The organism is Streptomyces triticisoli (assembly GCF_003270085.1).
Lineage (GTDB): Bacteria > Actinomycetota > Actinomycetes > Streptomycetales > Streptomycetaceae > Streptomyces > Streptomyces triticisoli.
In genome coordinates, this window is the sequence record NZ_QFDQ01000020.1 from 56459 (window position 1) to 103615 (window position 47157).

General features: G+C 72.0%; 36 protein-coding genes, 2 pseudogenes and 1 riboswitch (1 of these 39 running past the window's edge). Of the genes and pseudogenes, 13 read left to right on the forward strand and 25 right to left on the reverse strand.

Going from position 1 to position 47157, the window contains the following annotated elements:
• Positions 1-307 carry the 5' end (the start) of a sensor histidine kinase gene (locus DEP02_RS04240; protein ID WP_112465968.1) on the reverse strand. It extends 980 nt beyond the left edge of the window, so the window shows 307 of its 1287 coding nt (coding positions 1-307); its start codon is at positions 305-307; its stop codon lies beyond the left edge, outside the window.
• Between the two features lie 6 nt (positions 308-313).
• Positions 314-967 (reverse strand): response regulator transcription factor, encoded by a 654-nt coding sequence (locus DEP02_RS04245; protein WP_112465969.1) that lies wholly within the window; start codon positions 965-967, stop codon positions 314-316.
• A gap of 435 nt (positions 968-1402) precedes the next feature.
• On the opposite strand from DEP02_RS04245, the gene DEP02_RS33840 reads away from it, so the two are divergent.
• Entirely contained in the window at positions 1403-1576 is a 174-nt protein-coding gene (locus DEP02_RS33840; protein ID WP_185948182.1) for a hypothetical protein, read from the forward strand.
• A gap of 92 nt (positions 1577-1668) precedes the next feature.
• Here DEP02_RS33840 and DEP02_RS04250 read toward each other — a convergent pair whose 3' ends face one another.
• Both DEP02_RS04250 and DEP02_RS04255 read right to left on the reverse strand, forming a co-directional pair.
• A complete protein-coding gene (locus DEP02_RS04250; protein WP_112465970.1) occupies positions 1669-2484 on the reverse strand; it encodes an inositol monophosphatase family protein in 816 nt (271 codons plus the stop codon).
• An 8-nt stretch (positions 2485-2492) separates the two neighbouring features.
• Positions 2493-3620: a ferrochelatase gene (locus tag DEP02_RS04255; protein ID WP_112465971.1), complete on the reverse strand. Its 1128-nt coding sequence runs from the start codon at positions 3618-3620 to the stop codon at positions 2493-2495.
• Between the two features lie 119 nt (positions 3621-3739).
• Here DEP02_RS04255 and DEP02_RS04260 point away from each other — a divergent pair, with 119 nt between their 5' ends.
• Together DEP02_RS04260 and DEP02_RS04265 are read left to right on the forward strand one after the other, a co-directional pair.
• Positions 3740-4978, forward strand: coding sequence for an MFS transporter (locus DEP02_RS04260; protein ID WP_112465972.1), 1239 nt, complete (start codon positions 3740-3742; stop codon positions 4976-4978).
• Positions 4938-6257, forward strand: coding sequence for a D-arabinono-1,4-lactone oxidase (locus tag DEP02_RS04265; RefSeq protein ID WP_112465973.1), 1320 nt, complete (start codon positions 4938-4940; stop codon positions 6255-6257). The genes DEP02_RS04260 and DEP02_RS04265 overlap by 41 nt, the downstream gene beginning before the upstream one ends.
• Here DEP02_RS04265 and DEP02_RS04270 read toward each other — a convergent pair.
• Positions 6181-7014: a hypothetical protein gene (locus tag DEP02_RS04270; protein ID WP_112465974.1), complete on the reverse strand. Its 834-nt coding sequence runs from the start codon at positions 7012-7014 to the stop codon at positions 6181-6183. The two genes, DEP02_RS04265 and DEP02_RS04270, sit on opposite strands and share 77 nt — an antisense overlap.
• A gap of 497 nt (positions 7015-7511) precedes the next feature.
• Between DEP02_RS04270 and sepH the strand changes: the two genes are divergently transcribed.
• Positions 7512-8549, forward strand: a complete 1038-nt coding sequence (sepH, locus tag DEP02_RS04275) for a septation protein SepH (protein WP_112465975.1) — start codon at positions 7512-7514, stop codon at positions 8547-8549.
• A 165-nt stretch (positions 8550-8714) separates the two neighbouring features.
• Here sepH and DEP02_RS04280 read toward each other — a convergent pair whose 3' ends face one another.
• A complete protein-coding gene (locus DEP02_RS04280; RefSeq protein ID WP_112465976.1) occupies positions 8715-9560 on the reverse strand; it encodes a sulfurtransferase in 846 nt (281 codons plus the stop codon).
• Between the two features lie 240 nt (positions 9561-9800).
• Here DEP02_RS04280 and DEP02_RS04285 point away from each other — a divergent pair, with 240 nt between their 5' ends.
• The 3 genes and pseudogenes from DEP02_RS04285 to DEP02_RS04295 form a co-directional block, all read left to right on the forward strand.
• The gene (locus DEP02_RS04285; RefSeq protein WP_112465977.1) at positions 9801-10604 is read left to right on the forward strand and encodes a VOC family protein; all 804 of its coding nucleotides are present in this window, start codon (positions 9801-9803) and stop codon (positions 10602-10604) included.
• Positions 10605-10934: 330 nt separating this feature from the next.
• On the forward strand, positions 10935-11687 hold the full coding sequence (locus DEP02_RS04290; RefSeq protein ID WP_112465978.1) for a helix-turn-helix domain-containing protein: 753 nt from the start codon (positions 10935-10937) through the stop codon (positions 11685-11687).
• Positions 11684-11871: pseudogene (locus DEP02_RS04295) on the forward strand (DUF397 domain-containing protein); the annotation flags it as partial. The gene DEP02_RS04290 and the pseudogene DEP02_RS04295, both read left to right, overlap by 4 nt.
• A gap of 100 nt (positions 11872-11971) precedes the next feature.
• On the opposite strand, the gene DEP02_RS04300 reads toward DEP02_RS04295, so the two are convergent.
• The 4 genes from DEP02_RS04300 to DEP02_RS04315 all read right to left on the reverse strand — a co-directional run bounded on the left by DEP02_RS04300 (position 11972) and on the right by DEP02_RS04315 (position 17777).
• The gene (locus DEP02_RS04300; protein ID WP_112465979.1) at positions 11972-12622 is read right to left on the reverse strand and encodes a thymidine kinase; all 651 of its coding nucleotides are present in this window, start codon (positions 12620-12622) and stop codon (positions 11972-11974) included.
• Positions 12623-12695: 73 nt separating this feature from the next.
• On the reverse strand, positions 12696-13958 hold the full coding sequence (locus DEP02_RS04305) for an alkaline phosphatase family protein (protein WP_438947723.1): 1263 nt from the start codon (positions 13956-13958) through the stop codon (positions 12696-12698).
• On the reverse strand, positions 13958-14554 hold the full coding sequence (locus tag DEP02_RS04310; protein WP_112465981.1) for a DUF5998 family protein: 597 nt from the start codon (positions 14552-14554) through the stop codon (positions 13958-13960). Before DEP02_RS04310 ends, DEP02_RS04305 begins: the two co-directional genes overlap by 1 nt.
• Before the next feature lie 52 nt (positions 14555-14606).
• On the reverse strand, positions 14607-17777 hold the full coding sequence (locus tag DEP02_RS04315; RefSeq protein ID WP_112465982.1) for a bifunctional GNAT family N-acetyltransferase/acetate--CoA ligase family protein: 3171 nt from the start codon (positions 17775-17777) through the stop codon (positions 14607-14609).
• A gap of 174 nt (positions 17778-17951) precedes the next feature.
• Between DEP02_RS04315 and DEP02_RS04325 the strand changes: the two genes are divergently transcribed.
• Positions 17952-18233, forward strand: a complete 282-nt coding sequence (locus DEP02_RS04325; protein WP_112465983.1) for an HPr family phosphocarrier protein — start codon at positions 17952-17954, stop codon at positions 18231-18233.
• A 135-nt stretch (positions 18234-18368) separates the two neighbouring features.
• On the opposite strand, the gene DEP02_RS04330 is transcribed toward DEP02_RS04325, so the two are convergent.
• The 3 genes from DEP02_RS04330 to DEP02_RS04340 all read right to left on the reverse strand — a co-directional run bounded on the left by DEP02_RS04330 (position 18369) and on the right by DEP02_RS04340 (position 22270).
• Positions 18369-19127, reverse strand: a complete 759-nt coding sequence (locus DEP02_RS04330) for a M23 family metallopeptidase (RefSeq protein ID WP_112465984.1) — start codon at positions 19125-19127, stop codon at positions 18369-18371.
• 12 nt (positions 19128-19139) lie between these two features.
• A riboswitch (cyclic di-AMP (ydaO/yuaA leader) is annotated at positions 19140-19303 on the reverse strand.
• 190 nt (positions 19304-19493) lie between these two features.
• Positions 19494-20882, reverse strand: a complete 1389-nt coding sequence (locus DEP02_RS04335; RefSeq protein ID WP_112465985.1) for a M16 family metallopeptidase — start codon at positions 20880-20882, stop codon at positions 19494-19496.
• A complete protein-coding gene (locus DEP02_RS04340; RefSeq protein ID WP_112466004.1) occupies positions 20879-22270 on the reverse strand; it encodes a M16 family metallopeptidase in 1392 nt (463 codons plus the stop codon). The genes DEP02_RS04335 and DEP02_RS04340 overlap by 4 nt, the downstream gene beginning before the upstream one ends.
• A 1213-nt stretch (positions 22271-23483) precedes the next feature.
• Here DEP02_RS04340 and DEP02_RS04345 point away from each other — a divergent pair.
• Positions 23484-25940 carry a DNA gyrase/topoisomerase IV subunit A gene (locus DEP02_RS04345; RefSeq protein WP_112465986.1) on the forward strand — a complete coding sequence of 819 codons (2457 nt, stop codon included), beginning with the start codon at positions 23484-23486 and terminating at the stop codon, positions 25938-25940.
• Here DEP02_RS04345 and DEP02_RS04350 read toward each other — a convergent pair.
• Positions 25937-27106, reverse strand: coding sequence for a CobW family GTP-binding protein (locus DEP02_RS04350; protein ID WP_112465987.1), 1170 nt, complete (start codon positions 27104-27106; stop codon positions 25937-25939). The genes DEP02_RS04345 and DEP02_RS04350 overlap by 4 nt on opposite strands.
• A 284-nt stretch (positions 27107-27390) precedes the next feature.
• Here DEP02_RS04350 and DEP02_RS04355 point away from each other — a divergent pair, with 284 nt between their 5' ends.
• Positions 27391-28332, forward strand: coding sequence for a ferredoxin family protein (locus tag DEP02_RS04355; RefSeq protein ID WP_112465988.1), 942 nt, complete (start codon positions 27391-27393; stop codon positions 28330-28332).
• A 77-nt stretch (positions 28333-28409) separates the two neighbouring features.
• Positions 28410-28907, forward strand: a pseudogene (locus tag DEP02_RS04360) (histidine kinase); the annotation flags it as partial.
• A gap of 182 nt (positions 28908-29089) precedes the next feature.
• Here DEP02_RS04360 and DEP02_RS04365 read toward each other — a convergent pair.
• From DEP02_RS04365 to DEP02_RS04375, 3 genes are all read right to left on the reverse strand, one after another.
• Complete coding sequence (locus DEP02_RS04365; protein WP_112465989.1) at positions 29090-30682, reverse strand: monocarboxylic acid transporter; 1593 nt, start codon at positions 30680-30682, stop codon at positions 29090-29092.
• Entirely contained in the window at positions 30679-31182 is a 504-nt protein-coding gene (locus DEP02_RS04370) for a DUF485 domain-containing protein (RefSeq protein WP_112465990.1), read from the reverse strand. Before DEP02_RS04370 ends, DEP02_RS04365 begins: the two co-directional genes overlap by 4 nt.
• A gap of 88 nt (positions 31183-31270) precedes the next feature.
• Positions 31271-33394: a DNA gyrase/topoisomerase IV subunit B gene (locus DEP02_RS04375; protein ID WP_112465991.1), complete on the reverse strand. Its 2124-nt coding sequence runs from the start codon at positions 33392-33394 to the stop codon at positions 31271-31273.
• 442 nt (positions 33395-33836) lie between these two features.
• Here DEP02_RS04375 and DEP02_RS04380 point away from each other — a divergent pair, with 442 nt between their 5' ends.
• The gene (locus DEP02_RS04380; protein WP_112465992.1) at positions 33837-34067 is read left to right on the forward strand and encodes a DUF7455 domain-containing protein; all 231 of its coding nucleotides are present in this window, start codon (positions 33837-33839) and stop codon (positions 34065-34067) included.
• 99 nt (positions 34068-34166) lie between these two features.
• On the opposite strand, the gene DEP02_RS04385 is transcribed toward DEP02_RS04380, so the two are convergent.
• The 7 genes from DEP02_RS04385 to DEP02_RS04415 form a co-directional block, all read right to left on the reverse strand.
• On the reverse strand, positions 34167-35030 hold the full coding sequence (locus DEP02_RS04385) for a S1 family peptidase (RefSeq protein ID WP_112465993.1): 864 nt from the start codon (positions 35028-35030) through the stop codon (positions 34167-34169).
• Positions 35031-35198: 168 nt separating this feature from the next.
• A complete protein-coding gene (locus DEP02_RS04390) occupies positions 35199-36737 on the reverse strand; it encodes an RNA polymerase sigma factor (RefSeq protein WP_112466005.1) in 1539 nt (512 codons plus the stop codon).
• Between the two features lie 437 nt (positions 36738-37174).
• The gene (locus DEP02_RS04395; protein ID WP_112465994.1) at positions 37175-38062 is read right to left on the reverse strand and encodes a FadR/GntR family transcriptional regulator; all 888 of its coding nucleotides are present in this window, start codon (positions 38060-38062) and stop codon (positions 37175-37177) included.
• Between the two features lie 162 nt (positions 38063-38224).
• Entirely contained in the window at positions 38225-40864 is a 2640-nt protein-coding gene (locus tag DEP02_RS04400) for an ABC transporter ATP-binding protein (RefSeq protein WP_112466006.1), read from the reverse strand.
• A gap of 99 nt (positions 40865-40963) precedes the next feature.
• Positions 40964-41722 (reverse strand): NUDIX hydrolase, encoded by a 759-nt coding sequence (locus tag DEP02_RS04405; RefSeq protein ID WP_112465995.1) that lies wholly within the window; start codon positions 41720-41722, stop codon positions 40964-40966.
• Positions 41723-41902: 180 nt separating this feature from the next.
• Positions 41903-43456: a DUF4192 domain-containing protein gene (locus DEP02_RS04410; RefSeq protein WP_112465996.1), complete on the reverse strand. Its 1554-nt coding sequence runs from the start codon at positions 43454-43456 to the stop codon at positions 41903-41905.
• 85 nt (positions 43457-43541) lie between these two features.
• Positions 43542-45701, reverse strand: a complete 2160-nt coding sequence (locus DEP02_RS04415; RefSeq protein WP_112465997.1) for a RecQ family ATP-dependent DNA helicase — start codon at positions 45699-45701, stop codon at positions 43542-43544.
• A gap of 285 nt (positions 45702-45986) precedes the next feature.
• Between DEP02_RS04415 and DEP02_RS04420 the strand changes: the two genes are divergently transcribed.
• Complete coding sequence (locus DEP02_RS04420; protein WP_112465998.1) at positions 45987-46601, forward strand: hypothetical protein; 615 nt, start codon at positions 45987-45989, stop codon at positions 46599-46601.
• 36 nt (positions 46602-46637) lie between these two features.
• On the opposite strand, the gene DEP02_RS04425 is transcribed toward DEP02_RS04420, so the two are convergent.
• The coding region (locus tag DEP02_RS04425) for a hypothetical protein (RefSeq protein WP_232838953.1) at positions 46638-47157 on the reverse strand (520 nt) is incomplete at its 5' end.

The window sequence follows — 47157 nt, forward strand, 5'->3', positions numbered from 1 at the left end:
TCACGCAGTCGTTCATCGCGTGGTTGAGCTGCGTCGCGGTGGTCTGGGTCGGGAAGTTGCAGTTCTCGCTGGTGACCTGACCCGAGATGATCTTGAAGGGCAGCTCGCTGCCCACCTGCACGGCGTGCGCCGCGAGCAGGTAGATGATCAACAGCAGCAGGATGCCGGCGATCAGGAACATCCCGCCGTACAGCAGCGTCAGCCGTATCCGGATGGTCGGACGCAGCCACGGGAAGACCGGCTCCGGCCTCCTCGGGTCCCAGGTGGGCTTCGGGGGCGCCTGGGGCGGCGCCGGGGTCGCGGCCACGGCGGATCAGATCCGGTAGCCGGAGCCGGGCACGGTGACGATCACCGGGGGCTCGCCGAGCTTGCGGCGCAGCGTCATCACCGTGACGCGCACGACGTTGGTGAACGGGTCGGTGTTCTCGTCCCAGGCCTTCTCCAGCAACTGCTCCGCGGACACCACCGCGCCCTCGTTGCGCATGAGGACCTCCAGGACGGCGAACTCCTTCGGCGCGAGCTGGACCTCCTTGCCCTCGCGGAAGACCTCGCGGCGGTTCGGGTCGAGCTTGATCCCGGCGCGCTCCAGGACGGGCGGCAGGGGCACGCTGGTACGCCGGCCCAGGGCACGCACGCGCGCCGTCAGCTCGCTGAACGCGAACGGCTTGGGCAGATAGTCGTCGGCGCCGATCTCCAGGCCCTCCACACGGTCGCTGACGTCGCCGGACGCGGTCAGCATCAGCACGCGGGTGGGCATGCCGAGCTCGACGATCCTGCGGCAGACGTCGTCGCCGTGCACCAGGGGGAGGTCGCGGTCGAGGACGACCACGTCGTAGTCGTTGACGCCGATGCGCTCCAGGGCGGCCGCACCGTCGTACACGACGTCGACGGCCATGGCCTCCCGGCGCAGTCCGGTGGCCACCGCATCGGCGAGCAGTTGCTCGTCCTCGACGACGAGTACGCGCACGTCGCTTGTCCTTCCTGTGTCCGCCCGCGCAGCGCCGCTCGGGCACACGCGGGCAGGGGTGTCTTCATGGGTGTGGGTTTCCATCCTGCCCTTTTCGGCCTAAGTCGGCTGTAAGCCGGGGAAGCGGCCGCCGGGCAAGAGGTGACGGACGGATGAAGGGTGCGGGAATGTCGAATTTTCTCACCGGGTTGAGGTTTCCGCGGGAGGGAGCCGGGGGAGGACGGCTTTACACCCCGCGATCACGCTCTGCATGTGCCGCACCACCATGTGGTACTCCGCGATCCGCTTGCGCAGAGTGGGTGTGGGTGTCCGGCGCCGTCGCCGCCCTGCAGGGCAACACTGGGCAGCACTGGGCACCTGCTGAGACGTGATCGCCCCTTCCGAACGGCACACCCCCGTGCCACCGACCCACGACCCAGGACGAGGGGGCGCAGCATGGACGCATTCACCGCAGGACTTCTGCAGCGCATAAAGGCGACCGAGTCCGACCTGACGCGGGCTCGTGACGAGGGCGACGACTTCCTCGTCGAGGTTGAGCTGGGCGAACTCGACGACCTGCGCCGCCTCGCCGCCGAACACGGTGTGGAGGTCGGCGCGTCTGGCGTCTGATCAGCCTGTATGCGAGTGGGGTCCCGGCGAATCCAGCGCCGGGACCCCACTCGTTCTTGGGCTTGCTCGGCCATGGGGGCTTGAGTGGGCCCTCAGTCGTGCCAGGCTCCGAACTCGTCCAGGAGCCGCTGAAGCGGCTCGAAGACGCCAGGAGTGGCCGCTACCGTCAGGTCGCCCGACGGGGGCTCTCCCGGGCGGCCGCCCGTCAGTGCGCCCGCCTCTCTGGCGATCAGGTCGCCCGCTGCGAAGTCCCAGGCGTTCAGGCCGCGCTCGTAGTAGCCGTCGAGGCGGCCGGCCGCCAGGTCGCAGAGGTCCACCGCGGCCGAGCCGCTGCGCCGGATGTCGCGCAGTCGCGGGATCAGGCGGCGGGCGACGTCGGCCTGGTGGGTGCGGACCTCGGTGACGTAGTTGAAGCCGGTGGCGACCAGGGCCTGGTCCAGAGGCGGTGCGGGGCGGCAGGCGAGCTTGCGCTCGCCGGCCCAGTTTCCGGTGGCCCAGGCGCCGCGGCCGCGTATGGCGCGGAAGGTCTCGCCACGCATCGGGGCGGCCACGACACCCACGACGACCTCGCCGTCCTGTTCGGCCGCGATGGACACCGCCCAGGTCGGCAGGGAGTAGAGGTAGTTCACCGTGCCGTCGAGCGGGTCTATCACCCAGCGGATGCCGCTCGTGCCCTCGGTGGCGGCGCCCTCCTCCCCGAGGAAGCCGTCGTCGGGGCGCCGGTCGGCGATCAGGCCGGTGATCAGCTTCTCGGCGGCGATGTCCATCTCGGTGACGACGTCGATCGGGCTGGACTTGGTGGCGGCCACCGCGAGGTCGGCCGGGCGGCCGTCCCGGAGTAGCTCTCCGGCCCGTGCGGCGGCCTGGAGGGCGAGCTGCAGCAGCTCCGTGTGCAGGGCGTCGGTCACAGGGCTCCTCACGCGAAGGGGCTGTCGGCGCCCGCGGCGGCGGGGCGGGGCGCGCGCGCCGGGCAGCAGCCCACCGGGCAGAGGTTGTGGCTCGGGCCCAGGGCGCCCAGGGCGCACGGTGTGACCTGCTGCCCGCGCTCGGTGGCGGCGCGCTCCACGATCAGGTCGCGGACGGCGGCGGCGAAGCGCGGGTCGGCGCCGACGGTGGCCGAGCGGCGCACCGGCAGGCCCAGCTCGTCGGCCTTGTCCTTGGCCTCCGTGTCGAGGTCGTAGATGACCTCCATGTGGTCGGAGACGAAGCCGATGGGCGCCATGACGACCGCCGGGACGCCGGCCGCGTGCCGCTCCTCGAGGTGGTCGCAGATGTCGGGCTCGAGCCACGGGATGTGCGGGGCGCCGGAGCGGGACTGGTAGACGAGCTGCCAGGGGTGGTCGACGCCGGTGCGCTCGCGGACGGCGTCGGCGATCAGCTGGGACACGTCCAGGTGCTGGCGGACGTACGCCCCGCCGTCGCCGTGCTCCTCCACGGGGCCGGAGGTGTCCGCGGCGGAGTTCGGGATCGAGTGGGTGCAGAAGGCGATGTGCGCGCCGTCGCGGACGTCCTCGGGGAGGTCGGCGAGGGACTCGATCACACCGTCGATCATGGGCTCGAGGAACCCGGGGTGGTTGAAGTAGTGCCGCAGCTTGTCGACCTTCGGCAGCTCCAGGCCCTCGTCCCGCAGGGCGCCGAGGGCGTTCGCGAGGTCCTCGCGGTACTGGCGGCAGCCGGAGTAGGAGGCGTAGGCGCTGGTGGCGAAGACCACGATGCGGCGGTGGCCGTCGCGGACCATCTCCCGCAGGGTGTCGGTGAGGTAGGGCGCCCAGTTGCGGTTGCCCCAGTAGACCGGCAGGTTCAGACCGTGGTCGGCGAAGTCCTTGCGGAGGGCGGCCAGCAGGTCACGGTTCTGGTCGTTGATGGGGCTGACACCGCCGAACAGGAAGTAGTGCTCGCCGACCTCCTTCAGGCGTTCGGTGGGGATACCGCGCCCCCGCGTCACGTTCTCCAGGAACGGGATCACGTCGTCCGGCCCCTCGGGGCCGCCGAACGAGAGCAGGAGCAGGGCGTCGTACGGGGTGGGATCGAGCACGTCAGGCATGTCTCGATCCTGCCACTTCCCACTGACAGCCGAGATCCCGACCCGCACAGAGCGGCGCACTTGTAAGCTGTATCAGCTTTCTTCACGCCTTACCGGACAACCGGCTTCCCGGAGACCCTGTGCCCAGCCCCTACCGTGCCCTGTTCGCCGCCCCCGGCTCCAGGGGTTTCTCCGCCGCGGGGTTCATCGGCCGGATGCCCCTGTCGATGATGGGCATCGGCGTGGTGACGATGATCTCCGAGCTCACCGGGCGCTACGGGCTCGCGGGCGCGCTGTCGGCCACCATCGCGCTGGCCGCCGCCCTCATCGGACCGCAGATATCCCGGCTGGTCGACCAGTACGGACAGCGCCGGGTGCTGCGGCCCGCGACGCTCGTCTCGCTGACCGCCGCGACGGGGCTGCTGCTCGCCACGTCCTTCCGGTGGCCGGACTGGGTGCTGTTCGTGTGCGCCGCCGGGATCGGCTCGGTGCCGAGTCTGGGCGCGATGGTCCGCGCCCGCTGGGCGGCCCTGTACCGGGGGACTCCGCAGCTGCACACCGCCTACTCGTTCGAGTCGGTGGTGGACGAGGTCTGCTTCATCTTCGGGCCGATCGTCTCCATCGGGCTGTCGACGGCCTGGTTCCCGGAGGCGGGGCCGCTGCTGGCCGCCTGTTTCCTGGCGGTGGGCGTGTTCTGGCTGACCGCGCAGCGCGCCACCGAGCCCGAGCCGCACCCGCGCGAGCAGCGCGGCGGCGGTTCGGCCCTGCGGGCAGGCGGACTGCAGGTGCTGGTGTCCACCTTCGTGGCCACCGGGGCGATCTTCGGGGCGGTGGACGTGGTCACCGTGGCCTTCGCCGACGAGCGGGGCCACAAGGGCGCCGCGAGCATCGTGCTCGCCACGTGCGCGGTGGGGTCCTGCACGGCGGGGATCGTCTTCGGACTGCTGCGCTTCGCGGGGCCGCCCGCCCGCCGCTGGCTGCTGGGCGTATGTGCGATGGCCGTGAGTATGATCCCCCTCCTACTGGTCGGAAACCTGCCGTTTCTGGCCGTGGCGCTGTTCGTTGCGGGCCTGTCCTTCGCTCCCACGATGATCACGACGATGGCCCTCGTCGAAGAGCACGTACCACGCACGCAGCTGACCGAGGGCATGACCTGGGTGAGCACCGGGCTGGCGGTCGGGGTGGCGCTCGGCTCCTCGGTGGCCGGCTGGGTGATCGACGCGGCCGGCGCGCGGGCCGGGTACGGGGTTCCGGTGGTGTCCGGGGCCGTCGCGGTCGCGGTCGGTTTCCTCGGGTACCGCCGGCTCAGCAGGCCGGCTCCGGGTCGGGGAGGCTCCGTTGAGCAGCACGACGAGCACGAAGAACGGCACATGGCGTAACTGGGGCGGCAACGTCGGTGCCCGCCCCGCGCGCGAGGTCACGCCGGCCTCCGTGGAGGAGCTGGCGGCGGCCGTACGGAAGGCCGCCGAGGACGACCTGAGGGTGAAGGCCGTCGGCACCGGTCACTCGTTCACGTCCATCGCGGCGACGGACGGCGTCATGGTCCGCCCGGACCTGCTGACCGGCATACGCGGGATCGACCGCGACGCCATGACGGTCACCGTGGAGGCCGGCACTCCGCTCAAGAGACTCAATGTCGCTCTCGCGCGCGAGGGCCTGTCGCTCACCAACATGGGCGACATCATGGAGCAGACGGTGTCCGGGGCGACCAGCACCGGCACCCACGGCACGGGGCGCGAGTCGGCCTCGATCGCCACCCAGATCAAGGGCCTGGAGCTGGTCACGGCGGACGGCTCGGTGCTCACCTGCTCGGAGAAGGAGAATCCCGAGGTCTTCGCGGCCGCGCGCATCGGACTGGGCGCCCTCGGGATCGTCACGGCGATCACCTTCGCCGTCGAGCCCGTCTTCCTGCTCACCGCGCGCGAGGAGCCGATGGCGCTCGAGCGGGTGCTCGCGGAGTTCGACCAGCTCTGGGCGGAGAACGAGCACTTCGAGTTCTACTGGTTCCCGCACACCGGCAACACCAACACCAAGCGGAACAACCGCAGCGCCGGACCCGAGCAGCCGGTCGGGCAGCTGTCCGGCTGGTTCGAGGACGAGTTCCTCTCCAACGGCGTCTTCCAGGTGGCCAACTGGGTGGGCCGCGCCGTGCCCGCCACCATCCCGTCGATCGCGCAGATCTCCAGCCGGGCACTGTCCGCGCGGACGTACACCGACATCCCCTACAGGGTCTTCACCTCCCCGCGCCGGGTGCGCTTCGTGGAGATGGAGTACGCCGTCCCACGTGCGGCCCTGGTGGACACGCTGCGCGAACTGAAGGCGATGGTCGACCGCTCCGGCCTGCGGGTGAGCTTCCCGGTGGAGGTGCGCACCGCTCCGGCCGACGACATCACCCTGTCCACCGCCTCGGGCCGCGACAGCGCGTACGTGGCGGTCCACATGTTCCGGGGCACCCCCTACCAGCGGTACTTCACCGCCGCCGAGCGCCTCTTCACCGCGCACGAGGGCCGTCCGCACTGGGGCAAGATCCACACCCGGGACGCCGACTACTTCGCCGGCGTCTATCCGCGCTTCGCCGAGTTCACGGCGCTGCGGGACCGGCTGGATCCCCGGCGCCGGTTCCAGAACGACTACTTGCGGCGGGTGCTGGGGGCGTAGCGGTCGCGGTGGGGGCCGGGGCGGTGGTGCCGGTGCCGGCCGGGTCGTCCGCTCCGGTGCTCCCGGTGTCCGTACTACCCGTGCTCCCCGGGTTCCCCGGGCTCCCCGTGGGTTCCGGTGCCGGCGTCGGGCTCACCTCCGTAACGCTGTCCGTGTGGCCGGAGTCGGTGTCGCCCCGTGGTGTCCCTGCGTCGGTCCCGGCCGGAGGAGTCCGCGTCGGGGAGGACTCGGGCGCCGGGTCGCCCGGCTCCCGCGAGGAAGAAGGGTGGTCGCCGGTCACGACCTCGCCGACCGTCGTTCCCCTGCCGCCGCTGAAGGTGCTGCCCGACACCAGTTCGTACGCGGTGATGCCGACCAGGGTGAGCCCGAAGACGAGGGCGGCCGCGAGCACGGGCCGCTTCCAGCTCCTGCCGCGGGCACGGTGGACGGTCCCCTCGGTGAACTCGCCGGGCGGCGGCGGGGTCCGCCCGGCGGGGACGGACATGGCAACCGGCCTGGCGGCGGCGGCCTTCTCCCGCAACTGCTCGCCGGTGTGCCGGAAGAAGTGCTGGAAGACCGGGCCGCCGCAGGTGGCGATGACACTGACGACACCGGCCCCGAGGATCGTGCCGTAGACGCCGAAGGAGGAGGCGAGTTTCGCGGCCACCACCGCCGCGACGGCGCTGCCCGCGACTTGAGGCACGGTCAGGTCGATCCGCCGTCTCCTCGCCTCCTCCCCCACACTCGACCCACCATCACCATCGGGCCTTTCGCGCATTCCCGGACCTTGCCTCCCTCTGTCGCACATGCGTACATGGCCGCATCTTTCGTGTGTGATCAGCCGACTGCACGAGAAAGGGACGTACGGACGAAACCGTTAGTTCCGTTTCCGGTGATTACGTGAAATACGCCACGTTCGTGATCGAAAAAATTGGTCAGGGCCGGTCAAGTCCCACCCCTTGCCAGAAGTTGGGCGGCGCGCCCATCCACGCACATGGTCCAAATGGAGTACCGTTGTGAGCCCTGGGCCCGGCCTCCCTTCGGGGTGTCCGCGGCCCGGCTGGACCGCCGGGAGGGAGCTGGTTGCACAGGGTGACGGAGTTGGTCACTTAGCGTTGTCAACAGGTAACCGTGCCATAACGGCGATCCAGGGCCCCCGCCCGACACGCCGGGCAACTCGGCAAGGTTGTGGCAGGCTGCACCCGGGCAGGCCACACTCGACTAGCGGAAGCAGCGACGCACGTGACGTCGGCAGGCACCACCCGGGAGGTCCCCATGCCCGAACTGCGTGTCGTGGCCGTCTCCAATGACGGCACACGGCTGGTGCTGAAGGCTGCGGACAGCACGGAGTACACGCTTCCGATCGACGAACGGCTCCGTGCCGCCGTGCGCGGCGACCGTCCCCGCCTCGGCCAGATCGAGATCGAGGTGGAGAGCCATCTCCGCCCCCGCGACATCCAGGCACGGATACGGGCCGGCGCGTCCGCGGAAGAGGTCGCCCAGCTCGCCGGCATCCCCGTCGACCGGGTACGGCGCTTCGAGGGCCCCGTACTCGCCGAGCGCGCCTTCATGGCCGAGCGTGCCCGCAAGACCCCGGTCCGCCGCCCCGGCGAGAACTCCGGCCCGCCGCTCGGCGAGGCCGTCCAGGAGCGGCTGTTGCTGCGCGGCGCCGAGAAGGACACCGTCCAGTGGGACTCCTGGCGGCGCGACGACGGCACGTGGGAAGTACTGCTGGTCTACCGGGTCGCGGGCGAACCGCACTCGGCGAGCTGGACGTACGACCCGCCGCGCCGCCTGGTGCAGGCCGTCGACGACGAGGCGCGCGCCCTGATCGGCGAGTCCGACGACCTCGGCGCCCCGGAGCCCACCTTTCCGTTCGTGCCGCGCATCGCGCGTCTGCCGCGCGAGCGCTCCTTCGACCGGGACAAGGACCGTGACCGCGACCGTCCGATGCTGCCCGCGCAGGCCCCCGAGCCGGCCGAGGAGAGCACGGGCGAGCGCGACTCGCTGACCAGCCTGCTGGAGGCGGTGCCGAGCTTCCGCGGCGACCTGGTGGTGCCCGAGCGGGCGCCGGATCCCCTGGAGGAGCCCACACAGGAACCTGAGGTGGAGGAGCCCCCGGCCCCCGCGGCCTCCGCCGGGGCGGCCTACGCGGACGTCCTCATGCCGCGCTCCGTCAGCAGCCACCGCGACCGCCTGATCGGTGCCACCGACCGCCAGGCGGAGGCGGACGGCGTCCGCCCCGGCCGCCGGGCCGCTGTCCCGAGCTGGGACGAGATCGTCTTCGGCACACGCCGCAAGAAGCAGGAGTAGCGGGGCCGTGGAGGGGAGGACCGCGCCTGCCGGGTGCGGTCCTCCCCTCCGCCCACCCATGATCCCGACGAGTGCGACGCAGGGTCCGCTCCGGGCACCTCGGGACGAACCCGACGTCACGACAGACGGGGCATCACCTGCGCCCGCATGACGGCCGGCGGTCGGTCACTGCGGGTCCGGGCCCACCGCGACGGGGCGGGACGGGTCCGAGGACCACTCCGACCAGGAGCCGACGTACAGCGCCGCCGGGATTCCCGCGACGGCCAGTGCCAGCACCTCGTGGGCCGCGGAGACGCCCGAGCCGCAGTAGACGCCGACGTCCCTGCCACTGGTCGCTCCCAGCGCCTCGAACCGGGCCGCGAGTTCCTCGGCGGGCAGGAAACGCCCGTCCGGGCCGGTGTTCTCGGTCGTGGGCGCGGACACCGCGCCCGGGATGTGTCCGCCCACCCGGTCGATCGGCTCCACCTCGCCCCGGTACCGCTCCCCCGCGCGCGCGTCGAACAGCACGCCGGAGCGCGCCAGTTCCCCTGCCGCGTCGGCGTCGAGGAGCGGCAGCGCGCCCGGCTCCGGCGAGAAGTCGCCCTCGGCCGGCTCGGGTGCGGCGGCGGTCCGAAGCGGCCCCTCCCAGGCCGCCAGCCCCCCGTCCAGGACCCGTACGTCGGGGTGCCCGGTCCAGCGCAGCAGCCACCACGCGCGGGCCGCCGCCCAGCCCTGCCCGCCGTCGTGCACGACGACCGGCCGGCCCGCGGACACCCCGGCACGGCGCATCGCGGCGCCGAAGACCTCCAGGTCGGGCAGCGGATGGCGGCCGTTGCCGCCCGGCGCCGAGGCCAGTTCGCGGTCCAGGTCGACGAAGACGGCGCCGGGGATGTGCCCGGCCTCGTAGGCGGCGCGCCCGTCGAAGGGCGGCCCACCGGCTGCCGTGAGCTGCCAGCGGACGTCGAGCAGCACCGGCGGGTTCGGCCCCGCGAGGGCGGTCGCGAGATCGGATGCGGAGATGATGGCGTTCATGGTGACCATCCTTGCGCACGGGGTGGCCGCATCGTCCGAGTCCGACTACTCTGCCCGCCGGACAGGTCCGATCACGACGCGTACGGGATCGGACACGTGCTGTACAGCTGACCGACATCCTTCGGCAAGCGCACGGAAACGGACAGGACACCGCCTTCGGGGACACGCCTTCGGGGACGTGCTTTCGGGGGAGGGCGGGATTCGAGGCGGCCGCCACGAGGGGCCGGGAGATGAGTGACGATGACCGAGGCGTCGGAGCCGACCGGTCCGAACGGCCGGGCACACACGCGGTACACGCCCGGCACACCGTGCCGGGTGAGCCTGATGGTCCATGACATAGCCGCCACCCAGGCCTTCTACACAGAGCTCTTCCACTGGGAGTTCCAGCCGGGCCCCCGCGGATCAGGCCCCTCCGTACGGGCCCTGCTGGACGGTCACGAGGTGGCGGACATCGGGCAATTGCCGCCCGATCGGCACCTGCCCGTCGCCTGGACGCCATATCTCGCCTCGGACGACGTGGATCTGACAGCCGAAACGGTACGCCTGTGCTGCGGCACGATCGGGGTGGGCCCGCTGGACGCCGGTGAGGCGGGGCGTCTGGTGATCGGATCGGACCCGTCGGGCGCGGTGTTCGGCGTCTGGCAGACCGCCGCACGCCTGGGCACACGTGTCGCCGGCGGACCCGGCACCCCGGCGTGGAGCGAGTTGGTGACCTTCGAGACGGAGAGCGTGGTCAAGTTCTATGAAACGTTGTTCGGTTACGAGGGGAGGGCGGCGGGGCCCGACGGCTTCGACTACGTGACCCTGCACCTGAACGGACGCCCGGTCGCCGGCGTGCACGGCATGGGTCACGCCCTGCCCCGTGACCGGGGCTCGCACTGGCTGACGTACTTCCAGGTCGCCGACGTGGACAGCACACTCGAACGGCTCGTCGCTCTCGACGGCCGGGCACTCACCCCGGCGCGGGACTCGGCCCACGGCCGGGTGGCCACGGTGACCGACCCGGAGGGCGCCCGGTTCGCGCTGATCCAGGACCCGCGGTGACTCCGGCGGCCCGCGTTGACAGCGGGTGTCACCCAGGGGGGTGATACCGGCAAGACGTCCGGTGACAGCGCTGCCCATGGGCCGGTGTCGACGTCGGATATCCGCCAGCGTGAAACGCGCGGAACCGGAGTCTGGGTCCGTGACTGTGACATCGACCGCGGCATTCCGCATCCATGCACTTCCCGCTGAGGCACTGGACTGAGGTTTGGTCGTTATGCGCACCACTTGCCCTGTTGACCGCTTAGCGTAACCAGTGGTGACGCAGCGACAGAGAGCGACTGTACGTGTGGTATTCGCACGAGTAGGAGCTGCGCCCCGTAACGGCGTCCACTGCGGGTGCGGGAGGGCCTGCGCCGCGAGGAGTTCGGCCGTCGGCTCGGCTGCTCGGCGTCCACGGTGGCGTCGTTCGAGCAGGGGCGGAGGATTCCGTTGCCGCGGACGATCGATCGGGCCGATGAGGTGCTGCGGGCGGACGGGTTGCTGACCGTGTGGAAGGAGCAGGTCGAGCGGGCTCAGTATCCGGCGTTCTTTCAGGGAATGGCCGCCTTGGAGAAGGAGGCTGTGGAGCTGCTTGCGTACGACACCCTTGTGGTCAACGGCCTACTTCAGACCGAGGAATACATGCGGGCGCTGCTCACAATGCGGCGTCCACCGCTGAAGCAGGACACCATCGAGCAACGGGTGGCAGCGCGGCTGGTCCGGCAGGACATCCTCAACCGGGAGCCGGCACCACTGCTGAGCTTCGTGATGGACGAGTCGGTGTTGCGACGCGGGTACGGGGGACCGGACGTGCACCGGGGACAGTTGGATCACTTTCCCGTCATCGGGCAAAGGCGCAACGTCGAGCTCCAGGTCATGCCGCTCAGCTGTGTGGAAAGCGCAGGTGTGGACGGGCCGTTCACCGTCGTCATCCGTCACGACGGCAAGCAGTTCGTGTACGCGGAAACACAGGGAACCAGCGCACTTGAAACGGACGCCGCACGCACTGCTCTCACTTCCTCACGCTATGGGATCATCCGATCACAAGCTCTCACTCCGCGAGAGTCGATGGCGTTCGTCGAAGGGTTGCTGGGATCACTATGAACAACGCTGAGACCTCGACCGTCACTTCTGCCTCCCCTGGTTCAAGAGCAGCTACAGCGGAGCCGAAGGCGGGCAGTGCGTAGAGGTCGCGGCTGCCACGGCAGTTGTGCATGTCAGGGACTCCAAGGCTGTTGCCGGGCCCATGCTCACGGTCTCGCGAGAGGCGTGGGCGGGATTCATCGGGCGGCCTCATCGGAGCGGCGCGTCCGACGGTCGTACGCGCGCGAGAGCCCTGTCGGCCCCTTGTCGGGCGGCAGGGCTTTTACGTGAGTGGGGTTGCCCGGTCAGTCGGCAGTCACCGGCAGCACGTCCGGCGACAGCGCCGCCGCCCGCGCCGAGGCGGCCGTCATGCGGCGGCGGTGGTGGCGGCGGCACAGGACCTCGTAGCCGATCTCGTCCGCGGAGCGGGTCACGTCGCCGATGACCACCTGGGCGCCCTCGACGACCATGACACCGCCCACCGTGCGGGCGTTGTGCGTGGCGCGGGCGCCGCACCAGCACAGGGCCTCGACCTGGAGCACCTCGACCCGGTCGGCGAGTTCGATCAGACGCTGGGAGCCGGGGAACAGCTTGGTGCGGAAGTCGGTGGTGATACCGAAGGCGTAGACGTCGATCTCCAGGTCGTCGACCACGCGCGCGAGCTGGTCGATCTGCCCGGGGGCGAGGAACTGGGCCTCGTCCGCGATCACGTAGTCGGCACGTCCGCCCTGCGAGAGGTGGTCGACGATGTGGGTGTAGAGGTCCATGCCGTCCTCGATCTCCACCGCGTCGGTGACCAGGCCGAGGCGGGAGGACAGTTTGCCCTCGCCGGCGCGGTCGTTCCGGGTGAGGATCATGCCGGCCAGTCCGCGGGCGGAGCGGTTGTGCTCGATCTGCAGAGCCAGTGTCGACTTCCCGCAGTCCATGGTTCCGGAGAAGAACACCAGCTCGGGCATGAGCAGTTGGGCACCTTTCGGTGAGTGCGAGTGCGAGTGCGGGTACGAGTGCGCGTGCGGTGTGCGGGCGGCGTCAGGAGCGTACTTCGAGCAGGGGGACCAGTTGCTCGGCAGGGGTCATCGAGCCGTGGTTGCCGACCATCGACGACTCCTTGGGCTCCCGCTCGGAGGCGATGAGCAGGACGTCGTCGCGGGCGGCGGCGACCACGTCGCCGATCCGCTCGTACACGCGTTCGTCGATCCGCGGCCCGAACCAGCCCGCCGCGACCGCCTCCTCGCGGGAGGCGACCCAGAACTGCTCGCCGAGCACCTCGCGCCAGCAGGTGAGGACGTCGCTCTCGGCGCCCGGGACCGCGTAGACGTGCCGGGCGCGTCCCTCGCCGCCGAGCAGGGCGACTCCGGCGCGCAACTCCCAGTCCTCGTCGAAGTCGTAGCGGTGCTCCTCGTCGAACGGGATGTCGACCATGCCGTGGTCGGCGGTGACGTAGAGCGCGCTGCGGGGCGGCAGTTGCTCGGCCAGGCGCTGGGCGAGGCGGTCGACGTGCATGAGCTGGCCGCGCCAGGTGTCGGAGTCGATGCCGTAGCGGTGGCCGGCGCCGTCGAGCTCGGAGTAGTAGGTGTAGACGAGGGCGCGGTCGGCGGCGGCGAGCTGCTCGGCCGCGACGTCCATGCGTTCCTCGCCGGTCAGCCGTCCCAGGAACGTTCCGCCGCTGAGCGCGACCTTGGTCAGCGGGGTGTCCTCGAAGATCGGGGAGGACACCTGGGCGGCGTGCACGCCCGCCCGGTGGGCGAGCTGGAAGACGGTGGGGTACGGCTGCCAGGAGCCCGGGTCGGTGTACGGATGCCAGCGGAGCTGGTTCATCAGCTCGCCGGTGGCCGGGTTGCGCACGGTGTAGCCGGGCAGGCCGTGGGCGCCGGGGGGCAGGCCGGTGCCGACGGAGGCGAGGGAGGTCGCCGTGGTCGCCGGGTAGCCGGCGGTGAGCGGGCGGCCGGTGCCGCCGCGGGAGCCGGCGAGCAGGGAGGTGAGGAAGGGGGCGTCCTCGGGGTGCGCCTTCAGCTGCTCCCAGCCGAGGCCGTCGACCAGGAAGACGCAGACGCGGTCGGCGGGGGTCAGCTCGGGGATCGCGGCGGTCATCTCCGGTACGCCCATGCCGGCGGCCAGCGTGGGCAGCAGGTCGGCGAGCGAACCGGAGCCGTACTGCGGGACGGGCGCGGACTCGACGGCCAGGGGCTGCGGCTGGTCCCAGGCGGGGGCGTCGGCGGGGGCGGGCACGGGGAGCCCCCGGCCCTGAGCGGCGGCGGGTCCCTGGGCAGCAGCGGGAGACGGGCGGGTCATCAGCGGGTCAGGTCCGCGGTCGCCTCGGAGATGGCCTGCGCGAAGGCGAGGGCCTGGCGCACCGTCTCCGGGCCGTCCCCGGCCTCGCTGACGCGCAGGCTCAGGTCGTCGGCCGTCGAGTTGCCCGTGTAGCCGTGGTCCGCCTCGCAGTTGGGGTCGCCGCAGGCGGCGGGTTCGAGGTCGATGCGGGAGACGGCGCCCCAGCCGATGGTCAGCACGATCTCGCGGGGCAGGGTGCCCGGCGTGTACTGCTCCGGGTTGGCGACCACGCGGCTGACCACGACCGAGGAGATCCGGCCGAGTTTGACCGACTCGGTGGAGGTCGTGGCGTACGGCGTCGGGGAGGTGCTGTCGGCGGCCTGCTCGTCGGTGTGGCTGACGATGAAGCGGTTGCCGGTGAGGACGAGCACCGTCACGTGCCGTCGCACCTCGTTCTGGTCGAACGTGGTCTCCTGGTGGACCAGGTACGACCGGACGGGCTCACCACCCACGGCGGCCTCCACCGCCTCGGCCACGAGAGCCGGGTAGTAGCCACTGCGCTCGATCGCCGCGCGCAGCCCCTGGGTCGTCGTACTGGTCTTGGCCATGCGGTCCATCCTACGGTGGCGCGCTGACTGCGAGGCACCGCCGTGGGGCGGGGAGCCCCGGTCAGTACGCCGGGAGGGTGCGCGGGCCGAGGTCGTCGCGGGCCGGCGGGGGTGCCAGGCGCACGGTGGCGCCCAGGACGCTCAGCCCGCGCGGGGCGACGACGACCGGCTCCAGGGTGACGGCGACGACCTCCGGATGGTCGTCGACCAGCCTCGACACGCGCAGCAGCAGCTCCTGCAGCGCGGGCGTGTCGACCGGGTCCGAGCCGCGCCAGCCGAACAGCAGGGGGGCCGTGCGGATGGACCGGATCATCGAGGTGGCCTCGCGTTCGGTGATCGGGACCAGGCGGTGCGCCATGTCGTCGAGCAGCTGCGAGGCGGCTCCGGCGAGCCCGAAGGAGAGCACGGCGCCGGCCGCGGGGTCGATGACCGCGCGGACCAGGGTGTCGACTCCTCTGGGTGCCATCGCCTGCACCACCGGCCGCAGCTGTTCGGGCCTGCCGAAGAGGTCGGTCAATTCAGCATATGTGCGGCGCAGTTGCTCCTCGTCGGCGAGGTCGAGCCGTACGCCGCCCAGGTCGGCGCGGTGCCGCAGGTGCGGGGCGGTGGCCTTCAGGGCGACGGGGTAACCGAGGGTGCGGGCGGCTTCGACGGCGGCCTCGGGGCTGGGGGCGGGCAGGACGCGGCGGACGTGGACGCCGTACCGGCCGAGCAACTCGCAGGTCTCCTCCGTGCCCAGTGTCAGCCCCTGCCCGCGCGCGAGCAGCCCGTCGATGAGCGCGGCGGCGCCCTTCTCGTCGATGTCCTCGTACTCGGGCACCTTGCCGGGGTCGGCGGCCTCCCGCCGCCACTGGGCGTACCTGACGGCTTCGGCGAGCGCCCGGACGGCACGCTCGGCGGCGGGGTAGGCGGTGATGAGGCGGGAGCCGGCGCGAGGTTCCTCGTGGGCGGCCTCGGACGGCTGCGCGACCTCGGGCCCCGCGCCCCACGTCGCCCCGGCGGAGGCCGGCCACCGGGACCCCGGGCCTGCCGTGTCGGCCTCACGCTCCCGACCGGGCCGGGAACCCGTTCCTGTCTGAGGTCCCGTCCCGGGCCGGGATCCCGTGCGGGTCTGCGCGCCGGTACCGGCTTCGGGGCCCGGACCGGGCTGGGGCCCTGTGATCGCCTCGGGTCCCGTTCCTGTCCCGGGGTTCGGACCGGACTGCGGTCCCGTGACGGATTTCCCGCTCGAAGCGGGCCGGGAGCCAGTACCCGCCTGCGGCCCTGTCCCGGCCTCGGGGCCCGCGCCGGGCGGCGGTGCCGTGCTCGTTCGCGGGGCTGTCCCCGACTGAGCTGTCTGTGGGGCCGTCCCCGGCTGGGCCGTCTGCGGGCCTGTGCTGGCCGCCGCCGACAGGGCCTCCGCCAGGCCGCCGAGTTCGACGTGGACGACCAGGACCGGCTTGCCGGGCACCGCCTCCGCGGCCGAGCGCAGGGCCGCGGCCAGGGCCGCGTCCTCGGCGGCGCCCTCGCCCACGGCCGGTATCGCCGTGACGACGACGGCGTCGGTGGTCTCGTCGGCGAGTGCGCGGGACAGTGCCAGCCGGAAGTCCTCCGCCGACGCCGCCGTCGTCAGGTCCTGCGGCGGCTGCGGGCGCAGTCCCTCGGCGAGGCAGCGGTCGTGGGTGAGCACGCCCAGCGACTCGGAGTTGCCGAGGATCGCCACCCGCGGGCCGGGCGGCAGTGGCTGCCGGGCGAGCAGCAGGCCGGTGTCGACCAGTTCGGTGATGGTGTCCACGCGGATCACGCCGACCTGCCGCATCAGCGCGGACACCGTCGCGTGCGGCAGCCGCGTCGCCCGTACCGCGTGCCCCTGCGGGGCGGACCCCGCGCTCTGCACCACGACCAGCGGCTTCACCGCCGCCGTACGCCGGGCGAGGCGGGTGAACTTGCGCGGGTTGCCGACGGACTCCAGGTACATCAGGGCGACGTCGGTGTCGGGGTCGTCGTACCAGAACTGCATGACGTCGTTGCCGGAGACGTCCGCCCGGTTGCCCGCCGACACGAAGGTCGACACGCCCGTGGTCCCCGTGACCCCGCCGCCGCGCCGGTACAGCCGGGACAGCAGCGCGATGCCGATCGCCCCGGACTGCGCGAACAGCCCGATCCGGCCGGGCCGCGGCATCTCGGGGGCCAGGGAGGCGTTCAGCCGGACGTCCGGCGAGGTGTTGATGATCCCGAAGGTGTTCGGTCCGACGATGCGCATGCCGTACGTGCGCGCGTGCCGCACGAGGGCGCGCTGGCGCTCGCGGCCCTCGGGGCCGCTCTCCGCGTACCCGGCGGAGATCACGACGAGTCCCTGCACGCCGTGCTCGCCGCACTCGGTGACGACCTCCGGGACGTGCTCGGCCGGCACCGCGACGACGGCGAGGTCGACGGGCCCGTCGATGTCCCGCACGGAGCGGTGGGCGGGTACGCCGTCGATCTCCTTGCAGTCCTCGCCGAAGGCCCGGTTCACGGCGTGGAGCCGGCCGGTGAACCCGCCGTCGCGGATGTTGTCGAGGATGCTGCGGCCCACGCCCCCGCGCGTGCGGCCCACGCCGATGACGGCGACGGAGCCGGGCACCAGCAGTCGCCGTACCGACCGCGCCTCGGCGCGCTGCTCCCGGGCGCGCTGCACGGCCAGCGAGCGGTCGGTCGGCTCGATGTCGAACTCCAGGTGTACGACGCCGTCCTCGAAGCTGCGCTTCTGGGTGTACCCGGCGTCCGTGAACACCTTGATCATCTTGTTGTTGGCGGGCAGCACCTCGGCGCTGAAGCGGCGGATGCCGCGCTCGAGGGCGACGGCCGCGATGTGCTCCAGGAGCGCGGAGGCGACCCCACGTCCCTGGTGGGCGTCCTGCACCAGGAAGGCGACCTCGGCCTCGTCGGAGGGCGCCGTGGCGGGCATGCCGTCGGTGCCGATGCGGTCATAGCGTACGGTGGCGATGAACTCGCCGCCGATCGTGGCCGCGAGTCCCACCCGGTCCACAAAGTCGTGGTGCGTGAAGCGGTGGACGTCCTTCGCGGACAGCCGCGGGTAGGGCGCGAAGAAGCGGTAGTACTTGGACTCGTCCGACACCTGCTCGTAGAAGCTGACCAGACGGTCGGCGTCGTCGGCGGTGATGGGGCGGATGCGCGCGGTGCCGCCGTCGCGCAGCACCACGTCGGCCTCCCAGTGGGCGGGGTACTCGTGCCGGTCCGGCGAGGTCTGCATGGGCCCAGAGTACGGCTAGCGTCCGACAGCGGGGGGAGGCAGTCTGTGGAGGACACACGTCGGACCGAGGCCGCGGTCCGACGCGTCCCGGAGCGGAACGACGACCCGCCCCGGGACGCTTCACGTGTGGGAAACTGGTCTAGACAACCCTGATCACCTGAAGGGCAGCATCACATGGCTGAGCGCCGCGTCAACGTCGGCTGGGCCGAGGGCCTCCACGCCCGCCCCGCCTCCATCTTCGTCCGGGCCGCCACGGCCGCAGGCATCCCCGTGACGATCGCCAAGGCCGACGGCACCCCCGTCAACGCGGCCTCCATGCTGGCCGTGCTCGGCCTCGGCGCCCAGGGGGGCGAGGAGGTCGTCCTGGCCTCCGACGCCGAGGGCGCGGACACCGCGCTGGACCGGCTGGCCAAGCTGGTGTCCGAGGGGCTCGAGGAGCTTCCCGAGACGGTCTGACCGTCGGCAGGACGGGGCAGGACGGCCGACTGATCCGGCTGATTCTTCCGGTCCGGCTGATCGGGCTGATCAGGCGCCGAAGCCGTGCCGTCCTCTCCGGACGGCACGGCTTCTCCGTTTTCCGGGCGCGGTGTGTCAGATGTTCACGCCGTGCCCGCGGAGGTAGGCCACGGGGTCGACGTCGGAGCCGTAGTCCGGGGCCGTACGGGCCTCGAAGTGCAGGTGCGCTCCGGTGACGTTGCCGGTCGCGCCGGACAGGCCGATCCGCTGGCCGGGGACGACCGTCTGGCCCACCGAGACCGCGATGGACGACAGGTGGCCGTACTGGGTGTACATGCCGTCGGCCATCCTGATCACGACCTGGTTGCCGTACGCCCCGCCCCAGCCGGCCTGGACGACGGTGCCGACGCCGACCGCGTGGACGGCGGCGCCGCTCGCGGCGTGGAAGTCGATGCCGGTGTGGGAACCGGAGGACCACAGGGAGCCACCGCTCCGGTAGCCGGTGGAGACGTAGGAGCCGGAGATCGGCGACACGAAGGTGTTCAGACGCCTGCGCTCGGCCTCACGGGCGGCGCGCGCCTCGGCCTCGCGCTCCTTCTCCGCCTGCTCCGCGGCCTTCTTGCGGGCGGCCGCCTCGGCCAGCTTCTGTTCGGCGGCCTGCTTCTGGGCGGCGGCCTGGGCGCCGATCTTCTCGGCGATGCTGTCGCCGATGGTGACGACCGGGGTCAGGCCGGTGTCCTCGGGAGCGGGAGCCTCGGCGGCGAGGGCCGGGGAGGCGGCGAGAGTGCCGACGACGCCGGTGGTGGTGAGGGCCGCGACGCCCGCCGCGCGGGCGGTGGTGCGGTGCATCCGGCTGGGCCGGCGGTGCTTCCCGGTGGCGCGAGTGAACGCCATGTAGACGCTGGTCCTTTCCTTCCCTGTCGCCTACCGGGTTAGCTGACAGGTTCGGAGCAGGAAGGTCTCCTACGGACACCCTCGCGACACGCGCGGGCGTCCGATTCACCTCAGGGACTGCGTGGGTCCCCGGCTCCCCTGGCTCGCGCCGTACGGGGACTCGGCGATGGCTGCCCGGTGCCGCGGGTGCGGCGCACTGCCCGACGAACAGCCGGACCGACGCTAGACGGGGGTGCTTTTGATTCCCAAACGGAACAGAGGTTTTGTAGCGCAGACCACAGGGCAGAGAGGAAGACTTCGCCTCAATTCAGACACCGTGGGGCCCTGGTGACGCTTCGGTCACCAGGGCCCCACGCACGCGTGCCGCTACTCGGCCGCCACGACGGTGACGCGGCCGATGCCGAGAGCCTCGACGGGCTCCTTGATCTGCGCGGCGTCACCGACGAGGACGGTCACCAGCCGGTCCACCGGGAAGGCGTTGACGACGGCCGCGGTGGCCTCCACCGTGCCGGTGGCGGCGAGCTGCTGGTACAGCGTCGCCTGGTAGTCGTCGGGCAGGTGCTGCTCGACCTGGTCGGCCAGCGTGTTCGCCACGGCGGCCGCCGTCTCGTACTTCAGCGGCGCCACGCCGACGAGGTTCTGCACGGCGACGTCCCGCTCGGTGTCGGTCAGGCCCTCGGCGGCGAGCTTGCGCAGCACCGTGAAGAGGTCCCGCAGGGCCGGGCCGGTGTTCGGCGTGTCGACCGAGCCGCTGATGGCGAGCATCGCGGCGCCCGAGCCGTCGGGGGCGGAACGCAGCACCTGGCCGAACGCCCGCACACCGTAGGTGTAGCCCTTCTCCTCGCGCAGGACACGGTCCAGGCGGGAGGTGAGGGTGCCGCCGAGGCAGTACGTGCCGAGCACCTGGGCGGGCCACACACGGTCGTGCCGGTCGGGGCCGACACGACCGATGAGCAGCTGTGTCTGGACGGCGCCGGGCCGGTTGACGATGACCACGCGCCCGGTGTCGTCGGCGGTCACCGGCGGCACGGGCCGCGGCTTGGCGGGCGCCCCCGTCCAGGCGCCCAGGGTCTCGCCCAGCAGCTCGTCCAGGTCGATGCCGGTGAGGTCGCCGACGACCACGACGGTGGCCGTGGCGGGACGTACGTACCGGTCGTAGAAGGAGCGGACGGCCGCCGAGTCGATGGCGCCGACCGTCTCCTCGGTGCCCTGGCGCGGGCGCGACATGCGCGCGGTGGCCGGGAACAGCTCCTTGGAGAGCTCCTTGGCGGCACGGCGGGCGGGGTTGGCCTGCTCGTGCGGGATCTCGTCGAGCCGGTTGCGCACCAGCCGCTCGACCTCGGAGTCGGCGAAGGCGGGTGCCCTGAGGGCGTCGGCCAGCAGGCCGAGCCCCTTGGCCAGGCGGGAGGCCGGGACCTCCAGGACGAGCCGTACGCCGGGGTGGTCGGCGTGCATGTCGAGGGTGGCGCCCGCGCGCTCCAGCTCGGCGGCGAACTCCTCGGCGGAGTGCTTGTCGGTGCCCTCGGAGAAGGCCCGGGCCATGATCGTGGCGACGCCGTCCAGGCCGTCCGGCTCGGCGTCCAGGGGCGCGTCCAGCAGCACCTCGACGGCGACGACCTGCTGGCCGGGGCGGTGGCAGCGCAGCACCGTCAGGCCGTTGTCCAGCGTTCCGCGCTCGGGTGCCGGGAACGCCCACGGCCTGGCCTCGCCCGCCTGGGGCCGGGGGTGGAACTCCATCGTGGCGAGCTCGGTCACTTCGCCGCCTCCTCGGTGTCGTCGGTGGCCGCGGCGTCCGCGTCCTGGGCGTCGGCGGCTTCGGCTGCTTCGACTGCCTCGGCCGTGTCGGCGGCGGTCGGCTCGTAGACGAGCACCGCGCGGTTGTCGGGCCGCAGGCGGGCCCTGGCGGCCTCCTGGACCTCCTGCGGGGTCACCTCCAGGACGCGCTTGACGGCGGTCAGGGCGAGCTGCGGGTCGCCGAACAGGACGGCGTACCGGCACAGTTCGTCGGCGCGGCCCGCGACCGTGCCGAGCCGGTCCAGCCACTCGCGCTCCAACTGGGCCTGGGCGCGCTCCATCTCCTCGGCCGTCGGTCCCTCCTCCGCGAACCGGGAGAGCTCCTCGTCGATGGCCGACTCGATGACGGGGATCTCGACGTCGCCGGAGGCCTTCACGTCCAGCCAGCCCAGGGAGGGCGCGCCGGCCAGCCGCAGCAGGCCGAAGCCGGCGGCGACGGCGGTACGGTCGCGGCGCACCAGCCGGTTGTACAGGCGGGAGGACTCGCCGCCGCCGAGGATGGTCAGCGCCAGGTCGGCCGCGTCGCACGCGCGCGTGCCGTCGTGCGGGAGCCGGTAGGCGGCCATCAGGGCACGGGCCGGGACCTCCTCCTCGACGACCTCGCGCATCTGCTCGCCGATGGTCTCGGGCAGGGAGCCGTCGCGGGGCTGGGGCTTGCCGTCGTGGGACGGGATGGAGCCGAAGTACTTCTCGATCCAGGCGAGCGTCTGCTGCGGGTCGATGTCGCCGACGACCGACAGGACGGCGTTGTTGGGCGCGTAGTACGTCCGGAAGAACTGCCGGGCGTCCTCCAGGGTGGCCGCGTCGAGGTCCGCCATGGAACCGATCGGCGTGTGGTGGTACGGGTGGCCCTCCGGGTAGGCGAGGGCGGTCAGCCTCTCGAAGGCGGTGCCGTAGGGGACGTTGTCGTAGCGCTGGCGGCGCTCGTTCTTGACGACGTCCCGCTGGTTCTCCATGGACTCGTCGTCCAGCGCGGCGAGCAGGGAGCCCATGCGGTCGGCCTCCAGCCAGAGGGCGAGCTCCAGCTGGTGGGCGGGCATGGTCTCGAAGTAGTTGGTGCGCTCGAAGCTGGTGGTGCCGTTGAGCGAGCCGCCCGCGCCCTGCACCAGCTCGAAGTGACCGTTGCCCTTGACCTGGGCGGAGCCCTGGAACATCAGGTGCTCGAAAAGGTGAGCCAGGCCGGTGCGTCCCTTGACCTCGTGGCGCGAGCCGACGTCGTACCAGAGGCACACCGCCGCGACCGGGGTCAGGCGGTCCTCGGAGAGCACCACGCGCAGGCCGTTGGCCAGGCGGTGCTCGGTCGCTGTCAGGCCGCCGGAGCCTGCCTCGGCTGTGGCCGTGTGACCCATGGGCATGTACATCCCTTCGATCGCGATGGCGGTGTGCGAACCGCCCGTTTCCTGCCAGTCCTGCCACTGTATGCAAGCGTGCGGACCCCTGGCGAAGTTCCCGGAGGTCGTACGCCGAGAGCGAGATCGGAAGCGGGGCGAGCGAGCCGTCGGACGCGCCCCGAGCGCAGGACGCCTCCGGGGCGCGGTGGGGCAGTCGAGGCCGGCGCCCCACACCCGCGGCGCGGGCACGAAACAGTGGCGATGGACGTGGACAACCCGCCACGGCGTCCCACGCCCGCGGCGCAGGCACGCGTGCGTGGCGCGGGGCAGGCCGGGAAGCGGCTGCGGCGAGAGTGCGCGGGCACGGGCACGCGTGCGTGGCGCGGGCGTGGCACCGGTCGGTCTTTGCGGGTTCGGGCGGGGCGGCACGCGCGCGGGAGAGGGGCCGCGATCGTCGGCGTGGGGATGGCCATCCTCTGGGGGCGACGCGCGCGCGGAGGACGGGCCGGCCGTTCCGGGACTCCGTGGGCCCGGCCAAGGCGCCCGGGCGCGGAACCGGCCTCGGGGGCCGGGGCATCGGACGTCACTGCTGAGCCGCTGCGGTCGCCCCACAGGAGCGGGCCATGCCGCTGAAGCGGCTGCACCGCGCAGGCGGCGGCAGCGTCGGGCGGGATCGCCGGGCCAGGAGGTGCCGCCGGCTCCCCGGGCCCGGCGGGCGCCGCGGCCGGAATGCCGCGCGTGTGCAGGGCACTGGCACGAGGCCGAGGCGCGGCTCGGAGTCGGGTTCGGAAATTCCACGCGTGCGCGAGGCACACGTCCCCAGTCCGGCGGAGTCCGCGCTCCACTGGCGGAATTCCACGCGCGCGAGGCACACGGTGCCGTCCGGGGCGTAGGGCCAGGCGTTGGACGGAATTCCACGCGTGCGCGAGGCACGCGCTTCCGGCCGGGCGGGCACTGCACCGGACCCGCGGAAATTCCGCGGGTCCGCGGGGCACGCGTGCGCGTGGGACGGGCAACGCGCGGCGGGAGCATCTCGGGGTACGAGGGCGGCCCGCGCCCGGAATCGTGGTGGTGACGGTGACTTCGGACGCGAGGCCGGCGGCTCCCATACGGTGGGGCAGAGGCCGGTGCGGCGGAGCCGGTGGGGCGGGGGCTGGTCCGGGTTGTCAGTCGGGCGGTCCACAATGGTCCGCGTCAGATCCCGTCACGCTTCAGCAAGGAGCCGGCAGCGATGGCCCGCCGCAGCACGAAGACCCCGCCGCCCGACGACTCGTACGAGGAGAAGATCCTCGACATCGACGTCGTCGATGAAATGCAGGGCTCCTTCCTCGAATACGCGTACTCGGTCATCTACTCCCGCGCCCTGCCGGACGCCCGGGACGGTCTCAAGCCGGTGCACCGCCGCATCGTCTACCAGATGAACGAGATGGGCCTGCGGCCTGAGCGCGGGTACGTGAAGTGCGCCCGCGTCGTCGGCGAGGTCATGGGCAAGTTGCACCCGCACGGCGACGCGTCGATCTACGACGCCCTCGTGCGCATGGCGCAGCCCTTCTCCATGCGCGTTCCCCTGGTCGACGGCCACGGCAACTTCGGTTCGCTGGGCAACGACGACCCGCCGGCGGCCATGCGGTACACCGAGTGCCGTATGGCGGCGGCGACGTCCCTGATGACGGAGTCCATCGACGAGGACACCGTCGACTTCGCCCCCAACTACGACGGCCAGGAACAGGAACCGGTCGCCCTGCCCGCCGCCTTCCCGAACCTGCTCGTCAACGGCTCCTCGGGCATCGCCGTCGGCATGGCCACGAACATGCCTCCGCACAACCTCAACGAGGTCATCGCGGCCGCCCGCCACCTGATCCGTTACCCGAACGCGGACCTGGACGCCCTGATGAAGCACGTCCCGGGCCCGGACCTGCCCACCGGCGGCCGGATCGTCGGCCTGTCCGGGGTCAGGGACGCCTACGAGACGGGCCGCGGCACCTTCAAGATCCGCGCGACGGTCTCGGTGGAGACGGTGACGGCCCGCCGCAAGGGGCTGATCATCACTGAACTGCCCTTCGCCGTGGGCCCGGAGAAGGTGATCGCCAAGATCAAGGACCTGGTCGGCTCGAAGAAGGTCCAGGGCATCGCCGACGTCAAGGACCTCACCGACCGCGAGCACGGCCTGCGCCTGGTCATCGAGATCAAGAACGGCTTCGTGCCGGAGGCCGTCCTGGAGCAGCTCTACAAGCTGACGCCGATGGAGGAGTCCTTCGGCATCAACAACGTCGCGCTCGTCGACGGCCAGCCCCTCACCCTGGGCCTCAAGGAGCTCCTGGAGGTCTACCTCGACCACCGCTTCGACGTCGTACGGCGCCGCAGCGAGTACCGGCGCGGCAAGCGGCGCGACCGGCTGCACCTGGTCGAGGGCCTGCTCACCGCGCTGATGGACATCGACGAGGTCATCCGTCTGATCCGCTCCAGCGAGAACTCCGCGCAGGCCAAGGAGCGCCTGATGGAGCACTTCTCGCTGAGCGAGGTGCAGACGCAGTACATCCTCGACACGCCGCTGCGCCGTCTGACCAAGTTCGACCGCATCGAGCTGGAGGCGGAGAAGGACAAGCTCGTCGCGGAGATCGAGGAGCTGACCCGGATCCTGGAGTCGGACGCGGAGCTGCGCAAGCTGGTGTCGGCCGAACTGGCCGCGGTCGCCAAGAAGTTCGGCACTCCGCGGCGCACGATGCTGCTGGAGGCGGGCGCCGCCCCGGCCGCCGCGGTGCCGCTGCAGGTGGCGGACGACCCGTGCCGCGTACTGCTGTCCTCGGCGGGTCTGCTGGCCCGTACGGCGAACAGCGATCCGTTCCCGCAGGGCACGGACGGCAAGCGGCACAAGCACGACCTGATCGTCTCGGCGGTTCCGGCGACCGCCCGCGGCGAGGTGGGCGTGGTGACGTCCGCCGGCCGCCTGCTCCGGGTGAACGTCATCGACCTGCCCCAGCTGCCGGAGACGGCCTCGGCGGCGCACCTCTCCGGCGGCGCACCCCTGGCGGAGTTCGTCACCCTGGAGGAAGACGAGAGCGTGGTCTGCCTGACCACGCTGGACGAGTCGTCGCCGGGCCTGGCCCTCGGCACCGAACAGGGTGTCGTCAAGCGTGTGGTCCCCGACTACCCCTCGAGCAGGGAGGAGTTGGAGGTCATCACCCTCAAGGAGGGCGACCGGATCGTCGGCGCGGTGGAGCTGCGCACCGGTGAGGAGGACCTGGTCTTCATCACGGACGACGCCCAGCTCCTGCGTTACCAGGCCTCCCAGGTCCGCCCGCAGGGCCGCCCGGCCGGCGGCATGGCCGGCATCAAGCTCGCCGAGGGCGCCAAGGTCATCTCGTTCACGGCCATCGATCCGGCCGCGGACGCGGTCGTCGTCACCGTCGCCGGCTCGCGCGGGACGCTGGACGACTCCGTGCAGACGACGGGCAAGGTCACCCCGTTCGACCAGTTCCCGCGCAAGGGCCGGGCGACCGGCGGTGTCCGCTGCCAGCGGTTCCTGAAGGGCGAGGACTGCCTGGCCTTCGCCTGGGCCGGCCCCACGCCGGCCCGGGCCGCGCAGAAGAACGGCAGCCCGGCCGAACTCCCGGAGGCCGACCCGCGCCGCGACGGCTCGGGCGGGTCGCTGCCGAAGACGTTGGCGGTGGTGGCGGGGCCGGCCTAGACCGGGGGCTCCTGCAGGTCCGGATCCCCGGGATCCGGTTCCTCGGAGCCTCGTACGTAGCGGAGGACGCCCCACATGCCGTGCTCGTCGGCGTGCGGGGCGTCGTCCTTGCACGCCTCCAGCTCCTTGCCGAGGGCGCCCGTGTCGATGCCGGAGCCGATGAGCACCAGCTGGGTGAGGCGGGGTTCGCCGGCCGGCCAGGGTTCGGGATAGAAGCGCAGGAAGCGGCCCACGGCGTGCACGGCGTAGCGGTTGCGGGGGTCGTGGGGGCCGAAGTCGACGTACCCCTTGATCCGGTAGAGCCCGTCGGGGCGGCTGTCGAGGAACCGCATCAGCCGGCGGGGGCCGAGCGGCACGTCGGCGGCGAAGGAGAGGCTGTCGTAGCCGGTGTGCAGGTGCCCGGCGTGGCCGCTGTCGTAGCCGGTGTGCAGGTGCCCGGCGTGGCCGCTGTCGTAGCCGGTGTGCAGGTGCCCGGCGTGGCCGCTGTCGTAGCCGGTGTGCAGGTGCCCGGCGTGGCCGCTGTCGTCGCTGCCCTCGTGCAGATCGTCGAAGGACAACTGCCCGATGCGCTCCTCGCCGGGCCTGCAGTCGAAGAGGAACTCGGGGTCGACACGGCCGTGGGAGGCCGGGACGACGGCGGCCCCGTCGACGAGGGACGCCACGAGGTCGAGCACCTTTTCCACGTCGGCGGCCCGGTCCGCCTTGTTGACGACGACGAGGTCGGCGAGCGCGAGATGCCGGTCGAGTTCCGGGTGGAGCGCGCGGGTGGCGTCGAACTCGGCGGCGTCGACGACCTCGACGAGCCCGCCGTAGACGACCCTGGGGTTGTCACTGGCCAGCACCATGCGGACGAGCTCCTGGGGTTCGGCGAGTCCGCTGGCCTCGATGACGACGACGTCGATACCGGCGGCGGGGCTCGTGAGCCGGTCCAGGTACACGTCGAGCTCGCTCACGTCGACCGCGCAGCACAGGCACCCGTTGCCGAGGGAGACGGTGGAGTCCCCGAGCGCTCCCGCGACCGCCATGGCGTCGATCTCGATGGCGCCGAAGTCGTTGACGATCGCGCCGATACGGCTTCCGCCGCTGTGGTGGAGGAGGTGGTTGAGCAGCGTGGTCTTCCCGGAGCCGAGGAATCCGGCGAGCACGACGACCGGGATCTGCGGCACGGCCGGACTCGGACTTGGCTGCGGACCCGGACCCGGACCCGGACTTGGCTGCGGGCTTGGGCTCGGGTTCCGGCTCGGACTGGAGTCCCGGCTCGGCTGACTCACCGTGCGACCTCTCTCACGCCGACGCGTGCACCGGCTCACGACCGCGGTGCACGCACGAAGGTGGAATGCCGATCAAGGATACGAGCCACCTGCCGACGCCTGTCCCGCGGCGGCGCCCGGAGCGGGTCACTCACACGGCCGAAAGCCGCTTCGCATCCGGTCAGGTTAGGCTTACCTGCGTGAGTACGTGCTCAACCCTTTCCCGGCAGTCCGACGAGCCGCTGGCCGCCACCGCGCCCGTGGCGACGACGTGGCTGCTGCTGGAACAACCCGGCCCATGGGGTGCCAAGGCGCTCACTTCGAGCCACCTGGACCCCGCTGCCGGCCGTGCGTTGGAGCGGGCCGCGCAGGGCACCGGCGTCCGTATCGCGCTCATCCGCCGCCCGGGCCGCCACCCGGACCGCGGCACGTCGTCCCTGCGGCGTGTGTACGCGGCCCACACCGTTCCGGGGAACGTATGGCTGCACAGCGCCATGACCGCCGACCCCGAACAGCTGCTGGACCTCGACTTCGCCGCACTGGGCAGGGGTGACCACCACACCTTCGACGCGGCACTGCAGGGCGCGCCCCACACAGGTGATCCGCTCACACTGGTGTGCACCAACGGCAAGCGCGACCGGTGCTGCGCCCTCCTCGGCCGTCCCCTCGCGGCCGAGCTGACCTCCTCCGGGGTCCAGGAGGTCTGGGAGGTCACGCACCTGGGCGGCCACCGCTTCTCGCCGACGCTCCTCGTGCTGCCGTACGGCTACGCGTACGGGCGGGCCGAGGCGCACACCGTCAAGGAGGTCCTGCACGGCGTGCGGGAGGGCCGGGTGGTCCTCGAGGGCTGCCGGGGCCGTACGGCCTGGGAGCGGCACGAGCAGGCCGCGGAGCTGGCCGTGCGGCAGGCGGCGGGCGAGTACCGCGCGGACGCGCTGAGCGTCGTACGCACCGACGGCGCCGCGCCCCGCTGGGAGGTGACCGTCGCCCACGCCGACGGGCGCCGCTGGGAGGTGACCGTGGCCCAGGGGGCCGCCCAGCCGCCCCGGCCGGAGAGCTGTGGCGCCTCGGTACTGGGCGGGCCGACGCGCATGGACGTGGTCGCCGTCCGCGAACCGGCGGGCACCCGGCTCACCGGATGACGGCACCGCCGCGCAGCCGGCGATCCGTACCACACCCGCTGTGGCGGCCCACGCCTGTCGACGTACCGCCATGGGGCATGAGTTTCCCGCCTCCCGCACGCCGCCGCCGGCTCCGCCTGCCACGGCGGGTGTTCTCGCGGGTGCTGCTGATGCGGCCGGCGATCGCCGAGGGAGTCGCGGTGCTCGCGACCGGGCTGTTCCTCGCGCCGCTCGGCCGTCAGCTGGACGAGCAGGCGATGCGCCGCGCGCTCGCCATCGCGGCGACCACCGCCGAGAACCGGCAGCTCGCGCTGGATCCGCAGCACACCGCCCCGAGCGCCGACGGGCCCGTGCAGCTGGAGGCGGAACGGATCCGCAAGGTGGCCGGCGCCGAGTACATCGTGATGGAGATCGACACCGGCACGCTGGGTCGCTCGGCGCATGGCAAGGTGCCGCTGTACGGCGACAGCCACCGCATCGTCGGGGCGGTCTTCGTCGGCATCGCCTACAACAGCGTGCGCGCCAAGCTGATCGGCGCGATCCCAGGACTGCACGCCTACGCCGGCGGGGTCCGGGCGGCCGTCGCGGTGGCCGCCCGGACCGGCCTGAGCCGCTCCACCGCCCAGCGCTGTCCGCGCCGCCTGGAGCAGGCCGGGCGTCTGCGCCTGTCCCTGAAGCACGGCGACACGGGGCGGCCCGAGCACCGGTACGCGTGGGGGGCGCCGTAGTCCGGTCCGGGCGGCGGTGCGGTGGTACGACGGTGCGGCGCCGGCCGACGTCACACGGCGCCCGCTCCCGTCAGTGACCGCACCTCCGTCTCCGCGTGCTTGGCCTCGTCCGGCAGTTCGGTGGAGGTGACGGTGCCGAGCCAGCCGGCGAGGAATCCGAGCGGGACGGAGACGATGCCGGGGTTCTGCAGCGGGAAGAGCTGGAAGTCGACGCCCGGGAAGAGGGAGTCGGGGCTTCCGGAGACCACTGGGGAGAGCACGACGAGCACCAGGGCGGGGATCAGTCCGCCGTAGACGGCCCACACCGCGCCGCGGGTCGTGAAACCGCGCCAGAACAGCGAGTACAGCAGCACCGGCAGGTTCGCGGAGGCGGCCACGGCGAAGGCGAGGCCCACCAGGAAGGCGACGTTGAGGTCGCGGGCGAGCAGGCCGAGGGCGATCGCCAGCACGCCGATGCCGGCCGCGGCGACGCGCGCCACGGCGACCTCACTGCGCTGCCGGGCACCGCGGCGCCGCAGGGAGGCGTACAGGTCGTGGGCCACCGACGCCGAGGAGGAGAGCGTGATCCCGGCGACCACCGCGAGGATCGTGGCGAAGGCGACCGCGGCCACCACCGCGAACAGGACCGTGCCCGCCGTGGAGCCCGCGCCGCCGCCCAGGTCGAGGGCCAGCAGCGGGACCGCCGTGTTCCCGGCCGCGTTGGACTCCCGCAGGGCGTCCGGTCCGACGATCGCCGCCGCGCCGAAGCCGAGGACGATCGCCATCAGGTAGAAGCCGCCGATGAGCCCGATGGACCAGATCGCCGAACGCCGGGCGGCCCGCGCGGTCGGCACGGTGTAGAAGCGGGACAGGATGTGCGGCAGCCCGGCCGTGCCGAGCACCAGTGCGAGCCCGAGGCTGATGAAGTCCAGGCTCGCGGTCAGGTCCCCGCCGTACTTCAGTCCGGGAACCAGGAAGGCGTCCCCGTGCCCGCTGCGTTCGGCCGCGGTGAGCAGCAGCCGGTCGAGGTCGCCGTGGAACCTGACCAGGACGAGCACGGTCAGCACGACGGTGCCGCCCATCATCAGGACCGCCTTGACGATCTGGATCCAGGTGGTGGCCCGCATCCCTCCCAACGACACATAGATCACCATCAGCGCGCCGACGCCGACGACGGTCCAGGCCTGCGCTCCCCCGCCGGTCCGCCCGAGGAGCAGCGCCACCAGGCTGCCCGCGCCCACCATCTGCGCCACCAGGTACAGAACGGACACGGTGACCGAAGAGGTTCCCGCCGCGATCCGCACCGGCCGCTCGCTCATCCGGGCCGCGACCACGTCGGCGAGCGTGAACCGTCCGCAGTTGCGCACCAGTTCGGCGACGAGGAACAGCACCACCAGCCAGGCCACGAGGAAGCCCACGACGTACAGCACCCCGTCGTAGCCGAACAGCGCGATCAGCCCGGGAACGCCCAGGAAGGAGGCGGCCGACGCGTAGTCGCCCGCGACGGCGAAGCCGTTCTCCATGGGCGAGAACAGCCGCCCGCCCGCGTAGAACTCCTCCGCCGAACCGTGCCGGTTGCGGCTCACCCAGGTGGTGATTCCCAGAGTGACCGCGACGAACGCGCTGAACAGCAGCAGCGCCAGTGTCTGGTGGTCGCCGGTCACGACGCACCGCCCCGGACGCCGCGCGTCAGCTCCTGCGTGTCCCACCGCAGTTCGAGCGCCGCCCGGTCCCGGCGCAGCCGTGCGTGCCGGGCGTAGGCCCAGGCCAGGAGGAAGGTGCTGAGGAACTGTCCGAGACCGGCCAGCATCGCCACGTTCACCGCGCCCGCCACCGGCCGCGCCATGAGCGCGGGCGCGGTCGTCGCGGTCACGACGTACGCCACGTACCAGACGAGGAGGACCGCGACCGCCGGGACGACGAACCGCCGGTACCGGCTGCGCACCTCCTGGAACGCCGCGCTGCGCTGCACCTCGAGGTACACCTCGGCCGCCGCGCCGCCGGCCGGTCCGGCCCGCCCCTCGCGGCGGGCCGCCGGTACCGGTGCGGAGGGGACCGCCGTGCCGTCCCCCTCGCCCCAGCCGGCGGCCAGCGCGTCGTACCAGGGGTCGCGATACCTCATGTCATCCGCGCCCCCGCGGGGACGGCCGTTGCTCGACTGCATGCCCAAGGATGGACAGAACGGGAAGATCCCTGACTTCCCTTCCCCCGCTCTTCACCCCATCAGGTGACTCAGGGGACAGGGGGCGTCACTATGCGTCGATGCGTGAGCGGTCCAGTGTCGCGGCCGAGCTCGCGATGAACTCCTTGCGGGGAGCCACGTCGTTGCCCATCAGGAGGTCGAAGACCTGCTCGGCGGCCTCGAGGTCGGAGAGGTTGATCCGGCGCAGGGTGCGGTGGCGCGGGTCCATGGTCGTCTCGGCCAGCTGGTCGGCGTCCATCTCACCGAGACCCTTGTACCGCTGGATCGAGTCCTTGTACCGGATCTTCTTGCTCTGGAACTCGAGCAGCTTGTCGCGCAGTTCGCGGTCCGAGTAGGTGTAGACGTACTTGTCCTGGCCCCTCTTCGGCTGGACCAGCTCGATGCGGTGCAGCGGCGGCACCGCGGCGAACACCCGGCCCGACTCGACCATGGGCCGCATGTAGCGGTGGAACAGCGTCAGGAGCAGGGTGCGGATGTGGGAGCCGTCCACGTCGGCGTCGGTCATCATGATGATCTTGCCGTAGCGCGCGGCGTCCAGGTCGAAGGTCCGGCCCGATCCGGCTCCTATCACTTGGATGATCGCGCCGCACTCGGCGTTCTTCAGCATGTCCGTGACGGACGACTTCTGGACGTTGAGGATCTTGCCGCGGATCGGCAGCAGCGCCTGGAACTCGGAGTTCCGCGCCAGCTTCGCCGTACCGAGCGCGGAGTCGCCCTCGACGATGAACAGTTCGCTGCGGTCGACGTCGTCGCTGCGGCAGTCGGCGAGCTTGGCCGGCAGCGAGGAGGACTCCAGGGCCGTCTTGCGGCGCTGCGCGTCCTTGTGCTGGCGGGCGGCGATGCGCGTACGGGCGGCGGCGACGGCCTTCTCCAGCACCACGCGCGCCTGCTGTGCGGCGTCGCGCCTGGTGGACGTCAGGAACGCCTTGAGTTCCTTGGTGACGATGTTGTTCATGATGCGGCGGGCCGCCGAGGTGCCGAGGACCTCCTTGGTCTGGCCCTCGAACTGCGGCTCGGCCAGGCGGACCGTGACGACCGCGGTGAGGCCTTCCAGGGCGTCGTCCTTGACGACGTCGTCCTCGGCGACGCGCAGCATCTTCTTGGCCCGCAGCACCTCGTTCACGGTCTTGGTGACCGCCTGCTCGAAGCCGGCGACATGGGTGCCGCCCTTGGGGGTGGCGATGATGTTGACGAAGGACCGGAGCGTGGTGTCGTAGCCGGTCCCCCAGCGCATCGCGACGTCCACGCCGAGCTCGCGGGTGACTTCGGTGGGCGTCATCTGGCCGTGGTCGTCGAGGACCGGGACCGTCTCCTTGAAGGTGCCGTGCCCGGTGAAGCGGAGGACGTCGCAGACGGGCCGGTCGCTCGCCAGGTACTCGCAGAACTCGCTGATGCCGCCGTCGTAGCGGAAGGACTCCTCGCCCTTGCTGCCGCCCTCGCCGAGGCCGTACTCGTCACGGACGACGATGGTCAGTCCGGGCACCAGGAAGGCCGTCTGGCGGGCGCGCTGGTGCAGGGTCTCCAGGGAGAGCTTGGCGTCCTTGAGGAAGATCTGGCGGTCGGCCCAGTAACGCACGCGCGTGCCGCTGCGCGTCTTGGGGATCTTCTTGGCCTTGCGCAGACCGCCCTTGGCCTCGAACTTGGTGTCGGGCCCGTTGCCCGTGAACGCGCCGGGCACGCCGCGCCGGAAGCTGATGGCGTGGGTGTGGCCGCCACGGTCCACCTCGATGTCCAGCCGGGCGGACAGGGCGTTGACCACGGAGGCGCCGACGCCGTGCAGACCACCGGAGGCGGCGTAGGAGCCGCCGCCGAACTTTCCGCCCGCGTGCAGCTTGGTCATGACGACCTCGACGCCGGACATGCCCGTCTTGGGCTCGACGTCGACCGGGATGCCGCGGCCGTTGTCCCGCACCTCCACGGAACCGTCGTCGTACAGGACGACCTCGATGCGGTCGCAGAAGCCTCCGAGGGCTTCGTCCACGGAGTTGTCGATGATCTCCCACAGGCAGTGCATCAGGCCGCGGCTGTCGGTGGAGCCGATGTACATGCCCGGGCGCTTGCGCACGGCTTCGAGGCCCTCGAGGACGAGCAGGTGCCGCGCGGTGTAGTTGGAGCTGTCCCGGTCTGCTCCTGTCAGCAGCGCTGTGGACGGCACGGACGTCTCGGCGGTCACGCGGTTCGCTCCTCGCTGAATTTCAAATGGGGCCCTGGTGAACAAGGGCGCGGCTTGGGTCGCCGCTCAGAGGGTACCGAGGCCTGGTAGAGCCCTTGCAACGCAACCCTCGGCAGGGACCCAGAGTAGTAGAGAGTCGCATGAGTGTTCGATGCTTCGACGGAGTGAAGCACATATCACGTTCCCTTCGGAGGCATGAACCATTTAGGCTCCGGGCACGTCCTCATGAGCAACCGGCAACCCGGCCGGGGAGGACCGACCATGACCGACAGCGCGAACCCGTACGACACATAGAAACGCAATACGGCACATTCGCCGCCAAACCGGCAACAGCCAGCCGTCCCGGAAAGATTTTTCGAGGAAAAGCCACGATCGGGAACGTTTGGGGCTGGTTGGATGTTGACCCTGGTACGACAGCTCGTCGAGCTAGAGAAGAGGCGACGTGACTACTGTTCTGACCCCCGCGAGCCCGCTGACGGCCGCCGATCGCTGCGACCGCTGCGGCGCCCAGGCATACCTGCGCGTTGTCCTGCTCAGCGGTGGAGAACTGCTCTTCTGCGCCCACCACGGTCGCAAGTTCGAGCCGGAACTCAAGAAGATCGCCGCTGAGATACAGGACGAGACGGGGCGCCTGATGCCCGGTGGCACGAGCGCGTCCGCCCAAGAGCGCTGACATCTCGCACGACGAGCCAGCTCCGGCACAGGCCGGCGAACGGGCGGCCGCCCCTGGTTGTCAGGAGCGGCCGCCCGTCCTCGTGGCCGGTGACGCCGGTCAGGGCTCGTCGGGCGCCCCGCGCGACGCCTTGACGCCAAGAACCTGGCTCAGCGTCCGTACGATGTCGGACACGCGCGTGTAGACGCCAGGGCCCTCCGCGCGCCCACAGCCGTTCCCCCACGACACGAGCCCGATCAGCCGCCCCCGCGCGACCAGCGGGCCCCCGCTGTCCCCCTGGCACGCGTCCCGGCCCCCCGTGGCCTCCCCCGCACACAGCATGCTGCCGGGCAGGTACGTGCCGTCCTCGCTGCCGCCCGGATAGGCCCGTTCGCACTGCGCGTCGGGCAGGACATGGACCCGCGCGGCATGCAGACTGTGCGCGTAGACACCGGTGCCGGCGGTGTCCCCCCAGCCGTAGACCGTGGCGCTCGTACCGGGCGCGTACGCCGGGTCGCCCGCGCCCGCCAGAGGTATGACGGAGCTCTGGGGCACCGGCTCGGCGAGGGTGAGCACGGCGAAGTCACCGGCGTTGGTGTCGGCGTCATAGTGCGGGTTGACCCAGACGGCGCGCACCGGGATCTCCTTGCCCTGGCGCGAGAGCAGATCCGTACGCCCGGTGATCACTTTCAGATCCCGCGTCGGTGGCGCGCCCACGACATCTCCGCCCAGACAGTGGGCCGCGGTGAGCACCGCTGTCCGGCCGACCACCACGCCACCGCAGAACTGCCCCGCCCGCGTGCCTCCGAACCGGTCACGGCTGGCGAGGGCCACGGCCCACGGACTGTGCGACACATCGACGGGGAAGCCGCCGATGACAACGCTGTCGGCGGCGGAGGGAGCGGCGGTGGCCAACGGTATCGCGGCTCCCACGGCCGCCAGGACCAGCGGCCGGGCCAGTGCCCGGGCAACACGGCGTCGCATGATGCTCCTCACTCTGGGACGATCATCGGACACCCAGAGTCATGCAGAGCGACGCGCCCCGCAGCACGAAGGGCCCGGCAGCACGAAGGGCCCGCTCCCCGGGTGGGGAGCGGGCCCTTCGTGTCGTACGTACCGGACCTGCGCGCCGCAGGGCCGGAGCTGGTCGATCTAGTCGAGGTAGTCGCGCAGTACCTGCGAGCGCGACGGGTGGCGCAGCTTCGACATGGTCTTGGACTCGATCTGACGGATCCGCTCGCGCGTGACGCCGTACACCTTGCCGATCTCGTCGAGGGTCTTCGGCTGACCGTCGGTGAGACCGAAGCGCATGGAGACGACGCCCGCCTCGCGCTCGGACAGGGTGTCGAGCACCGAGTGCAGCTGCTCCTGCAGCAGTGTGAAGCTGACCGCGTCGGCCGGGACGACCGCCTCGGAGTCCTCGATGAGGTCACCGAACTCGCTGTCGCCGTCCTCACCCAGCGGGGTGTGCAGCGAGATGGGTTCGCGGCCGTACTTCTGGACCTCGATGACCTTCTCCGGGGTCATGTCGAGCTCCTTGGCCAGCTCCTCCGGGGTGGGCTCGCGGCCCAGGTCCTGGAGCATCTGGCGCTGCACGCGCGCGAGCTTGTTGATGACCTCGACCATGTGCACCGGGATACGGATGGTGCGGGCCTGGTCGGCCATGGCGCGGGTGATCGCCTGACGGATCCACCAGGTGGCGTACGTGGAGAACTTGTAGCCCTTGGTGTAGTCGAATTTCTCCACCGCGCGGATGAGACCGAGGTTGCCCTCCTGGATCAGGTCCAGGAAGAGCATGCCGCGGCCGGTGTAGCGCTTGGCCAGGGAGACCACCAGACGGAGGTTGGCCTCCAGGAGGTGGTTCTTGGCGCGGCGGCCGTCCTCGGCGATGATCTCGAGCTCACGCTTGAGTTTGGGGGCGAGCTTGTCGGAGTTGGCCAGCTTGTCCTCGGCGAACAGACCCGCCTCGATCCGCTTGGCCAGCTCGACCTCCTGCTCGGCGTTGAGCAGGGGGACCTTGCCGATCTGCTTGAGGTAGTCCTTCACCGGGTCGGCGGTGGCGCCGGCCGCGGCGACCTGCTGGGCGGGGGCGTCGTCCTCGTCCTCGTCGGAGAGGACGAAACCGGCGTTCTCGGTGCTCTCGGGCTCCTCCGTGCCCTTGGTCTCCTCGAGTGCCTCGTCCTCGAGCAGCTCGGCGTCGTCCTTCTTGGCGGCCGCGGTCTTCTTGGCCGCCGTCTTCTTGGCCGCGGTCTTCTTCGCCGCCGTCTTCTTGGTGGCGGTCGTCTTCTTGGCAGCGGCCTTCTTGACGGGGGCCTCGCCCTCGACGGGCGTGTCGGCGGCGGGGGCCTCCGGGGTGGCGGTGGCGGTGGCCTTCCGGGTGGTCACCGCCTTCGCCGCGACCGTCTTGCCGGCGGTGCGCTTGGCCGGACTCTTCGCTGCGACGCTCTTTCGGGTGCGCTTGTTGGGCTCCGCGGCACTGACCATCAGCGTCACACCCTCTTCCTCGAGGACCTGGTTGAGGCTGCGCAGTACGTTCTTCCACTGAGTGGCCGGAATCTGGTCAGCTTCAAAGGCCCGACGCACATCGTCGCCGGCGATCTGCCCCTCAGCCTTTCCCCGCTCAATGAGCGCCATGACAGAGGCGGATTCGGCGATCTCCGGCGGGAGCGTACGGGATGTGCTGGCCGACACGAACAACCTCTCGGAACGTTGGAAAGCGGCTTCCGGCCCCGTCCACAGTGGACAGGAGCCGACCATCGACCTGGGGATGGGCCGACGGTACGGGCGGAGGCCGGGAAGAGGCACAGCGCCGTGAACGACGTCCGTATTCCCTCCGCGGCTGCCACTAATTAGGTCATCGCGTTCTTCCCACGAGCGTTACGCCCAATCCACGTGGCCCGAGTCACACCCCGTAAGCGTGTAAAAACGGTCAGAGATGGGCACATAGCGTCAATGGCCACCATGGAAGCGGTCTGACCAACGAATTTCCCCTCGGCCGCGCACGGACCCCGCCGGTTCGCGGAGGGTTCGGCCGGGTCCTGCGGGAGGCGGTTCACCGGCCGGACGAGGCCGCGGAGGACGGCAGGGCCCGGCCGTACCGCCCACGCAGGGACCAGGGCTCGAGCAGGTCAGTGCTCGCGCGGCGCGGGGACCACCCGTTCGACCTCGGGGTGCACCGTGAGCAGTTGACGCATGGCTCCCTCCGCCGCCGCGCCGTCGCCCGCCGCGAGGGCGTCGGCGATCCGCGCGTGCTGAGCCAGCGAGGCCTCGGTGGGCCGGTCGCAGCCCGTGACAGGGCCGCCGGAGACCTGGAGGGCGGCGGAGACGATTCCGGAGAGGTGCTCCAGCATCCGATTGCCCGCCATCTGGATGAGCAGCGTATGGAATTCGGCATCCGCGCGGGAGAAGGTGAGCGTGTCGCCCTGCGCGAGGGCGTGCCCCATGATCTCGACCATGTCGCACAGGCGCTGCTGGACGTCCTCGCGCCCGTGCCCGGCGGCGAGTCTCGCGGCGAGCGGTTCGATCGTCCAGCGCAGCTCGCTCAGCTCGCGGCGCTGGTCGTCGCGCTGCGGCCCGAAGGCCCGCCACTCGATGATGTCCGGATCGAGCAGGTTCCAGTCGCTGACCGGGCGCACGCGCGTGCCGACGTTCGGCCGGGCGCTGACCAGGCCCTTGGCCTCCAGGACGCGGAGCGACTCGCGGACGACGGTGCGGGAGACCTCGAAGCGCTGGCCGATCTCCTCGGGCACCAGCGGGCGGTCGGCTCCCAGATCCCCGGAGACGATCATCTGACCGAGCTGCTGGACGAGTTGGCCGTGCAGTCCACGGCCGCGGCTGCCCGCGGTGCGGCGGCCCACGCGCCCCAGCTCCGGGTCCGCGCCCTCCCAGGCAGGGTTTGCGACGCGGCCGGGGACGGGTGTCTCGGCGTAGGGGTAACGGTCGAGTCCGCCCGGGCCGACGGGGCCGGAGTCTGCGGAGCGGGCGGCGGTCATCATGGTGTGCGCAAGGGTACTCACGGATCCTTTGTCGGCGTCGCCTCCAACTGCCTTGAGGTCTTTGGTGAAAAGCACACGAAAGGGTGATCGCTCACTTCGCCGCAATTGACGCCTTATCAGAAAGAAACGGACCCCTCTCGGGGAATTGCGTACAGAGAGCGAGCGGATAGGCGCAAAGGGTGGTCAACGGGTCCTGCCCCGCAGGACCGTCAGCAGATAAGCGCACAGCAACGCGGTGAGGGACAACGTCAGCGCGCCCCCGACGGGTTGGGCGATCACGCGAACCGCGGCGGTCAGGTAGCGGTCGCCTCCGAAGGGCCACTGCAGCAGGAACACCTGGCGCAGCCGCGCGGGAAGTCCGGTGGCGTCCCACGCCTTCCCGCCCATGACCGCCTGCACCAGCGGTACGACGAGCACCGGTACGGCCACTACGGACGCGAGCCCGGCCGTGGTGGACCGGAACAGCCCCGCGGCCAGCACACCGGTCCAGGCGCAGCCGACCACGAGGCCCGTCCAACTCGCACCGAGCGAAAGCCAGTCGCCGGGAACCTGGGTGAGCTCCTGTCCGTACACGACATAGAGCACCTCGGCGTCGCAGCCGACCGTGAGGAAGGCCAGCATCAGCGCGGTGGCCGTGGCGACGACGAGCTTCGCGGCGAGCAGTCCGAGCCGCCGGGGGACGGTCCCCCGGTCCGCCGCCAGCGCGGGGTGGCGGAACTCGTCGCCGGAGGCCAGCGCGCCGAGCAGCCCGGCACCGAGCGCCGCCGGGGGCAGGGGCAGCTGCTGCGGCCACGCCGCGATCAGTCGCGGCTGCGGGGTGTGGCCCATGCGCCCCATGACCAGCGCCGTGAGGGCGGAGACGGCGAGGACGGCGGCACAGGTGACGAAGCTCGTGCCGATACCGGTGGCACGGCGCAGTTCGTAGCGCAGGGGGCGCAGGGGGCCGGGCGCGGGACGGACCGAGATGGGGGGTGGCAGAGGGGACGAGGCGTCGAGCACGACGGCCTCCGCCGGACGCGGGGTCGGGATCGAGGGCTGGGTATCGGCAGGATGTTCGGTACCGGGACGTTCGGTACCGAGATGCCCGGTGCCGAGATGTTCGGTACCGGGGTGCGCTGCCGCGCGCTGTGGGATCGGAGGCTGGGCGGAGTCCGCTGCCGCCCGCTGCGAGGCAGGGGGCTGAGGAGGCCGCGCGGTCGCCGGGGTGTGCGCACGCGCGGGGTTGTCGTCGGATCGCGATGACGCGGGGGCGGCCTCGGGGGTGGCGGCCGGGGCCTCGGAAGGGGTGGTGCGGGCCTCGGAGCCGCCGGTTGTGTCCAGGCCCCCGGAAACGAGGGTCAGGCTCGGGCCGTGGGAGCGGGCGGTGACATACGGGGCCTGGGTGCCGTTCGCGGCGTCCGGGGACCTGGAAGCGGTGGTGAGGTCCAGGGCTTCCGAGTGGGCCGTTGAGTCCGGGTGGCCGGGACGGGTGGAAAGGTGCGGGCCGGTGGCCAGGTGCGGGTCGTCCGGGCAGGTGGCGGGCGCCCCGCCGTCGGGACCGGCGGCGCGGACCCTGTTCCCTGCGTGGGCCGCGGCGGCGCCGACCTTCGCGCGCGATTCCAGCGGCACGCTGTTCTCGTGCGCGATGACGGATGCCGGTGAAGGACCCGCGGGGACATGCGTATCCCTGGGCAGTCCGGCGGCGCGCGCCGGTTCCGGGTCCGTGGTGACGGAACCGCTGTCGGCGACCGGGGGGACGGGCACGCCCTCCGGGCCCTCTGTGCCCCCTCCTCCTTCGCTGCGCGCGGCGACTGCCGCGTGCGCCGAAGGAGCAGCGGCCGGCGGCGGTCCCTTCTCGAAGGCCGGCACGGCGGCGGACACCTGCCGCCTGCCGGTGGTCGTGGGCTCCGCCCGGGCCCACGGATCTCCGGCCGCCGGGTTCGCACCCGAGGGCGCCGCCCCGGCGCCAGGGCCCATGTCACCGACTTCGTCCGCGAGTTGGTGGATAAGGATGCCGTGACGGAACGCGGCCTCCCCGATGTCGGCGCACGTACTGCCGTAGACCGACAGACGGTTGCCGCCCTCGTTTACGACCTCCACGGAGCGACGGGCGGTGCGGGCCTCCTTGGCCAGCAGGGCCCCGAGCCGGGCGGCGTGCGGGCTGCGGACGGCGACACGGGGACGCAGGCGGTTGCGGGCGAACTCCCCGGCCTCCTGGTCGGCGACGAGTCTGCCGCCCTCGAGGGTGACGACGCGGTCGGCGGTGCGTGCCGCCTCCTTGGGGTCGGCCGTGGTGAACAGGACCGTACCGCCCTGGGTGGCGTGGGCCCGCAGCATGCCGTGCAGCCAACGGCTTTCCCGCGCGGACAGCCCGCCGGCCGGCTCGTCGAGCACCAGCGTGTGCGGATCGGACAGCAGGACGCAGGCCAGACCCAGCCGGCGGTCCATCCCCCGCGACAGAGTGCCCAGGCGCTCCTCCCGGAGGCTGACGAGCCCGACGACCTCAAGGACTTCGTCGGCACGCCGGGCGGGAAGCCCCACAGCGGCGCACAGCATCCGCAGGTGGCCGCGGACCGTGCGTGAGGGGTGCCCCGGGACGTCACCGAGGAGGACGCCGACCTCGCGCGCGGGATGGGCGATGCGATGCAGAGGGCGGCCCTTGAAGTAGGCGATACCACGGCCCTGTTGGAGCTCGAGCATGAGTCTGAGCGCCGTCGTCTTGCCCGCGCCCGCCGTTCCGAGGAGCGCAGTGACGCGGCCCGCGTGCGCTTCGAAGGAGACGTCGTCGACGGCGGGCGGAAGGCCCTTACGGGAATCGCTGGTCAATCCGAAGGCCTGGATCACCCGCAGCAAGATAGCGCGCTATGTCCATTTTTCGGAGGATCTCTCCGTTCTTCCGGGTTCTCCGGCCCGGCGCACTCGGCGACTCGCCGGGGCCGGGGGTCAGACTTCCGGGCGCAGCATCGGCGGATTGAGCAGCGTGGCTCCGCCGGCCCGGAACAGCTGGGCGGGCCGGCCGCCCTGCCGAGTGGTCGTGCCCCCGGTCGGCACCAGGAAGCCCGGCGTGCCCGTCACCTTGCGGTGGAAGTTGCGCGGGTCGAGGGCCACGCTCCACACCGCCTCGTAGACACGGCGCAGTTCTCCGACCGTGAACTCCGGCGGGCAGAACGCGGTCGCCAGCGACGAGTACTCGATCTTCGAGCGGGCTCGCTCGACTCCGTCCGCGAGGATCTGGGTGTGGTCGAAGGCGAGCGGCGCCACCGGCTCCCCGTCGCGGCCGTAGCCGCCCTGCTGCAGCAGCTCCTCCACGGGCGCCCAACGGGCGTCGCCGGCGTCGCTGCCCGCCCGGGGCGCGGGCAGATCGGGGGCGAGGGCGAGGTGAGCGACACTGACGACCCTCATGCGGGGATCCCGCTTGGGATCGCCGTAGGTCGCGAGCTGCTCCAGGTGCGCACCGTTGTCCTGCACCGGGGCGAACGGGTCGTGGACGCGCAGTCCGGTCACCTCGGCCAGCTCCCGCGCCGCCGCCTGCGCCAGGTCCTCGTCGGCCCGTACGAACCCCCCGGGCAGCGCCCACCGTCCCTGGAAGGGGGGCTCGCCCCTGCGTACCGCCAGCGCGCACAGGGAATGGCGGCGCACGGTCAGCACGACCAGGTCCACGGTGACGGCGAAGGGCGGAAAGGCTGACGGGTCGTAGGGCATGCGGCGATCATAGTCGTCTGCCTGACGATAAGCACTCCCTTCTCCGGTCGCACCGAGGGCTGGTCCACATCGGTCCGCGGGCTTTCCGGCGGGCTCCGGCGGTACCGGAAAGCCGCGGTGGCGCGCCTCGCCGGGCGTCCCGCCAGTCGGGCGGGAACCACCGCTCGGGTGAGTGTTCGTTCACACGTGCCCCTCGGGGATGTCGCTGCCCGCGTCGGTGCCCGGCCGGCCGGCGCCTCGACGGCGTGTACCGTCCTGCGTCGAGGTACGCGTACGTGTGCGGCTCGATGCCCTGGAGGGGCCCGGGCGCGTGCCGTCGGTCCGTGCGGCCGCCGGGCGCGCCCCGTCCGGGACCGGTCCGCCCACCCGCGTCCGGCGCCGACGGCGGGACACCTCGCCGGGCTCCGCCTGCGCACAACCGCCTTCGGTCCCGGTCGCCCCGTGGGGCACAGCGGTGTCCGCGCCGGCCGGTTCCCCCTTCGGCATGGCGGCTCCTGCCGTTTCCCGGGTGTCCGTTTCCCGGGTGTCCGTTTCCCGGGTGTCACTGTCTTCGGCTTTCGGTCCCGTACGCCCTTGGCGCTCCGCACGCAGGCAGCGCCGGACGGATTCGGGGTCCAGCCCCTCGTTGCAGGCCTGGTGCAGGAGGCGGGCGAAGAGGTAGTCGGGGTCCGCGCCCAGCGCCATGGCCAGGGCTTCCCGGGCCTCCAGATCGTCCCCGGCCGACCAGGCGACCCAGCCCGCGAGCGTCAGTGGCGCCGCCGCGTGTTCACTGTACGGACCGACGCAACGGCGGGCCAGGGCCCGCCACAGCCGCAGTGCCGGGCCTGCCTCGTCTCCTTCCATCCACTCCGCCGCGCGATCGCGTGTCGTACGGTCCTGCAGGCCGAGGATCAGCGACGCGGCCTCTTCGTGCTCGAGCAGCTGGTCGTCACGGAGGTCCGCGGGAACGGTGTCGGGGACGAGGGGTGCCTCGGCGAACCGGCGCATCACGCGCCCGGCGAGCTCCAGGGTCTCCTCGGCCACCGCCGCGCGGTCCACCTCGTCGAGGATCCTGGGCACGAGGGACATCCCGGCAGCGTCCAGGGCGATCTCCTGCTCCAGCGCCGCGGAGGTCTCCCAGGGAAGCAGTCTGGCCCTCAGGTCCTTCAGGCTGCCCCGTACCCGGATGCCGGCGTAGGTGGCCGCGGCGGCCAGTACGGAGGTGCCGGGCAGTCCCATGGGCAGCCCGTCCTCGGGGCAGCAGCTCTCGGTCGGGCAGCAGTACGACCAGAAGCGGCCGCCGGAGATGCAGAGCGCTTCGATCACGGGGACGTCGAGGCGGCCGCACTCCGTGCGCAGCTTCCGGGCCAGCGGCTCCAGCCGCCGCATGACCTGTCGTCCCGTCTCCCCCGGAGTCGGCTCCTGGCAGACGAAAGCCACCATCTGCTCCGGCTTGGCGCCCCTGCGCTCGCTGCCCGTGATCAGGCCGTGGGCCAGCTGACGGGCCGCGGCCGGCCAGTCGTCACTGCTGGGGGGAATGCCGAGCCTGGCCCTCCCGCCGAACCTGCCGCGCCCACCGCGATCGTGCAGCGCGACCAGGACGATGCTGTCCTCGGGCCGGTACCCGAGCAGATACGGCAGGGCGTCGGCGAGCTCGGCCGGGGTGCGGAGGGTGACCTGGTGTTCGGGGCCGGGTCCGTCGTAGGCGATGTCGCCGTTTTCGAAGGGTCCGGTCGTTTCGCTGTGATTCGTCATGCGTCGACGATCTCGCAGAACGCAGAAGCCTGCTTGACCCTGTGGACAACTCCGGGCAGGGACACGTCAGGAGATCCCGGAGATCTCAGCCTGTCGCAGCGAGGACCAGGGGAAGGACCTGTCCGCTGCCTGCCCGGCGGAGCAGGCGGGCGGCGACCGCGAGGGTCCAGCCGGAGTCGGTGCGGTCGTCCACGAGCAGGACGGGGCCGGGAGAGCGGGCCAGGGCACCGGCCAGCTCCTCGGAGACGGTGAAGGCACCGAACAGCGCCCTGAGACGCTGGGCGGAGTTGCTGCGGCGTACCGCGTGCTCGCCACCCGGCCCGGTGTACGCGAGGGTCCCCAGGAAGGGGAGGCGCCCGACGGTCGCGATGCCCTGGGCGAGGGAACCGACCAGGTGAGGGCGGGACAGGGACGGTACGGCGACGACGCCCACGGGCCGGGCGGCGGCATCCGCGGCATCCAGCGCCCAGCCGCCCGGGGAGCGCGCCCAGTCGGCGAGGACCGCCACCGCGGCCCGCAGGACATCGTCGGGAACCGGCCCGTCGGGCGCGTCCTCGGCCAGCAGCGGGCGCAGCCGGTTGCCCCAGCCGATGTCCGAGAGCCGCCCCAGGGCACGCCCGGTGGAGCACTGCTCCTCGGCCGGGATACGTCCCTTGAGGTCGATGCCCAGTGCGGGCATCCCCGTCGGCCACATCCGGCGCGGCTCGATCTCCACCCCCGGGCGGTCCAGTTCCTTCGCCGCCCCCGCCAGCGTCTCCGCCGAAACGGAGGCGTCGGCCCAGGACCCCGCGCAGTTGTCGCAGCGGCCGCACGGGGCCGCCCCCTCGTCGTCCAGCTGCCGGCGCAGGAACTCCATCCGGCACTGTGCCGTGCTCGCGTACTCGCGCATGGCCTGCTGCTCGGCCGCCCGCTGCCGGGCGACCCGGGCGTACCGCTCGGAGTCGTAGACCCACTGCTCGCCGGTGGAGATCCAGCCGCCCTTCACCCGCTTCACCGCGCCGTCGACGTCCAGCACCTTCAGCATCGTCTCCAGCCGGCTGCGCCGGAGGTCGACCAGGGCCTCCAGAGCCGGCACGGACAGGGGCCGTTCCGCGTCCGCGAGGGCCGAGAGGGTCTGGCGGACCTGTGCCTCGGGCGGGAAGGCGGTGTCGGCGAAGTAGCGCCAGATGGCCTCGTCCTCCTTGCCCGGCAGCAGCAGCACATCGGCGTGGGCCACCCCGCGACCCGCGCGCCCCGCCTGCTGGTAGTAGGCGATCGGCGAGGACGGCGAGCCCAGGTGGACCACGAAGCCCAGGTCCGGCTTGTCGAAGCCCATCCCCAGCGCCGAGGTCGCGACCAGCGCCTTGACCCGGTTCTCCAGCAGGTCCGCCTCGGCCTGCAGCCGGTCGGCGTTCTCCGTGCGCCCCGTGTAGGAGGCCACCTTGAAGCCGCGTTGCCGCAGGAAGGCGGTGGCCTCCTCGGCGGCGGCGACGGTGAGGGCGTAGACGATCCCGGAGCCGGACAGTTCGTCCAGGTGCTCGGCGAGCCAGGCCAGGCGGTGCGCGGCGTCCGGCAGCCGGACCACACCCAGCCGCAGGCTTTCCCTCTCCAGCGGGCCCCGCAGCACCAGGGCCTCGCCTGCGCCGGTACCCAACTGCTCGGCCACGTCCGCGGTGACCCGCGCGTTGGCGGTCGCCGTGGTGGCCAGCACCGGGACGCCGGGGGCGAGCTCGGCCAGCATCGCCCGCAGCCGGCGGTAGTCCGGCCGGAAGTCATGTCCCCAGTCGGAGATGCAGTGCGCCTCGTCGACCACCAGCAGACCGGTCGTGGCCGCGAGCCCGGGCAGCACCTGCTCGCGGAAGTCCACTGAATTGAGGCGCTCCGGACTCACCAGGAGAACGTCGGTCTCGCCACGCGAGATCTCCTCGTGGATGACGTCCCACTCCTCGGGGTTGGCCGAGTTGATGGTGCGCGCCCGGATACCGGCCCGTGCCGCCGACTCGACCTGGTTGCGCATCAGCGCCAGCAGCGGTGAGACGATCACCGTCGGTCCGGAGCCGCGCCGGCGCAGCAGAGCGGTGGCGACGAAGTACACCGCCGACTTGCCCCAGCCGGTGCGCTGCACCACCAGGGCGCGCCGCCGTTCCTCCACCAGGGCCGCCACCGCCTGCCACTGGTCCTCCCGCAACCGCGCCGAGCCCCCCGGCTCGCCGACGAGCTCGGCGAGGACGGCATCGGCTTCAGCGCGGAGTTCCAGATCGTCCATGCCTCCATGCAACCCGATGGCACGGACAATCAGCCACTCCGGTCCGTCGCGGCGGAGCCGGTCCCGGGAGTCGTACGGCGGCACGGCGGGTAGGAATATGAGCCGCGGGGTGCCCGACAAGGGCCGGTGCCCTCAATCGCTCGTTGCCGCATCCAAGTTCGACAGGGAGAATCGAAGTCCGCTCCCCGCACGGCTCGGCCGTGATCCGGTAGGGCTCTCCTGCGGTGTGCGCGTCCCCGAATCCGACCACGCCCGCAGTGTGGGCGCGTTGCCGAAGGGAGGAACGTGACCTTCGGATTCGCTCCGTCCTCGGCGGCATCGTTGCCGATGCCCGCCGCTTCCGCCCATCGCGTGCTCGAACCCGCGGAGTGGGCCGCCGCGGGCATCCCTCTGCTGCGCAATCCCCGCGAGGTCGTCAGCGGGCTGCACGCCCGGCACCGGCCCGCGCCGGCCACCGCTGTGATCGCGGTCCTCGACCCGGACGACCGGCTGCGGGCGAGCGCGTCGTTCACCCGCCGGCCGGCGCCCGCCGACGGCTGGATGCTCCGCAACGCGCTGCTCGCCCAGCTGCGCCGGGTCATTCCGCACGATCTGCGGCGCCGCACTCCGGTGCGCACCGCCGTACTGCTCTACTGCCGCGACGGAGACTCACGCTGGACGGAGGAGGACGGTGCGTGGATGTGGGGTCTGCGTGACGCCTGCACCCTGCACGGACTGCGCTGCGGGGCGTACATCACGCTGACCCGGGACGGCTGGCAGGTCCTCGGCGAGGGCCGCGGGGGCCGTCGGCCGAACGCGGACTCGGCACCCGAGCCCTTCGGTACGGCCGAGTTGCCGCCCCCGCCGCCGCGCACCGGAGGGGCTGCCTCCGAGGTACTGCGCCGGGCGGTGGCCCGCTGACGTCGTCGGCACCGTCTCCGGGGTGCCGACGGCGGCTCAGACGCCCGCGCCCAGCACCGAGTTGATCTGCTGCGGGTCACCGCAGACGATCAGCAGCGCGCCGGCCCTGGAGTGGGCCAGCGGCAGCACCGTGGCGGCAGTGGTGTCGGTGCTGTCGTTGACGGCGACCACGACCACGGGGCGGGACGCGGCACGTGAGGCCACGGCGGCGTCCGCGTAGAAGACGTCGTCGCGCGCGTCGTGCTGCGCCCAGTAGGACGCCTCGCCGAAGGACAACTCGTGCGCGGCCCACGGGTGCGGCTCACCGGTGGTGATCACCAGCACGTCGCCGGGGGTACGGCCCGACTCCAGGAGCAGGTCGACCGCTTCCTCGGCGGCGTCGAGCGCTCCCTCGGCGGAAGCCGGGATCAGCTGGATCTGCGGGCTCGCCGAGGCCGCGGGGGCAGCGGACCCCGACGGGCCGGGTTTGGTCGCGGCCCCTTCTCGCGTCGTACGTTGCGCCGGCGGCGCGGGCCGCACGGGGCCGGGACGGCCGGGGCGCGGCGGGGCCGCGGGG

What these genes read in the sequence shown, in the direction of transcription:
- DEP02_RS33840 (WP_185948182.1), top strand. Translation starts at nt 1,403, where the DNA reads ATGGACGCATTCACCGCAGGACTTCTGCAGCGCATAAAGGCGACCGAG.
- DEP02_RS04255 (WP_112465971.1), bottom strand. Translation starts at nt 3,620, where the DNA reads ATGCCTGACGTGCTCGATCCCACCCCGTACGACGCCCTGCTCCTGCTC.
- DEP02_RS04270 (WP_112465974.1), bottom strand. Translation starts at nt 7,014, where the DNA reads ATGCGCGAAAGGCCCGATGGTGATGGTGGGTCGAGTGTGGGGGAGGAG.
- sepH (WP_112465975.1), top strand. Translation starts at nt 7,512, where the DNA reads ATGCCCGAACTGCGTGTCGTGGCCGTCTCCAATGACGGCACACGGCTG.
- DEP02_RS04280 (WP_112465976.1), bottom strand. Translation starts at nt 9,560, where the DNA reads ATGAACGCCATCATCTCCGCATCCGATCTCGCGACCGCCCTCGCGGGG.
- DEP02_RS04285 (WP_112465977.1), top strand. Translation starts at nt 9,801, where the DNA reads ATGACCGAGGCGTCGGAGCCGACCGGTCCGAACGGCCGGGCACACACG.
- DEP02_RS04300 (WP_112465979.1), bottom strand. Translation starts at nt 12,622, where the DNA reads ATGCCCGAGCTGGTGTTCTTCTCCGGAACCATGGACTGCGGGAAGTCG.
- DEP02_RS04305 (WP_438947723.1), bottom strand. Translation starts at nt 13,958, where the DNA reads ATGACCCGCCCGTCTCCCGCTGCTGCCCAGGGACCCGCCGCCGCTCAG.
- DEP02_RS04310 (WP_112465981.1), bottom strand. Translation starts at nt 14,554, where the DNA reads ATGGACCGCATGGCCAAGACCAGTACGACGACCCAGGGGCTGCGCGCG.
- DEP02_RS04315 (WP_112465982.1), bottom strand. Translation starts at nt 17,777, where the DNA reads ATGCAGACCTCGCCGGACCGGCACGAGTACCCCGCCCACTGGGAGGCC.
- DEP02_RS04325 (WP_112465983.1), top strand. Translation starts at nt 17,952, where the DNA reads ATGGCTGAGCGCCGCGTCAACGTCGGCTGGGCCGAGGGCCTCCACGCC.
- DEP02_RS04330 (WP_112465984.1), bottom strand. Translation starts at nt 19,127, where the DNA reads ATGGCGTTCACTCGCGCCACCGGGAAGCACCGCCGGCCCAGCCGGATG.
- DEP02_RS04340 (WP_112466004.1), bottom strand. Translation starts at nt 22,270, where the DNA reads ATGGGTCACACGGCCACAGCCGAGGCAGGCTCCGGCGGCCTGACAGCG.
- DEP02_RS04345 (WP_112465986.1), top strand. Translation starts at nt 23,484, where the DNA reads ATGGCCCGCCGCAGCACGAAGACCCCGCCGCCCGACGACTCGTACGAG.
- DEP02_RS04370 (WP_112465990.1), bottom strand. Translation starts at nt 31,182, where the DNA reads ATGCAGTCGAGCAACGGCCGTCCCCGCGGGGGCGCGGATGACATGAGG.
- DEP02_RS04385 (WP_112465993.1), bottom strand. Translation starts at nt 35,030, where the DNA reads ATGCGACGCCGTGTTGCCCGGGCACTGGCCCGGCCGCTGGTCCTGGCG.
- DEP02_RS04405 (WP_112465995.1), bottom strand. Translation starts at nt 41,722, where the DNA reads ATGCCCTACGACCCGTCAGCCTTTCCGCCCTTCGCCGTCACCGTGGAC.
- DEP02_RS04410 (WP_112465996.1), bottom strand. Translation starts at nt 43,456, where the DNA reads ATGACGAATCACAGCGAAACGACCGGACCCTTCGAAAACGGCGACATC.
- DEP02_RS04415 (WP_112465997.1), bottom strand. Translation starts at nt 45,701, where the DNA reads ATGGACGATCTGGAACTCCGCGCTGAAGCCGATGCCGTCCTCGCCGAG.